Annotated in this window: 54 protein-coding genes and 1 tRNA gene; 23 read left to right on the top strand and 32 right to left on the bottom strand. The window is 69.2% G+C overall.

The genetic code is table 11. The features are described 5' to 3' along the window. Positions 1 to 35: 35 nt before the first annotated feature. Positions 36 to 2237 (top strand): M3 family metallopeptidase, encoded by a 2202-nt coding sequence (locus ARC20_RS04695; protein WP_057645095.1) that lies wholly within the window; start codon positions 36 to 38, stop codon positions 2235 to 2237. A 186-nt stretch (positions 2238 to 2423) separates the two neighbouring features. Here ARC20_RS04695 and ARC20_RS04690 read toward each other — a convergent pair whose 3' ends face one another. The 13 genes from ARC20_RS04690 to ARC20_RS04635 form a co-directional block, all read right to left on the bottom strand. Further along, positions 2424 to 4565 carry a peptidase domain-containing ABC transporter gene (locus ARC20_RS04690; RefSeq protein ID WP_081418029.1) on the bottom strand — a complete coding sequence of 714 codons (2142 nt, stop codon included), beginning with the start codon at positions 4563 to 4565 and terminating at the stop codon, positions 2424 to 2426. Between the two features lie 9 nt (positions 4566 to 4574). Next, positions 4575 to 5831 (bottom strand): beta-barrel domain-containing protein, encoded by a 1257-nt coding sequence (locus ARC20_RS04685; RefSeq protein ID WP_057645094.1) that lies wholly within the window; start codon positions 5829 to 5831, stop codon positions 4575 to 4577. Then, entirely contained in the window at positions 5812 to 6744 is a 933-nt protein-coding gene (locus tag ARC20_RS04680) for a hypothetical protein (RefSeq protein ID WP_146165829.1), read from the bottom strand. The genes ARC20_RS04685 and ARC20_RS04680 overlap by 20 nt, the downstream gene beginning before the upstream one ends. Positions 6745 to 6828: 84 nt before the next feature. Further along, positions 6829 to 6966, bottom strand: coding sequence for a hypothetical protein (locus tag ARC20_RS18505; protein ID WP_161809468.1), 138 nt, complete (start codon positions 6964 to 6966; stop codon positions 6829 to 6831). 161 nt (positions 6967 to 7127) lie between these two features. After that, positions 7128 to 7865 (bottom strand): ABC transporter permease, encoded by a 738-nt coding sequence (locus ARC20_RS04675; protein ID WP_081418028.1) that lies wholly within the window; start codon positions 7863 to 7865, stop codon positions 7128 to 7130. Then, the gene (locus ARC20_RS04670) at positions 7862 to 8749 is read right to left on the bottom strand and encodes an ABC transporter ATP-binding protein (RefSeq protein ID WP_161809467.1); all 888 of its coding nucleotides are present in this window, start codon (positions 8747 to 8749) and stop codon (positions 7862 to 7864) included. The genes ARC20_RS04675 and ARC20_RS04670 overlap by 4 nt, the downstream gene beginning before the upstream one ends. Before the next feature lie 241 nt (positions 8750 to 8990). Further along, entirely contained in the window at positions 8991 to 9995 is a 1005-nt protein-coding gene (locus ARC20_RS04665; protein WP_057645078.1) for an HlyD family secretion protein, read from the bottom strand. A gap of 8 nt (positions 9996 to 10003) precedes the next feature. Beyond that, positions 10004 to 10201 carry a DUF1656 domain-containing protein gene (locus ARC20_RS04660; protein WP_057645075.1) on the bottom strand — a complete coding sequence of 66 codons (198 nt, stop codon included), beginning with the start codon at positions 10199 to 10201 and terminating at the stop codon, positions 10004 to 10006. Continuing rightward, positions 10191 to 12314, bottom strand: coding sequence for an FUSC family protein (locus tag ARC20_RS04655; RefSeq protein ID WP_057645072.1), 2124 nt, complete (start codon positions 12312 to 12314; stop codon positions 10191 to 10193). Before ARC20_RS04655 ends, ARC20_RS04660 begins: the two co-directional genes overlap by 11 nt. A gap of 24 nt (positions 12315 to 12338) precedes the next feature. Then, the gene (locus tag ARC20_RS04650) at positions 12339 to 12833 is read right to left on the bottom strand and encodes a MarR family winged helix-turn-helix transcriptional regulator (protein WP_057645071.1); all 495 of its coding nucleotides are present in this window, start codon (positions 12831 to 12833) and stop codon (positions 12339 to 12341) included. Positions 12834 to 12929: 96 nt separating this feature from the next. Next, a complete protein-coding gene (cfa, locus tag ARC20_RS04645) occupies positions 12930 to 14048 on the bottom strand; it encodes a cyclopropane fatty acyl phospholipid synthase (RefSeq protein ID WP_057645068.1) in 1119 nt (372 codons plus the stop codon). 13 nt (positions 14049 to 14061) lie between these two features. After that, on the bottom strand, positions 14062 to 14919 hold the full coding sequence (locus ARC20_RS04640) for a DUF3298 and DUF4163 domain-containing protein (RefSeq protein WP_057645064.1): 858 nt from the start codon (positions 14917 to 14919) through the stop codon (positions 14062 to 14064). 34 nt (positions 14920 to 14953) lie between these two features. Continuing rightward, positions 14954 to 15241, bottom strand: coding sequence for a GNAT family N-acetyltransferase (locus ARC20_RS04635; RefSeq protein ID WP_057645061.1), 288 nt, complete (start codon positions 15239 to 15241; stop codon positions 14954 to 14956). 203 nt (positions 15242 to 15444) lie between these two features. Here ARC20_RS04635 and ARC20_RS04630 point away from each other — a divergent pair, with 203 nt between their 5' ends. Beyond that, positions 15445 to 15642, top strand: coding sequence for a hypothetical protein (locus tag ARC20_RS04630; RefSeq protein WP_057645050.1), 198 nt, complete (start codon positions 15445 to 15447; stop codon positions 15640 to 15642). A gap of 56 nt (positions 15643 to 15698) precedes the next feature. Here the strand turns inward: ARC20_RS04630 and ARC20_RS04625 are convergent, their stop codons facing one another. Together ARC20_RS04625 and ARC20_RS04620 are read right to left on the bottom strand one after the other, a co-directional pair. Continuing rightward, positions 15699 to 16313, bottom strand: coding sequence for a rhomboid family intramembrane serine protease (locus ARC20_RS04625; RefSeq protein ID WP_057645048.1), 615 nt, complete (start codon positions 16311 to 16313; stop codon positions 15699 to 15701). A gap of 15 nt (positions 16314 to 16328) precedes the next feature. After that, on the bottom strand, positions 16329 to 17891 hold the full coding sequence (locus ARC20_RS04620; RefSeq protein ID WP_057645045.1) for a POT-type proton-dependent oligopeptide transporter: 1563 nt from the start codon (positions 17889 to 17891) through the stop codon (positions 16329 to 16331). A gap of 147 nt (positions 17892 to 18038) precedes the next feature. On the opposite strand from ARC20_RS04620, the gene ARC20_RS04615 reads away from it, so the two are divergent. Genes ARC20_RS04615 through ARC20_RS04605 form a run of 3 tightly spaced genes read left to right on the top strand, consistent with a single transcriptional unit; the run spans position 18039 to position 23750 of the window. Beyond that, on the top strand, positions 18039 to 19790 hold the full coding sequence (locus ARC20_RS04615; protein ID WP_057645042.1) for a M14 family metallopeptidase: 1752 nt from the start codon (positions 18039 to 18041) through the stop codon (positions 19788 to 19790). 49 nt (positions 19791 to 19839) lie between these two features. Next, positions 19840 to 22863, top strand: coding sequence for a glycoside hydrolase family 3 C-terminal domain-containing protein (locus ARC20_RS04610; protein WP_237642501.1), 3024 nt, complete (start codon positions 19840 to 19842; stop codon positions 22861 to 22863). 17 nt (positions 22864 to 22880) lie between these two features. Then, the gene (locus ARC20_RS04605) at positions 22881 to 23750 is read left to right on the top strand and encodes an endonuclease/exonuclease/phosphatase family protein (protein WP_057645039.1); all 870 of its coding nucleotides are present in this window, start codon (positions 22881 to 22883) and stop codon (positions 23748 to 23750) included. Positions 23751 to 23803: 53 nt separating this feature from the next. On the opposite strand, the gene ARC20_RS04600 is transcribed toward ARC20_RS04605, so the two are convergent. After that, entirely contained in the window at positions 23804 to 24415 is a 612-nt protein-coding gene (locus ARC20_RS04600) for a superoxide dismutase (RefSeq protein WP_057645036.1), read from the bottom strand. Positions 24416 to 24669: 254 nt separating this feature from the next. On the opposite strand from ARC20_RS04600, the gene ARC20_RS04595 reads away from it, so the two are divergent. After that, positions 24670 to 25119: a guanyl-specific ribonuclease gene (locus ARC20_RS04595; RefSeq protein ID WP_057645145.1), complete on the top strand. Its 450-nt coding sequence runs from the start codon at positions 24670 to 24672 to the stop codon at positions 25117 to 25119. After that, positions 25116 to 25544 (top strand): barstar family protein, encoded by a 429-nt coding sequence (locus ARC20_RS04590; protein ID WP_057645032.1) that lies wholly within the window; start codon positions 25116 to 25118, stop codon positions 25542 to 25544. Before ARC20_RS04595 ends, ARC20_RS04590 begins: the two co-directional genes overlap by 4 nt. Positions 25545 to 25560: 16 nt before the next feature. On the opposite strand, the gene ARC20_RS04585 is transcribed toward ARC20_RS04590, so the two are convergent. After that, on the bottom strand, positions 25561 to 26022 hold the full coding sequence (locus ARC20_RS04585; RefSeq protein WP_057645028.1) for a DUF6491 family protein: 462 nt from the start codon (positions 26020 to 26022) through the stop codon (positions 25561 to 25563). Positions 26023 to 26129: 107 nt separating this feature from the next. After that, on the bottom strand, positions 26130 to 27239 hold the full coding sequence (locus ARC20_RS04580; RefSeq protein ID WP_057645025.1) for an alpha/beta fold hydrolase: 1110 nt from the start codon (positions 27237 to 27239) through the stop codon (positions 26130 to 26132). Between the two features lie 176 nt (positions 27240 to 27415). On the opposite strand from ARC20_RS04580, the gene cycA reads away from it, so the two are divergent. From cycA to ARC20_RS04560, 4 genes are all read left to right on the top strand, one after another. Further along, on the top strand, positions 27416 to 28780 hold the full coding sequence (gene cycA, locus ARC20_RS04575) for a D-serine/D-alanine/glycine transporter (protein WP_057645017.1): 1365 nt from the start codon (positions 27416 to 27418) through the stop codon (positions 28778 to 28780). Between the two features lie 158 nt (positions 28781 to 28938). Then, positions 28939 to 30420 carry a DUF1254 domain-containing protein gene (locus tag ARC20_RS04570; RefSeq protein WP_057645144.1) on the top strand — a complete coding sequence of 494 codons (1482 nt, stop codon included), beginning with the start codon at positions 28939 to 28941 and terminating at the stop codon, positions 30418 to 30420. 155 nt (positions 30421 to 30575) lie between these two features. Next, positions 30576 to 31277, top strand: coding sequence for a hypothetical protein (locus tag ARC20_RS04565; RefSeq protein WP_057645012.1), 702 nt, complete (start codon positions 30576 to 30578; stop codon positions 31275 to 31277). Continuing rightward, positions 31274 to 31591, top strand: coding sequence for a carboxypeptidase-like regulatory domain-containing protein (locus ARC20_RS04560; RefSeq protein ID WP_146165828.1), 318 nt, complete (start codon positions 31274 to 31276; stop codon positions 31589 to 31591). The genes ARC20_RS04565 and ARC20_RS04560 overlap by 4 nt, the downstream gene beginning before the upstream one ends. Before the next feature lie 3 nt (positions 31592 to 31594). Here the strand turns inward: ARC20_RS04560 and ARC20_RS04555 are convergent, their stop codons facing one another. From ARC20_RS04555 to ARC20_RS04540, 5 genes are all read right to left on the bottom strand, one after another. After that, a complete protein-coding gene (locus ARC20_RS04555; RefSeq protein ID WP_057645007.1) occupies positions 31595 to 32206 on the bottom strand; it encodes a TetR/AcrR family transcriptional regulator in 612 nt (203 codons plus the stop codon). A 15-nt stretch (positions 32207 to 32221) separates the two neighbouring features. Further along, positions 32222 to 32701, bottom strand: a complete 480-nt coding sequence (locus tag ARC20_RS04550; protein WP_057645005.1) for a hypothetical protein — start codon at positions 32699 to 32701, stop codon at positions 32222 to 32224. 90 nt (positions 32702 to 32791) lie between these two features. Next, complete coding sequence (locus ARC20_RS04545) at positions 32792 to 33160, bottom strand: hypothetical protein (RefSeq protein ID WP_057645001.1); 369 nt, start codon at positions 33158 to 33160, stop codon at positions 32792 to 32794. Positions 33161 to 33165: 5 nt separating this feature from the next. After that, a complete protein-coding gene (locus tag ARC20_RS18180; protein ID WP_146165827.1) occupies positions 33166 to 33417 on the bottom strand; it encodes a hypothetical protein in 252 nt (83 codons plus the stop codon). Between the two features lie 9 nt (positions 33418 to 33426). After that, a tRNA-Phe gene (locus tag ARC20_RS04540) sits at positions 33427 to 33502 on the bottom strand. 189 nt (positions 33503 to 33691) lie between these two features. On the opposite strand from ARC20_RS04540, the gene ARC20_RS04535 reads away from it, so the two are divergent. The 3 genes from ARC20_RS04535 (at position 33692) to ARC20_RS04525 (ending at position 36660) form a co-directional block, all read left to right on the top strand. Then, a complete protein-coding gene (locus ARC20_RS04535; protein ID WP_081418026.1) occupies positions 33692 to 34252 on the top strand; it encodes a lipocalin family protein in 561 nt (186 codons plus the stop codon). 84 nt (positions 34253 to 34336) lie between these two features. After that, a complete protein-coding gene (locus ARC20_RS04530; RefSeq protein WP_057644999.1) occupies positions 34337 to 34822 on the top strand; it encodes an LEA/WHy family protein in 486 nt (161 codons plus the stop codon). A 56-nt stretch (positions 34823 to 34878) separates the two neighbouring features. Beyond that, a complete protein-coding gene (locus tag ARC20_RS04525) occupies positions 34879 to 36660 on the top strand; it encodes an acyl-CoA dehydrogenase C-terminal domain-containing protein (protein ID WP_057644996.1) in 1782 nt (593 codons plus the stop codon). Positions 36661 to 36742: 82 nt separating this feature from the next. Here ARC20_RS04525 and ARC20_RS04520 read toward each other — a convergent pair whose 3' ends face one another. Together ARC20_RS04520 and ARC20_RS04515 are read right to left on the bottom strand one after the other, a co-directional pair. Next, positions 36743 to 38626, bottom strand: a complete 1884-nt coding sequence (locus tag ARC20_RS04520; protein WP_057644993.1) for an ATP-binding cassette domain-containing protein — start codon at positions 38624 to 38626, stop codon at positions 36743 to 36745. Positions 38627 to 38668: 42 nt separating this feature from the next. Beyond that, on the bottom strand, positions 38669 to 39556 hold the full coding sequence (locus ARC20_RS04515; protein WP_057645136.1) for a LysR family transcriptional regulator: 888 nt from the start codon (positions 39554 to 39556) through the stop codon (positions 38669 to 38671). A gap of 102 nt (positions 39557 to 39658) precedes the next feature. On the opposite strand from ARC20_RS04515, the gene ARC20_RS04510 reads away from it, so the two are divergent. Further along, positions 39659 to 40705, top strand: coding sequence for a YeiH family protein (locus ARC20_RS04510; protein WP_057644990.1), 1047 nt, complete (start codon positions 39659 to 39661; stop codon positions 40703 to 40705). A gap of 45 nt (positions 40706 to 40750) precedes the next feature. Continuing rightward, positions 40751 to 42127 carry an ATP-dependent RNA helicase DbpA gene (gene dbpA, locus ARC20_RS04505; RefSeq protein WP_057644987.1) on the top strand — a complete coding sequence of 459 codons (1377 nt, stop codon included), beginning with the start codon at positions 40751 to 40753 and terminating at the stop codon, positions 42125 to 42127. 7 nt (positions 42128 to 42134) lie between these two features. Here the strand turns inward: dbpA and ARC20_RS04500 are convergent, their stop codons facing one another. The 4 genes from ARC20_RS04500 to ARC20_RS04485 all read right to left on the bottom strand — a co-directional run bounded on the left by ARC20_RS04500 (position 42135) and on the right by ARC20_RS04485 (position 45258). Further along, on the bottom strand, positions 42135 to 42659 hold the full coding sequence (locus ARC20_RS04500; RefSeq protein ID WP_057644981.1) for an adenine phosphoribosyltransferase: 525 nt from the start codon (positions 42657 to 42659) through the stop codon (positions 42135 to 42137). A 7-nt stretch (positions 42660 to 42666) separates the two neighbouring features. After that, the gene (locus ARC20_RS04495) at positions 42667 to 44223 is read right to left on the bottom strand and encodes a protein adenylyltransferase SelO (protein WP_057644978.1); all 1557 of its coding nucleotides are present in this window, start codon (positions 44221 to 44223) and stop codon (positions 42667 to 42669) included. Next, entirely contained in the window at positions 44220 to 44912 is a 693-nt protein-coding gene (locus tag ARC20_RS04490; RefSeq protein ID WP_057644977.1) for a glutathione S-transferase family protein, read from the bottom strand. The genes ARC20_RS04495 and ARC20_RS04490 overlap by 4 nt, the downstream gene beginning before the upstream one ends. Positions 44913 to 45048: 136 nt before the next feature. Beyond that, positions 45049 to 45258 carry a cold-shock protein gene (locus tag ARC20_RS04485; RefSeq protein WP_042615064.1) on the bottom strand — a complete coding sequence of 70 codons (210 nt, stop codon included), beginning with the start codon at positions 45256 to 45258 and terminating at the stop codon, positions 45049 to 45051. Between the two features lie 249 nt (positions 45259 to 45507). On the opposite strand from ARC20_RS04485, the gene ARC20_RS04480 reads away from it, so the two are divergent. The 4 genes from ARC20_RS04480 to ARC20_RS04465 all read left to right on the top strand — a co-directional run bounded on the left by ARC20_RS04480 (position 45508) and on the right by ARC20_RS04465 (position 50042). Then, the gene (locus ARC20_RS04480) at positions 45508 to 45975 is read left to right on the top strand and encodes a YaiI/YqxD family protein (RefSeq protein ID WP_057644974.1); all 468 of its coding nucleotides are present in this window, start codon (positions 45508 to 45510) and stop codon (positions 45973 to 45975) included. Between the two features lie 58 nt (positions 45976 to 46033). Continuing rightward, positions 46034 to 46579, top strand: coding sequence for a YaeQ family protein (locus ARC20_RS04475; protein WP_057644970.1), 546 nt, complete (start codon positions 46034 to 46036; stop codon positions 46577 to 46579). After that, complete coding sequence (locus ARC20_RS04470; protein WP_057644966.1) at positions 46576 to 47760, top strand: BaiN/RdsA family NAD(P)/FAD-dependent oxidoreductase; 1185 nt, start codon at positions 46576 to 46578, stop codon at positions 47758 to 47760. Before ARC20_RS04475 ends, ARC20_RS04470 begins: the two co-directional genes overlap by 4 nt. Positions 47761 to 47975: 215 nt before the next feature. Continuing rightward, the gene (locus ARC20_RS04465) at positions 47976 to 50042 is read left to right on the top strand and encodes an EAL domain-containing protein (RefSeq protein ID WP_057644962.1); all 2067 of its coding nucleotides are present in this window, start codon (positions 47976 to 47978) and stop codon (positions 50040 to 50042) included. A 149-nt stretch (positions 50043 to 50191) separates the two neighbouring features. Here the strand turns inward: ARC20_RS04465 and htpX are convergent, their stop codons facing one another. Next, entirely contained in the window at positions 50192 to 51073 is an 882-nt protein-coding gene (gene htpX / locus ARC20_RS04460) for a protease HtpX (RefSeq protein ID WP_057644959.1), read from the bottom strand. Positions 51074 to 51176: 103 nt separating this feature from the next. On the opposite strand from htpX, the gene gluQRS reads away from it, so the two are divergent. The 3 genes from gluQRS (at position 51177) to phaR (ending at position 53566) form a co-directional block, all read left to right on the top strand. After that, a complete protein-coding gene (gene gluQRS, locus ARC20_RS04455; protein WP_057644955.1) occupies positions 51177 to 52052 on the top strand; it encodes a tRNA glutamyl-Q(34) synthetase GluQRS in 876 nt (291 codons plus the stop codon). 64 nt (positions 52053 to 52116) lie between these two features. Then, a complete protein-coding gene (phbB, locus tag ARC20_RS04450; RefSeq protein ID WP_057644952.1) occupies positions 52117 to 52857 on the top strand; it encodes a beta-ketoacyl-ACP reductase in 741 nt (246 codons plus the stop codon). A gap of 184 nt (positions 52858 to 53041) precedes the next feature. Then, complete coding sequence (gene phaR, locus ARC20_RS04445) at positions 53042 to 53566, top strand: polyhydroxyalkanoate synthesis repressor PhaR (RefSeq protein WP_057644951.1); 525 nt, start codon at positions 53042 to 53044, stop codon at positions 53564 to 53566. Between the two features lie 25 nt (positions 53567 to 53591). Here the strand turns inward: phaR and ARC20_RS04440 are convergent, their stop codons facing one another. Beyond that, on the bottom strand, positions 53592 to 54521 hold the full coding sequence (locus tag ARC20_RS04440) for a TraB/GumN family protein (protein WP_057644948.1): 930 nt from the start codon (positions 54519 to 54521) through the stop codon (positions 53592 to 53594). A 3-nt stretch (positions 54522 to 54524) separates the two neighbouring features. Further along, a partial coding sequence (locus tag ARC20_RS04435) for a DUF1684 domain-containing protein (RefSeq protein WP_152983946.1) occupies positions 54525 to 55014 on the bottom strand: 490 nt, incomplete at its 5' end.

Below are 55014 nucleotides of genomic sequence, written 5' to 3'. Positions count from 1 at the left end.
GCCTCGGGGATTCCGTATTCTGTGAGGAGTCCTCCTTGACCACCCGCCTTGCCCTGGCCCTGGCCGTCGCCCTCGGCGCGACCACTCCCGCCTTCGCCAACGCCCTCGATGCCATGAGCGCTACCGCCGCCACTGCCGCCACCCCGGCCTCGGCCAACCCGTTCTTCAGCGAAAGCCCGCTGCCGCTGCACTACCCGCAGTTCGACAAGATCCAGGACAGCGACTTCGCCCCCGCCTTCGATGCCGGCATGGCGCAGCAGCTCAAGGAAGTGGAGGCCATCGCCAACAACAAGGCCAAGCCGACCTTCGACAACACGATCATCGCGCTGGAGAAGAGCGGCCAGGTGCTGGACCGCGCCACCACGGTGTTCTTCAACCTGGTAGGCACCGACACCAACGACACCCGCAAGCAGCTGCAGGCCGACTACTCGGCGAAGTTCGCCGCGCACCGCGATGCGATCTCGCTCAACGGCAAGCTGTTCGCGCGTATCCAGGCGCTGTACGACAAGCGCGATACGCTGGACCTGGACGCCGAAGGCGTGCGCCTGGTCGAGAAGTACTACACCGATTTCGTGCGCGATGGCGCCAAGCTCTCCGACGCCGACAAGGCGACGCTGAAGTCGATGAACGCCGAGATGGCGCGCCTGGGCACGCAGTTCAGCCAGAACGTGCTGGCCGAGGTGAACGCCGCCGCCGTCGTGGTGGATGACGTCAAGCAGCTCGACGGCCTGTCCGAGGAGCAGATCTCCGCCGCCGCCGAAGCGGCCAAGGCGCGCAAGCTCGACGGCAAGTACGTCATCGCCCTGCTCAACACCACCGGCCAGCCGCCGCTGGCGCAGCTGAAGAACCGCGAACTGCGCCAGCGCATCTTCGAGGCCTCGGTGAACCGCGGCAGCCACGGCGGCGAGTTCGACAACACCGCGCTGGTCGCGCGCATCATGAAGCTGCGCGCCGACAAGGCGAAGCTGCTGGGCTTCCCGACCTACGCGGCGTATTCGCTGGAAAACCAGACCGCCAAGACGCCCGAAGCGGTCAACGCGATGCTGGGCCAGCTGGCCCCGCCGGCGGTGGCCAACGCCAAGCGCGAGGCGGCCGACCTGCAGAAGATGATCGACGCCGAGCAGAAGGCCGCGCGCAAGCCGACCTTCAAGCTGGAGCCGTGGGACTGGGCGTTCTACAGCGAGAAGGTGCGCCAGGCGAAGTACAACTTCGACGAATCGCAGCTCAAGCCGTACTTCGAGTTCAAGAACGTGCTGGAGAACGGCGTTTTCTATGCCGCCAACCAGGAATACGGCCTGACCTTCAAGGAGCGCCACGACCTGCCGAAGTACCGCGACGACATCTACATCTATGACGTGTTCGACGCGGACGGCAAGCAGCTGGCGATCTTCATCCACGATCCGTACGCGCGTGCTTCCAAGCGCGGTGGCGCCTGGATGAACTCGTACGTGTCGCAGTCGGCGCTGACCGGTGACCGGCCGGTGGTGGCCAACCACCTCAACATCCCCAAGCCGCCGGCCGGCCAGCCGACGCTGCTGACGTGGGATGAAGTGACGACGATGTTCCATGAGTTCGGCCATGCGCTGCACGGCATGTTCTCGGACGTGAAGTACCCGTACTTCTCGGGCACGAGCGTGCCGCGCGATTTCGTGGAGTTCCCGTCGCAGGTGAACGAGATGTGGGCCGACTATCCGTCGATCCTGCAGCACTACGCCAAGCACTACCAGACCGGTGCGGCGATGCCGCAGGCGCTGCTGGACAAGGTGGTGGCGGCGTCGAAGTTCAACCAGGGCTTCGCAACGACCGAGTACCTGGGCGCGGCGATGCTGGACCAGAACTGGCACCAGCTGTCGGCCGACAAGGTGCCGGACGCGGCCGGCGTGATGCCGTTCGAGGTGCAGTCGCTGGCCGCCGATGGCATCGCCTATGCGCCGGTGCCGCCGCGTTACCGCACGCCGTACTTCAGCCACATCATGGGCGGGTATGCGGCGGGCTATTACGCGTACATCTGGTCCGAGGTGCTGGACGCGAACACGCAGCAGTGGTTCCGCGAGCACGGTGGCCTGAGCCGCGAGAACGGCGACCACTTCCGCAAGACGCTGCTGTCCAAGGGCGGCAGCGTGGATGCGATGCAGCTGTTCCAGAACTTCGCCGGCCATGCGCCGCAGATCGAGCCGCTGCTCGAGAAGCGCGGGCTGACCAGCGGGGGCGAGGCGGCTGCGCCGGCTGGGAAGTAAGGTCCTGCTGCTTTGCTTGAAGAAAAGGCCGCCCTTCGGGGCGGCCTTTTTTGTTTGCGGGGTTGCTGTTGGGTGGGGCGCGCGAAGGGTCGCGAAAGCGCCGCGGAAGGTTCGGCGCGCGACGACCGGAGGCCAGGCCGCTCGACAGTGCACCGGCGCGGCACGATGGATCTTGCGTCGCCGGCGCTACACGGCTGCTTCAACCTCCGGCGCGTCCTCTGCCGGCTGGGTCGTGACGCTTGCCCGCTTCAACTCAATCACCCGCGAAGCAGCGGCGATCGTCTCCTGCCGGTGCGCGATGATGATGCGGGTCAGCCGCAGGCCACTCACCACATCATTGACCTTCCGCTCGTTGGCGCCGTCGAGGTGGCTGGTCGCTTCATCCAGGATCAGCAGCTGCGGCTTGCGGTAGAGCGCGCGCGCCAGCAGCACGCGCTGGCGCTGGCCGCCGGACAGCGCCGCGCCCATATCGCCGATCGGGGTGTCGTAGCCCATCGGCATCGCCATGATCTCGTCGTGGATCTGCGCCATGCGCGCGGCCGCTTCGACGTCTTCGCGCTTGCCGTCGGCGGCGAAGAAGCTGATGTTGGCGGCGATCGAGCCGGCGAACAGGCTGTCGTCCTGCAGTACCGCGGCGGCGGCGTCGCGGAAGCGGGCCTTGCCAAGCTGGCGGATGTCCACGCCGCCCCAGCGTATCTCGCCGGCGTCGGGTTCCAGCAGGCCCAAGATCAGCTTGGCCAGCGTCGATTTGCCGTTGCCCGAGGCCCCGACAATGGCCACGCATTCGCCTTCGGCGATGTCCATGTCCAGCCCGTCCAGCACCCAGGGCTCGTTGCTGCCATAACGAAAGCGCAGTCCTCGCACCTGCAATGCGCCGCCGCGTGCGGCCAGTGCGCCCTCGCCTGCCAGCGCGGCTTCCGGGCGCGCGGTGGCGATCTCGGCGATGCGCTCGGCATGCATGCCGAGCATGCGGATTTCGTAAAGCTGGTTGACGAAGTTCGCGCTGCGGGTGGAGAAGAGGTCGGCATAGGCGATGAAAGCGACCAGCATGCCGGCGGTCATCTCGCCCGCCATCACCAAGGTGGCGGCATACCAGATGACGCCGACGCGAAACACGCCGAACAGCAGGCCGTTGGCCAGTTCGAACCCCAACTGCCAGCGCTGCACCACCACGTCGCGGTTGATCGTTTCGGCCAGCGCATTGCCGTAGCCACCCAACCGGCTGGCCTGTTGGTTGGCCAGTTGCAGCGAGCGGATGCCGCGGATGGCCTCGAGCAGGTTGGACTGCTGGCGCGCGGCCTGGGCGATCTTCTCCTCGCTCGCGCGCCGCAACGGGGCGAAAAAATACGTGCGCAGGCCCAGGTAGGCCGCGAACGCCACCACCACCCACACCGCCAGCTTGGCGCTGTAGAGGAACATCAGCACCAGCGTGAACACGCACATCACGCCGTCGAGCACGGTGGCGACAAACTGGCTGGAAAGCACGTTCTGGATCGACTTCACCGAGGTGAAGCGCGAGACCACGTCGCCGACATGACGGCGTTCGAAGAAGGTCGCCGGCAGGTGCAGCAGGTGCCGGAACAGGTTGGACTCCCACTGGTGGTTGAGGTTGGCGCCCAGCCAGGTGATGTTCCAGGCGCGCAAGGCGGTCACCACCGGGCGGAAGATCGCCAACAGGCCGAAGCCCAGGCCGATCAGCACCAGCAGGCTCTCGTCGCGTGCCACCACCACCTGGTCCAGCACCCATTGCATGTAGAACGGCGCCACCAGGGTGAAGCCCTCGATCACCAGCGATAGCGCCAGCACGTGCAGCAACGCGCGCTTGAGCCCGCTCACCTGCCCCAGCACCGTGCCCAGCGAGGCCTTGCGCCGACGCCGCACGCGCTGGAAGTCCAGGCTGGGTTCCAGCTCCAGCGCCACGCCGGTGAAGTGCCGGCCCACTTCGGTCATCGGCATCGTCACCACGCCGCGCGCCGGGTCGTGGATCACCACGATGTCGCGCCGTACTTCCTTGAGCACCACGAAATGGTCCAGGTCCCAGTGCAATACACAGGGTGCCTGCAGCTGCGCCAGCTCCTCCAGTTCCAGGCGCAGCGCGCGCGGGGTGAGCTTGAGCGCGATGGCGTCGCGCATCAGGCTCAGCAGCGTCACGCCTTTCATCGATACCGGGTCGCGCTGGCGCAGTTCACCCAGCGAGATGCCGTTGCCGTGGTAGTTGGCCACCATCACCAGGCAGCACAGCCCACACTCGGCGAACTCGCTCTGCTGCACCATCGGCAGCCGGTCCAGGCCACGCGGCTTGATGGCCGGGCGGATCACGTCATCCATGGCGATTCCTCAGTCCATCACTCTGCGGCCGAAGCCCAACGCCGGGCCCAGCACCCATTCGATCAGCCGCCGCCGCTCCAGCATCACGTCGGCCTGGCAGGTCATGCCGGGCAACAGTCCGTAGCGGCGCCCCTCGCCTTCCATCGCCTGCGTATCCAGCGCGACGGTGGCGGTGTAGTAGCTGGCGCTCGCGCCGGCTGAGGCGATGCCTTGCAGGTCCGCGCCGCGGGTGGGGTTGCGATCCACCGCGACGACGCGCCCGGCCAGGTGGCCGTACTTCTGGTACGGAAACGCATCCAGGCGCATCAACACGCGCTGCGCCGGCTCGACGAAGCCAGCCGCCTCGCCATTGATGAGCAGCGTGGCTTCCATGCGGCCGTTCGCCGGAAGCACCGACACCATCACCTGCCCCGCCTGCACCACGATGCCGGCCTTTACCGGCAACGCGGTGATGACGCCGTCCACCGGCGAGAGCGTGCGCCAGGTGCGCCGGGCCTCCTGTTCGATGACCGCCTGCTGCAGGCGGCTGATGTCGCCGTGGATCGCATTGCCGCGGCTGCGGCGCTCGATCGGCAGGCGCGCCAGGTCGCTATGCGCCACCGCCAACTGCTCTTCGAGCTGGCTGATCTGCACGCGCATCGACTTCTCCTGCACCTGCACGGAAATCAGTTCCTTGCGGGTGGATTCGAATTCGGCCTGCGAAAGGTATTGCTGCGCGCGCAGGCGCTCGTAACGCTGCTGGCGGCTGCGCAGCACGCCGATCTGCTCGTCGAGCAGGCCACGCTGGTCGAGCAGCGCGGTGCGCTGCACCTGCAGGCCGGCGATGCGCTGCCGCAGGTCGGCGGCCTTGAGGTCGAAGCCGCGCATGCTGCCGTCCAGCTCGTCGGCCGCCAGGTCACGCTGGGTGCGCAGTTCGCCGGCGATGGCACGGTTGACGTCGCTGGAATCCTCGCCGCCCTGCTGCACGGCGTATTCCACCAGCGGCTGGCCCTTCTTCACCACCTGCCCGCGCTGCACCAGCAGGCGCGACACCACCGAGGCACGGTCGGCATGCACCTGCACCAGGCCCACGGTGGAGGTGACCTCGCCGGTCACCGTCACCCGGCGCGTGTAGCGCCCCATGCACACGAACACCAGCGCCGCCACGAACAGCGCGGTGAACACGCCGGTATAGATCGTGGTGGCGACCGGCGTGGCCAGGCGTATCCGGCCCAGCGGCGAGGATTGCGCCGCCGCCACCGCCTCATCACGGAACAGTCGCGACATCGGGCGTCCTGATCGAATCGAGCAGGGCCAGCAGGCCCAGGATGCTGGCGTTGCCCGAAGACGGCGGCGCCAGCAGTTCGAAACCGTCGTTGACGGCGAAGCCCATCGGCAGCTTCTCTGCGAGCAGGTGGCGGGCGATGGCCACCTGCGGATCAACCAGCGTGACCAGCCCCTGCACGTCGCGCGCGAACATGCGCGCGTGGTCGCTGACCACGGCGATCGGCAGCGGGTCGTGCGAGGTCGTGGCGTGTTCGGACAACCGGGCCAGCAGCGTGTGGCAGCTCACGCACGAGGACGACAACGCCACCACCACCAGCCCCGGCGCATGGCCGACGAGTTCGGCCACCGTGCGTGCCTGTCCCTGCGAGGTATGGCCGAGGACGCGATCACCTTCGAGCCGTTCCGGTAGTTGGCCCTCCAGTTTCTCGGGCCGGTAGAACGCGGTCTGGTAGCGGCGCAGGCGCAGCCAGAGGTAGAAGCCCGCGGCAAGCACGGCACCGGCCACGGGGGTGAGCCAGCGCGCGAGGCCGGTATCGAGCAGGCCGTGCTGGCGCCAGATCACGAAGTCGAACAGCAGCGCGAGCACCAGCAGCACGAGGTGCAACGCGGGGCCGCGCGGTGTCAGCGCGCCGAAGCAATCGCAAGGCGCCTGCCGTCCGCGCAACAGCGAGAGCACCGCGCCGCCCGCCACCACGGCGGTGATGAAAGCAGCGCCCGCGCCTTTCGCCACCGCACCCAGCGGCAGCCACAGCAGCGCGACGGACAGCAGCAACAGGCCCTGCAGCGCGGGATGGCTGTCCCAGCGGCGGCTGCCCGAAGGAAACACGCGTTTGGCCATCACCGAGGACAGCCCCAGCAGCGCGAGCAACGCGCAGGCCATGACGAGCAACCCCACTCCGGGGGTCGATGGCATCGACATTCCCTATCTCCGTTTGTTGCGGTCGAGGAGCCATGCCCGGGAAAACCCGGGCATGGCCGTGGCGTCAGCCAGCCTGCATCAGCAGACCTGGGTGCCGCCGTCGCACAGGATGCAGTCGGTCATCAGGTACCACAGGAAGCCGCCCAGCGACGGGCCGCAACCGGCGGCGCGGCCGCCGCTGACTTCGACGATTTCCTTGGCAGTGAGCTTGCGCATGTAAAACTCCTTTTCTAGCAATGGAACCAGGCTCGAACGCCTGGCTATCGGGCACGTCATGTGCCCAATGCGGTGTCACGCGCAGGGAAGCCCCGCCAGCGGAAAGCCGGCCCTGCGCGGAAGCAACACGGGCGCGGATGCACTGCATCCGCGCGGAAAGATCAGTGCACCTGCATCCGTCGCAGGACCTGCGCGCCCAGCGCGGTGACCAGTACCGCGGCGAGCACCGCGCCGGCCATCCATGCAGGGGAAACCGGCTGCAAGGCATGGATCGGCATCGACCAGGGAAAGTACCCCGCCGCCTGGCCCATCGTGCCGGCGCCAAGCAGCGCGACCAGCGTGGCCACCAACCCCACGCCGATGGCGCCGACAAAACTTTCCAGCCGAATGGAGACCAGCAATTGCACCGCCGCCAACGCCAGCGCGGCGGCGAACGTGGCGCCGAGCTGGCGGCTGAGGAAAACAGCTGCCTCGCCGAGCGCGCCGGGTGCCAGGCCAAAGGCCGCGCAGGCCACCAGCGCCAATACCCACAGCACGACATGCGCGAGCAGCAGCAGCCCGAACAGGTTCACGCTCTTGGCCATGTACAGCGAGGTGCGCGATACCGGCAGCGCGAGCAGGTACTTCCACTGCCGGTTGGCATGTTCGAGCTGGGCGATCAGCACCGCCTGCAGCGTGGCCATGATCGGCAGCAGGAAACTGGCCCAGATGCGCAGCAGCGTGTCCAGGTAGGCCTGCCAGCGCGGCATGCCCTTGGAGGCGGCGAGTGTGTCGAGGTTGGCGAGCACGAACAGGCTCAACAGCACCGCGCATACCGGCGCGGCGATGGCCAGCCCGCGGGCCAGCGTGCGTTTCAGTTTGGCGTGCTCGGCGAGCACGCAGGCCATCCATGTGCTCATGCGGCCTGCCCCTCGCCGGTGGCCAGCGCGAAGAACCGCTCCAGGCTGTCATGCCGCGCGCCCAGCGCGTGCACGTCGATACCGGCCAACACCAGTTCGCGGTTGATCGCGGCGGCTTCCTCGGCGGGCGCATCCACCAGCAGCACGCCATCGGCCTGCTTCACCGCGCGCCCGGCCTGCGCCAGCAGCGCGGTGGCGCGCGCCAGGTCGCCGCATTCCACGCGCAACTGCCGCGCGCGCAGTGTCTCCAGCTCGCCCTGCGCCAGCAAGCGGCCCTGGTGCAGCAGGCCCACGTGCGTGGCGACCTTCTCGACATCGTCGAGCAAGTGGCTGGAAAGAAAGATCGTCATGCCCTGCTCACGCACCAGCGTGCGCATCAGCGAACGCATGTCCGCCATGCCTGGCGGATCAAGGCCGTTGCTCGGTTCATCGAGCACGAGCAGGCGCGGACGACCGAGCAGCGCCAGCGCCAGCCCGAGCCGCTGGCGCATGCCCAGCGAATAGTGTTTGACCAGGCGTTCGGCCGCATCGAGCAGGCCTACCGTGCGCAGCGCGTCGTCGATCTGCGACCGCGCGCAGCCCAGCAGCAGCGCGGTGATCCGCAGGTTCTCGCGACCGCTGAGGTGCGGATACAACGAAGGCCCCTCGACCATCGAACCGATATGCGGCACCGCGCGCGGATCTTCCGAACGCGGCGCGCCATCGATGAGCACCTGGCCGCGCGTGGCGCGCAAAAGGCCGAGCAGCAGTCGGATCGTGGTGGTCTTGCCCGCGCCGTTCGGGCCGAGAAAAGCGTAGATGGCCCCCGACGGCACGGCCAGGTCGAGGTCCCACACACCGGCATTTTCACTGTAGGCGTGACTCAAGCCCACGGTCTGAATCATGGCCGCGGTCATCGCCGCGCCCCCATCCTTGAGGTTTGCATGTCCTTGTTCCCCATTGCGAGCCATCCACCATCACTGCACGAGGCTCCCCAGCATCGCGGCCCTTGCGGGCAAACAGTGACTTCGCGGGCACCTTACCGGCCCGCGCGGAAAACTGTCAACGCCATGCGTCGGCGTGGCGTTGACAGCCCGCGCGTGAAGACCGCGCTTGCGTGATGCGGTTCACGCACTGGCCCCACGCTTATCCGCGCGGATGCACCACCACGGTCGCGGTCATGCCCGCCGCCAGTACCGTGCCCTGCGGCAAGTGGTCGGCATCGATGTGCACGCGCACCGGGATGCGCTGCGCCAGGCGCACCCAGTTGAAGGTCGGGTCGACGTTGGCGAGCAGATCGCCACCGGCCGGGTTGTCGGCGTCGGTGATGCCGTGCGCGACGCTTTCGATCGTGCCCGGCAGTTGCGCGCCGCCACTCATCAGCCGCACTTCGACCGGGTCGCCGACATGCAGCGCAGGCAGCTTGGTTTCCTCGAAGTAGCCGTAGATCCAGAACGAATGCTGGTCGATCACCGCCACGCGCGCGGCGCCCGCATTGGCGTAATCGCCGGTGCGCACGTCGAGGTTGGTGACGTAGCCATCCACCGGCGCGCGCACTTCGGTGCGTTCGAGATTCAGTGCAGCGGCGGCGAGCGCCACCTGCGCCTGCGCGACGGCGGCCACGGCTTCCTGCTGCGCGGCGGTGGCCTGGCGCTGGCTGGCGTTGGCCTGCGCCACGCCGGCACGCGCGGCATTGGCCGCGGCCAGCGCGTCGCTGCGCGATTCATCGGAAATCAGGCTGCCCTGGATGCGCTGGCGGCGCTCGTACTGGGTCTGGTACTTCACCAGGTTGGCGGCCTGTTCGGCGGCACTGGCACCAGCGGCCTGGATGCTGGCACCCGCCGCGCGCGCGGCGGCCTGCGCGGCGGCGAGGTTGGCCTGCGCCTTGTCCAGCTCGAAGCGGTAGCGCGCCTGGTCGATGACGAACAGCAGCTCGCCCTTGCGCACCTGCTGGTTGTCCTTTACCGCGACTTCGGTCACCAGCCCGGCGACATCCGGCGCCACGCGCACCACTTCGGCGCGCACGCGGCCGTCGCGCGTCCAGGGCGAATACATGTAGTGCTTCCACAGCGCCATGGCCACCGCCACGGCAATCAGGACGACCACGGCGGTCAGGCAGAAACGCATCAGCGACAACAGGCGGGGATTCATGGGGAGGCTCACAGCAGGAGCAGCGCGACGCTGCTGAACAGGACGAGGAAAACGGCGATGCGGAACAACGACGGATGCCAGACATGCCGGTAGAGGTGATAGCGGCCGGCGACCCAGTCCAGCCCCCAGAACACCGCCAGCATGGCGACGAACAGCAGCAGCAGGCTCGGCACGAGGGTGCCGCCGAGGGCGATCTCACGAGGCATGGGGAACGGTCTCCGTGGCCGCCACCGGGGCGGGCATGTAGCGGGCCATGACCGACTGGTCGTCGACCAGGGCCAGGCGGATCAGGTGCAGGTGTTCGCGCACGAACGGCAACGCGACGCTTTCGCCCGGCGCGGTGCGCGCGCAGGCCAGCGCGGCATCGACCGCGGCGAGCGCGGCTGCGTACGCCGGCGACGAGGGTTGCTGGAAGAAGCGCCCCAGCGCGGTGACCGCGGCGTCGGCGGCGGCTTCGAGCTTCGGCGGCAGCGGCTGGTCGCGATGGTCGTGGCGCAGCTCGATGATCGCCCGCCCCGTCTCGTGAACCGCCAGCGCCCACGACAGCAGCTGGCGCGATTCGTCGCTGCCGGCCACGGTCTGGGTGACGATCTGCTGGAACAAATCGCGATTGACGCTCTCGAAGCGGTAGCGCAGGCCCGGCAGTGGCGCCGCGGCGGCCAGCGCCACCTGCCCGCGCAACGCAGCCATCTGCCGACGGCGCAGCCACGCGCTGCCGATGGCCGGCGGTACCAGTCCGAACATCAGCACGACCGCGCCCAGGCCGAGGATCTGCGCGATGCCGTCGTTGATGAAGTGCACTGGGTTGAACACCATCGGGTTGGTGATCGCCAGGATGTAGGCCAGGCCCATGCAGCAGCCCAGCCCGAACAGCGACAGTGCCGGCCGCGTGAACAAATAGGCGCCGACCATGAAGAACGGCAGCAGGCTGGCCACCAGCAGCGGGAAGCCGTCGATGCGGGTCAGCACGAAGAACACGCACAGGAAACCGGCGACCATGCCGCCGAGGTAGCCGAAGGCGACCTTGAGGGTGACGCGCACCGGGCCCGGCGAGGTGGCGAACAGGCCGGAGAAGATGGTCGCCAGCAGCATCGCATTGGCGCCCATCGGCCACGCCGTGCCGATCCAGAACACCGCCAGCAGCGCCATCGTCGCCACGGTGCGCACGGTGGCCAGCGCGGCGCCGGCGAAATCGTTGCCGCGCAAGAAACGCGCGCGCTCGACCAGGTCGCCGGCAATGCGCTCGCCGCCGAGGTCCAGCTGCGAGATCACGTACAGCTCCAGCTCGCGGGCGAAACGCTGCACCAGGCCGGCGCCGACTTCGAAATCCTCCGCGCGCGCCGCATCCAGCGTGGCCACCGCCGCGGCGGCCTGCGCCGGCATCTCGTGGCGCGCGGTGCGCAGGCGGCGCAGCAGCGCGCGCGAAGGCACCGCGTCGCCCAGCGCCTCGCCGAGCGGGCGGTACAGCGCGATGACCGCAGCCGCCGCCGCTTGCCCGCCATTGCGCTGCAGGCGGTTGAGCAGGTGGTGCAGCGACTGGAAGCTGGTGGACACCGCCATGAAGCGCTGGTTGGCCAGCTCCATGTGTGCGCTGCGCGAGCGCGCCTGCGGGTCTTCGAAGATCACCGAACTGCGCAGGTCTTCCAGCGTCACCGCATCGCGCACGAAACGCAGGTGCGCCTTCTCCATGTCCGCGCGCGCGATCGCCCCGCCGGTGCTGCCGCGCATGAAACCGATGAAATGGCGGTACTGCTGGCGCGCGGTCTGGCGCAGGGTGTCGCGCACGCGCACCGGGAACACCACGTCGTTGACCACCGCGCTCACCAGCAGGCCGAGCATCAGCTCGGTGATGCGGTACATCGCCGATTCGAACACCCCGCCCGGCGCATCGATCACCGGCAGCGCGATGATCGCCGCGGTGTAACCGGCCAGCACGAACGCATAGGACTTGAAGTTGCGATACAGCGTGGCGCCACCGGCGCACAGGCCGATCCACAGCGCCATCGCGCCGAGGAACAGCTCGCGCTGCTGCGGGAACGCACCGACGATGACCAGCGCGGCGGCCGCGCCGGCCAGCGTGCCGAACACGCGGTAGAAACTCTTGGCCAGCACCATGCCGGACTGGCGGTGCATGACGATGATGGTGGTCATCGCCGCGGTGTTGGGCGAAGGCAGCTGCAGCCGCATCGCCAGCCACAGCGCGATGAAATACGACAGCACCGTGCGCGCGATGAACAGCCAGGCGTCGCCCTCCTCGCGGAGGAATTGCCAAAGCGCCTCGCGCCGCGGGGCGGCGGATGGAAGGGGAACGGTGGACATCGTGTCTTGCCTGGGAAAGGGGTGTTACAGGCCTTCCATGCCTTCGAGCATCTTCTTGAGCAGCTTCTCCAGCCGCAGCTGTTCGGCCTCGCCCAGCGCGCCGACTTCGGTATCGAGCAGCACGCAGATGTCGGGGAGCATGCGTTCGATCAGCGCCACGCCGGCCGGCTCCAGGGTGAGGGTGACCTTGCGGCGGTCCTCCTCGTGCATGGCGCGGCTGATCAGCCCCTTCTCGCAGAGCTGGTCGGTCAGGCGGGTGACGTTGGCGGACTTCTCGCCCGCGGCCTCGGCCACCTGGGTGGGGGTCAGCGACTGGTCCGGCGTGCCGTACATCATCATCAGCACGTCGTACTCGGGATGGGTGATCCCGTAGGGCTTGAGCAGGCCGTTGGCGTTGGCGTGGATGCGCTTGTAGAGGTGCTTGATCAGGCGCACGAGCACCGCCGGCTCGCGCGGGAACGCGGGGTAGCGCTCGCAGGTGACGGCCAGGCGTCGTTCGACGGGTTCGAAGCTGCTCATGGGGGCTGGGGGGGGTTTAGGCCAGACCCGTATATTACACTTCTGAACTATATTCTTGTGAACGAAGTCGTTCCGGCGGTGGAACGGTGTCGGCCGCTATCGCGGCGCCCGGTACCCGCCCGGCACGCCCTCCGGCGAGAGCACCAGCTGCCACAGCTGCGCATGCCGGCAGCGGAAGCTCGCCATCGAGGCCGAGAGGTAGAAGCGCCACATGCGGCGGAAGCGCTCGTCGTAGCGCTGCGCGTCGAGCCGGGGCCAGGCGGCCTCCACGTTGTCGCGCCAGGCCTGCAGGGTGCGGTCGTAGTCGGCGCCGAAGCTGTGCCAGTCCTCCAGCACGAACAGGCCTTCGCTGGCCTCGGTGACCTGCCGCGCCGAGGGCAGCATGGAATTGGGGAAGATGTAGCGCGCGATCCACGCGTCGGTGCGGTGCCGGCTGATATTGGTGCCGATGGTGTGCAGCAGGAACAGGCCTTCCGGGTGCAGGCAGCGCCGGGCCATCTCGAAGTAGGCCGCGTAGTTCTTGTCGCCCACGTGCTCGAACATGCCCACCGAGAACACCGCGTCGAAACGCTCGTCCACCTCTCGGTAATCCTGCAGGCGGATCTCGATCGGCAGCCCGGCGCACAGCTCGCGCGCGAACTGCGCCTGCTCGGCCGAAATGGTGATGCCCACGCCGCTCACGCCATAGCGTTCGGCGGCGAACTTCAGCGCCTCGCCCCAGCCGCAGCCGATGTCCAGCACGCGCTGGCCGGCGCGCAGGCCGAGCTTGCGGCAGATCAGGTCGAGCTTGGCCTCCTGCGCGGCATCCAGGTCGCGCGCCTGCGCCCAGTAACCGCAGCTGTAGACCAACCGCTGGCCGAGCATCGCCTGGTACAGGTCGTTGCCGAGGTCGTAATGCCGGCGGCCGACCTCGTAGCTGCCGCCGCCGGCCTGCAGGTTGAACAGCCGCGCGCGCAGGGCGTCGCCGATCTCGCCCCAGCCGTGCACGCGCTCGTCCAGGCGCGCGCGCATCAGGTGCAGCAGGAACACGTCGAGCGCGTTGGCGTCCCACCACCCGTCCATGTAGCTCTCGCCCAGGCCGAGCGAGCCCTGCGCCAGCACGCGCGCATACCAGTGCGGGTCGTGGACCTGGATGTCCTGCGGCCGCTGCCCGCCCACCTCCACCCCCGCCTCGGCGAGCAGGCTCTCGACTCGGTTGCGCAGGCGCTCGGGCATGGCGGGCTTCCGGCTAGGGGGCGAACAGCTCGGTGTATTCGGGGGCGACCAGCGGGCGCAGCACCGCGGCAGGGACGTCGGCGGTCTGCGTGCCGTCCGAGTACGGCCCCACCTGGTACGGCGGGAACACGAAGCGCAGCGCGGCAATCTTGCCGGCGCCGTCGAGCACCGGCACGAACTGCGCGAAGTTGTCGGCTTCGGCGGCGGTGCCCTCGGCAATCGACTTGTCGGCGTTCTTGAGCAGCGCTTCGGCGTCGGACGGCTCCAGCTTGTCGGCGACGGTGCGCTGCGCGGCGGCGTCATGCAACTGCGTGGCCACGTACTGGCCTACCGTGCCCCAGCCCGCGGCGTTCGGGATCAGCTTGTCGGCGGTCAGCAGCTCGTTGCGGCCCGGCAGCCAGACAAAGCGCGCCACCAGCGGCTCGCCGTGCGCCCCGCCGGTGTAGCGGCTGCCGTCGGCGGCAATGGCGACCACCGCCGGGGTGTCGAGCACCTGCTGGAAGGCCAGCGAGAGTTCATAAGGCGCGGTCGGCTTGTCGTTGCCCAGCCCTTCCACCGCCTGCATCAGTTCCGCGCGCGCCGCATCGCCGTACTGGCGCACCGCGGTGGCCAGGCCCGGGTAGCGCTCCAGCCCCGGCGGATAGCTGATGCCCACCACATAGCGCGGGTCGTGCTCGATCACGTCCTTCAGCGGGCCGGCGGTGTCCGCGGCCGCCGGCGCGCTCGCCGCGGGGGTGTTGTCCATCGCCGGGGCGGCCTTGTCCGCCTGCGCCGGTTCGGCCGGCTCGCGCTGGCAGGCCGCCAGGGCCACCGCCAACACCGCCATGCCGATCCACGCCGCTGCCCCGCCCTTCGCACGCCACTGCTTCATTCTCGACTCCTCGATTCCGTGTCTGCCGCCCGGCTCAGCCGAGCAGGTCCTGCTGTTCCGGATGCCGCTGCATCCAGGCCGCTGCATACGAACACTCCGCGCGCACCTTGTAGCCCCGGGCACGGGCGAAATCCAGCGCATTCCGGACCAGATTCGCGGCCACGCCGCGCCCGCCGATCTGCGCCGGCACGCCGGTGTGCACCAGGCGCATCACGCCCCCTTCCAGTTCGTAATCCAGTTCACCCCGGTGGCCGTCGAGATCGACCACGAATTGCCGTGCCGCCTCGTCATGGCGGACCACCGGCCCGGCTGTGTCGTTCATGCGCGTTGACCCCCTGTCATCGGCGGGGATTGTCGGCACCGGCCCGCGACCCCGGCGTGAAGCCGCGGGCGCGAAGCCGACGCATCGCGTCACTTTCAGCCCTCAAGTCACCGCCCGGGCGGCCGATAAGGCCTGCGGAAGCCCCGAAAGGGTTGGCACGGGAATTGCGGCTTCCATCACAGATACCGACGGAGAGGTAGCGCATGAGCATCGACACCACCCCCTCGCAGCGCGATCCGGACAGCTCCCTGCTGGAAGGCCTGTTCCAGCTGGTGGTCAGCGGCCACACCGGCGGCCGCGAGTTCGACCAGCTGACCCATGAAGTCTACGAGCGCCTGCTGGGCGCCTACGCCGTCACCGAAGGCAAGGCCGGCACGGTGTTCAACCGCACCGCCGCCTGAGTTCGCTCAAGGGGGGGGGCCGTCCGCCCGTCGTGGCGGGCGGTTCCCCCGCTGTTTCAGTTGCCCGCGCCGCGCGAAAGCTGCGCCAGGAACGCCGGCACCACGCCCGGCGCCATCGCCACCATGAACAGCACGCCGAAGGCGGCGCCGGCCAGGTGCGCGCTGTGGTTGATGCGGTCCCCGCCACGGCGGTCCATCCAGATGCTGTAGCCGACATAGAACACGGCGTAGAAGATCGCCGGGATCGGGATCGGGATGAAGAACAGGTACAGCCGCGTCCACGGGTCGAGCAGGATGTAGGCGAACAGCACCGCCGACACCGCGCCGGAAGCGCCCAGGCTGATGTAGTTCGGGTTCTTCTGGTTCTTCAGGTAGCTGGGCAGGATCGAGACCACCAGCGCGGCCAGGTAGAACAGCGGATACGTCAGCCAGGTGCCGGTGATCTGCACCATGGCGTATTCGATCGAGCGCCCGAAGAAATACAGCGTGACCATGTTGAAGATCAGGTGCATCCAGTCGGCATGCACGAAGCCGTAGGTGACCAGGCGGTCGTATTCGCGGCGGCGATCGATGGCCGGCGGCCACAGCACCAGCCGGTCGGCCAGCTTGCGGTTGGAAAACGCCATCCACGAAACGATGGCGGTGATGGCGATCAGGATCAGGGTGATCATCGACGGGCTCGGGGATCAGGCAAGGCGGTAGTGGTCGACCACGCGGTAGCGGCGCGCGTACAGGCCGAAGGCCAGCGCGGCCAGGAACGCGAAGCCGGCGAAGAAGAACATCAGGAAGGCCGGCTCGCTCAGGCCGGTGCCGGCGATGTGCCCGGTCACGGCGTCGTTGCGCACCGCCACGTTGGACAGCAGCACCCACAGGTTGCCGACGGTGGTGGTGAGGTACCAGAAGCTCATCACCACGCCCTTCATCGAAGCCGGCGCCTGGCTGTAGGCGAACTCGATGCCGGTGGCCGACACCAGCACTTCGCCCAGGGTCAGCAGCGCGTACGGCAGGATCTGCCAGGCGATGTGCATCGGGTCGCCGCCGTCCATTTCCACCTGGATCAGCCCCACCACGATCCACGCCAGTCCGCTGAAGGCGATGCCGGCGGTCATGCGGCGCAGCGCGGTGGGCTCATAGCCGAACTTGCGCAGCAGCGGGTACAGCACCAGGTTGTTGAACGGGATCAGCAGCATCACCAGCAGCGGGTTGAGCGCCTGCATCTGCGAAGCGGTGAACCACGACGGCATCACCATCTCGCGGCCCTGCAGCACCCAGGTCGAGGCCTTCTGGTCGAACAGCGAGAAGAACGGCGTCACCAGCGCGAAGACCACCAGCACGCGCAACAGCGACCGCACGCCGTCCACCGCCGCATCCGGGTGCACGCCGCGCGCGCGATCCAGCTGCCACCACGTGCCGCAGCCGATGCCCGCCAGCAACAACACCAGCGCCAGGCACAGGCAGATCACGATGCCCAGCGAACCGACCAGGCTGAAGCCGGCCAGCGCCAGCAGCACCGATACGGCCGCCAGCACCAGCCCCGGACGGCCCTTGCCCGGCGCATGGGCGAACAGCGCGGTGCGCACCACCTTGGCGAAGCTGTGCGGGTCTTCCGGCGGCGGCGCCACATGCACGTAGCGGCGGCGGCCCAGCCAGAACACGAAGGTGGCCACGAACATCAGCAGGCCCGGGATGCCGAACGCCCACGCCGGGCCAAGGTTCTTCAACGCCAGCGGGATCAGCAGCGAGGCGAACAGCGAGCCGAAGTTGATGATCCAGTAGAAAGCGTCGAAGGCGACCTTGGCCAGCTGCTTGTTGCTCTGGTCGAACTGGTCGCCCATGAAGGAGGCCACCAGCGGCTTGATGCCGCCCGCGCCGAAGGCGATCAGGCCCAGGCCGAGGAAGAAGCCGTTGCGGTCGCCCTCGAACATCGCCAGGCACGCATGGCCGGCGCAGTAGACCAGGCTGAACCACAGGATGGTGTTGTACTTGCCGAAGAAGCGGTCGGCCAGCCAGCCGCCGAGCAGCGGGAAGAAATACACGCCGATCATGAAGCTGTGCATGATGTGCTTGGCCTCGGCCTCGCGGCCGGGCGCGGTCACCTCCTGCAGCAGCAGCGAGGTGATCAGGAACTGCACCAGGATGTTGCGCATCCCGTAGAAGCTGAAGCGCTCGCAGGCTTCGTTGCCGATGATGAAGGGAATCTGGCGCGGCATGCGCGCCGTCGCGGTGGCGGCCGGGGAAGAGGTCGTCATCGGGAAGTTCTGCAGGACAAACCCCAAGCCTAACCGATCGGGCCGGCCGATGGACGCGCGCCGGCGCCTCCTCGCCGCAGTGCAGCTTGGCCCCTGGCGCCGCGTCACGTAGGCTCGCGTGTTCATCCCCCCCATGGACCTTAGTGGATGCGCTTGTCCGCCCTGCTGCTGTGCGCCCTCGCCTGCCCGGCCATGGCCGCGCCGACCGCCCTGACCACCGTGTCCGAGCGCAGCGGGTTCCAGGACACCGGCCGCTATGACGAGGTGATCGCCCTGTGCGATGCCTTCGCCGCGCGCTACCCCGCCGCGGTGCGCTGCCTGCAGTTCGGCACCACGCCCGAGGGCCGGCCGATGAAGGCGCTGGCCGTCTCCACCACCGGCGCGCTCGACCCGGCCGCCATCGCCGCCCGGCACTTGCCGGTGGTGCTGGTCCAGGGCGGCATCCACGCAGGCGAGATCGACGGCAAGGACGCCGGCTTCCTGGCCCTGCGCGAACTGCTCGACGGCAAAGTCGCCAAGGGCACGCTGGACAAGGTCGCGTGGCTGTTCGTGCCGGTGTTCAACGTCGATGGCCACGAACGCTTCGGCGCCTGGAACCGCCCCAACCAGCGCGGGCCGCGCGAGATGGGCTGGCGCGTGACCGCGCAGAACCTCAACCTCAACCGCGACTACGTCAAGGCCGACGCGCCGGAAATGCAGGCGATGCTGCGCCTCGTGCAGCAGTGGGACCCGCTGCTGTACGTGGACCTGCACGCCACCGACGGCGCGCAGTTCGAGCACGATGTCTCGGTGCAGGTCGAACCGCTGCATGCCGGCGATGCGCGCCTGGCCGGCGACGGCAAGGCGCTGCGCGACGCGGTGCTGGCCGACCTCAAGCGCCAGGGTTCGCTGCCGCTGCCGTACTACCCCTCGTTCGTGGTCGACGACGACCCGGCCTCCGGCTTCGAGGACGCCGTGTCGCCGCCGCGTTTCTCCAACGGCTATTTCCAGCTGCGCAACCGCTTCGGCATGCTGGTCGAAACGCATTCGTGGAAGCCGTATCCGCAGCGCGTGCGCATCATGCGCAACACCATCGTCTCGGTGCTGCAGCAGGCCGCGCGCCATGGCGCGCAGTGGCGCGCCGATGCCGATGCCGCCGACCACGCGGATCTCGCCGGCCAGCCGGTCGCACTCGACTACAAGGCCAGCGACAAGGCGCGCATCGTGGACTTCCGCGGCTACGCCTACACCCGCACGCCCTCGCCGATCTCCGGCGCGCTGATGACGCGCTACGACGAGCGCACCCCGCAGGTCTGGCACGTGCCGCTGCGCGACGACGTCCGCCCGAGCGTGGTGGTGGACGCGCCGCGCGGGGGCTACGTGGTGCCCGCCGCGCACGCGGCATGGGTGGGCGAGAAGCTGCGCGCGCAAGGCATCGCGTTCGCGGTGCTCGGCGACCAGGGCACGGCCCCCGTGCAGACCTTCCGCGCCGATACGGCCGACTTCTCCGCGCAATCGGTGGAAGGCCACCAGCGCCTGAGCGTGCAAGGCCAGTGGCACGACGACTCGCGCGCCATCGGCGCCGGTGCGCTGTTCGTGCCCATCGCCCAGCCGCAGGCGCGGCTGGTGATGGCGATGCTCGAACCGCAGGCGCCCGATTCGCTGCTGCAATGGGGCGAGTTCAACAACGCCTTCGAGCGCAAGGAATACATGGAGGCCTACGTGGCCGAGGAAGTCGCCGAGAAGATGCTGGCCGACGACCCCGCGCTGAAGGCCGAGTTCGAGCGCCGCCTGCAAGAGGATGCGGCCTTCGCCGCCGACCCGCGCGCGCGCCTGGATTTCTTCTACCGCCGGCACCCCAGCTGGGACGAGCGCTACCGCCTCTACCCGGTGATGCGCAGCGAGCAGACGCTGCACTGATTCCCCCTTGATCCGCCCTTCCCTTCCCAACGCAATCGCACGCCTGCCGATGAAAACGTTTTCACATTTCCTTGGATGCCTGCTGGCCCTCTCTCCCCTGATCGCCTCGGCCGCGGACGCCCCCGCGCCCGCCACCCAGGCCGCGGCCACGCAGCCGCTCACCGTGGTCTCGCTCAACCTCTACCACGACCGCGAGGACTGGCCGCGTCGCCGCGTGCAGATCCTGGAGACGTTCAAGCGCCTGCGCCCGGACGTGATCGCGCTGCAGGAAGTGATCCAGCGCGAAGGCCAGCAGAACCAGGCGCAATGGCTGGCCGACGCGCTCGGCTACCAATGGCGCTTCGTCAGCACCGACCCGGCCGGCAGCCCGATGCGCTACGGCAACGCGCTGCTCACCCGGCACCGCGTGCTCGGCGACGGCGAACTGCGCCTGCGCCCGCTCGATGACCACCGCACCGCCGCGCGCCTGCGGCTGGATATCGACGGGCAAGCGCTGGACGTCTACGTCACCCACCTGTTCTGGGAGCACACCGCGCCGGGCGCGGCGATGCGCCAGCAGCAGCTGGCCGACCTGCTCGACTGGGTGGGCCGCGATTCGGCCGGCGTGCCGGTGCTGCTCGCCGGTGATTTCAACGCCAGCAGCGAAGCGCCCGAACTGGCGGCGTTGAACCCCGATTTCGAGGATGGCTACCGCGCCGTGCACCCCGGCCGCGACCGCGCCAGCGACACCACGCTCGACCCGGCCAGCGCGCCGCCGATGCGCATCGACCACCTGTTCGCGCAACGCGGCCGCTTCCAGGTGCTGGGCAGCGAGCGCCTGTTCCAGCAGCCCGATGCCGATGGCGTGCGCGCCTCCGACCACTACGGCGTGCTGACCACGCTGCGCCCGTTGCCGCCGCAGGCGAGCGCCCAGCCATGGCGCGACCGCGCCCTGGCGCCGGATCGCCGCGCCGCATTGCTGGTCCGCGCGATGACGCAGGACGAGAAGTTCGTGCTGATCCGCAGCTACTTCGGCATCGGCGACAAGCGCCCGCCGCTGTCGCTGGGCTCGGCCGGCTACGTGCCGGCGATCGAACGCCTGGGCATCCCGGCCCAGCAGCTGGCCGATGCCGGCCTGGGCGTCACCAACCCCGGCGGCATGCGCGCCGGCGATGTGGCCACCGCGATGCCGTCCAACCTCGCGCTGGCTTCTTCCTGGAACCGCGAACTCGCCTTCGAGGGCGGCCGCACGATGGGCCGCGAAAGCTGGCAGCAGGGCTTCAACGTGCTGCTGGCCGGCAGCGTCAACCTGCAGCGCGACCCGCGCAACGGCCGCAACTTCGAATATGCCGGCGAAGACCCGCTGCTGGCCGGGCGCATCGTCGGCGAATCGATCCGCGGCGTGCAGTCCGCGCACGTCGTCTCGACGATGAAGCACTACGCGATGAACGACCTGGAGACCGCGCGCAACTTCCACAGCGCGAAGATCGGCGAGCAGGCGATGCGCGAATCGGACCTGCTGGCGTTCGAGATCGCGCTGGGCATCGGCGAGCCGGGTTCGGTGATGTGTTCCTACAACCGCATCAACGGCACCTACGGCTGCGAGCATGACGAGCTGCTCAACCGCATCCTCAAGCAGCAGTGGCGCTGGCCGGGCTACGTGATGTCCGACTGGGGCGGCGTGCACAGCGGCTCGAAGGCGGCGTTGGCCGGGCTGGACCAGCAGTCCGCCGGCGAAGTGTTCGACAAGGCGGTGTTCTTCGACCAGCCGCTGCGCATGGCGGTGTCCGCCGGCGTGGTGCCGCAGGCGCGGCTGGACGACATGGTCCAGCGCATCATGCGGGCGTTCTTCGCCATCGGCGCGTTCGACCAGCCGCCGCAGCGCGGCCCGATCGACGCGCAGGCCGGCCTCGATGCCGCGCGCCGGGTCGCCACCGAAGGCAGCGTGCTGCTGCGCAACGAAGGCGGCGTACTGCCGATTGCCGGCGACGTGCAGCGCATCGCGGTGATCGGGGGGCATGCCGACAAGGGCGTGATCGGCGGCGGCGGCTCCTCGATGGTCGGCTGGACCGCGCTGGGCACCAACGCGGTGCCGGGCCTGGCGCCGACCGGCTGGCCGGGCCCGGTGATGTTCCATCCCTCCTCGCCGCTGCAGGCCCTGCGCGAGCGCTTCCCGAACGCGCGCATCGATTACGTGGACGGCAACGACCGTGCCGTCGCGGCGCGTGCGGCGCGCGACGCGCAGGTCGCCGTGGTGTTCGCCACGCAGTGGGCGGCCGAGTCGGTGGACCTGCCGGACATGCGCCTGCCCGAGGGCCAGGACGCGCTGATCGACGCCGTCGCCAGCGCCAACCCGCGCACCATCGTCGTGCTGGAGACCAACGGCCCGGTGCGCCTGCCGTGGCTGTCGAAAGTGCCGGCGCTGCTGCAGGCCTGGTTCCCCGGCATCGGCGGCGGCCCGGCCATCGCCGACCTGCTCTCCGGCCAGGCCAATCCTTCCGGCCACCTGCCGGTGAGCTGGCCGGTGGACGAAAGCCAGCTGCCACGCCCGCACATCAACGGCCTCGGCTTCAAGCCGGCGAACAAGCCCGACGACGAAATCGACTACGACATCGAAGGCGCGCAAGTCGGCTACAAGTGGTTCGATGCGCGCGGCCTGCGCCCGCGGTTCGCGTTCGGCCATGGCCTGTCGTACACCACCTTCGCGTTCGGCCAGCTGACCTTGGCCCGGCAGGGAGCGCGCGTGTTCGCCAGCTTCGATGTCCACAATACCGGCGCGCATGCCGGCGCCGCGGTGCCGCAGCTGTACGTGCGCCTGCCCGGCGAGGCGCCGAACCGGCTGCGGCTGGCCGGCTGGCGGCGGGTGGAACTGCAGCCGGGCGAGAGCCGCCGGCTGGAGGTGGAACTGGAACCGCGCACGCTGGCGCGCTTCGATGTCGGCGCGCAGCAGTGGCACGTCGATGCCGGTGCCTACCAGGTGACCCTGGCGCAGGCGGCCGACGCGCCCGCCGCGCAGGCCACGCTCGAATTGCCCGCCGGCATCGTGGCCATCGACTGCCCCGACGCACGCGCGTGCACGGCGCCTGCACCGTGACCCGTTAGCATCGCCGCATGCCCCCGCTGCCCACCCTGCACCGCATCGCCCGCTGGACCTGGCTGCCGACCCTGCTGGTCGGCGGCTGGGCGCAGGCGCATTCGCCCGGTTTGCCGCTGGCGCTGCCGCCCGGCGCGGGCGATGGCGTGCTGACGGTGGCCACCTTCAGCCTCGCGCCCGACCAGGGGCGCTGGCTCGATCATCGCGACGGCATCGTGGAAGCGCTGCGCGCGCTCAAGCCCGACGTCGTCGCGCTGCAGGACGTGCAGCAGAGCCCGGAGATGCCGAACCAGGCCTGCTGGCTGGCCGCGCAGCTCGACTACGGCTGCAGCTTCATCAGCGCCGACCCGCCCAGCCGCGCCACGCGCCAGGGCAACGCGCTGCTGACCCGGCGCCCGGTGAGCGCCGACGCGGTGACGTTGCTGCATCCGTTCGAGATGGCCAGCACCGCCGGCATGGTGCGGCTGGAAATCGGCGGGGTGCCGGTCAACGCCTATGTCACCCAGCTGCATGGCGGCGAGGCGCGCAGCGACGACGGACTGATCCGCGCGCGCCAGGTGGTCAACCTGCTGCGCTGGATGGAAGTGACCGACGACGGCCTGCCGACCGTGCTGCTCGGCGATTTCGCCTGCGGGGAAAACGCCGCCGAACTGGCGGCGCTGCAGGCGCAGTACCAGGAGGCACGCCCGCCGGCCTCGCGCGAACAGGAAGGCCTGCTGCCGGACATGGCCGACGCCGGCGCGGCGCGCCACGACCACATCCTGCTGCGGCGCGACAGCTTCCGCGTGCTGCGGCTGGCCGCCCTGCGCCTGCCCGGCGCCGAGGGGCCGGGTGCGCGCGGCCTGGTAGCCACCGTGCAGCTGCTGCGGCCAGTCGCGGCGCCGTAGAAAAACGAAAGGCCGGGCAAGCCCGGCCTTCGCTCATGCCGATGTGGCGACGATCAGGCGATCGCGGCCTGGTAACGACGCTCGACCTCGTTCCAGTCGACCACGTTGTAGAACGCGCCGATGTATTCCGGGCGACGGTTCTGGTACTTCAGGTAGTAGGCGTGCTCCCACACGTCCAGGCCCAGGATCGGCGTGTTGCCTTCCATCAGCGGGCTGTCCTGGTTGGCGGTGCTCTCGACCACGACCTTCTTGTCCGGGGTGACGCTCAGCCAGGCCCAGCCCGAGCCGAAGCGGCTGATGGCGGCCTTGGTGAAGGCTTCCTTGAACTTCTCGAAGCCGCCAACGTCGCGATCAATGGCCTTGGCCACTTCGCCGACCGGCTCGCCGCCGCCCTTGGGCGACATCACCGTCCAGAACAGCGAGTGGTTGGCATGGCCGCCACCGTTGTTGCGCACCGGGCCCTGCAGGTTCTCCGGCAGCGACTTCAGGCGCGAGACCAGCTCCTCGACCGGCAGGTCGGCGTACTCGGTGCCTTCCAGCGCGGCGTTGACGTTGTTGATGTAGGTCTGGTGGTGCTTGGTGTGATGGATTTCCATCGTCTGCGCGTCGATGTTCGGCTCGAGCGCGTCGTAGGCGTAGGACAGCTTGGGGAGGGTATAGGCCATGTGTGGATCTCCTTGACTCATTCGTCCGCGGCATCGCGGGCGTTGCGTTGACAATGTTAAGGATGCGGCGCGCGCTTACCAAGTGCGGGCACTGGGAGGGATCGTCCCACCGGCCCGCGACCGCCGCCGCAAGGGACGCCACCATGCCGCAATCCCCGGTTACCCCGGCGTGAATCGCGCGTGGCGACGGTGTCCACCCGGCGCCCGCATGCGCATACTCTTGACGCCCCGAATGCAGGAAGCCGTTGGAGATGATGCGCAAACCCGCCCTGCTGGTCGTCGCCCTGCTCGTGCTGATCGGCGGGCTGTGGTGGCTGCGCCAGGCGCAGCAGCCACACCCGCAGTTCGCCCCGTCGATCACCGGCCAGGCCGCCCCGGCGCCGGTACCGCCGCCGCACGCCGCGCGCGCCATCGAAGGCCTGCCGCCATTCCTGCCGGACGAAGCGCGCCAGACCATCGCCTTGATCCAGCATGGCGGCCCGTATCCGTACAACCAGGACGGCAGCGTGTTCGGCAACCGCGAGGGCCGGCTGCCGCAGCGCCCGCGTGGCTATTACCACGAGTACACCGTCGATACGCCCGGGCTGTCGCACCGTGGCACGCGGCGCATCGTCACCGGCGGCGAACCGGTGGAGATCTGGTACTACAGCGACGACCACTACGAGACGTTCCGCAGTTTCAGCGTCCCGGCCCGGAGCGAATGATGGGCGCGCACTTCGACCTCGACCTCGGCGACCCGGGGCAATCCGGCGTCTACCGCATCGCCCCCGAAGCACTGGACACCATGGCCGCGCTGGCGCGCGACGCCGGCCTGCGCGTGCTGCGCGTGGACCTGGCCGGCTGCGCGAGCAAGCGCACGCTGCTGGCGCGGCTGGGCACGCAGCTGGATTTCCCGCATGGCAGCGGGATGAACTGGGACGCGCTGTCGGACAACCTGCGCGACCTCTCGTGGCTGCCGGCGCAGGGCTATGCGGTGCTGCTGGAAGCGGTGGACGCGCTGCGCGCCGGCGCCGGGGAAGACTTCCACTTCCTGCTGGACATCCTCGACGAAGCCGCCGTGGCCTGGGCGAACGAAGGCGTGCCGTTCGTGGCGTTCGTGAGCCTGCAGGAAGAGGAAGACGCCGGCTGAGCAGCCGGCATCGCCGTCACTTGCCCTGCTGCTGCGCGCGCTCCTCCACCTTGGCCTCGCGCAGCTGCTGCTCGGACACCTTCAGCGCCTTGACGTCCAGCGGCCGGATCGTCTGGATCCGGCACGGCAGGCGAATCGAGTTCGCCCCGCCGATCACGATCACGTCATCGAACTTCGCCGACACGCGGCCCATCATGTTGGTGATCGAGATGGCCGGCGCGTAGTCCAGGTCGTTGCACGGCCCGGCGAACTCCAGCAGGTAGGCCGTGCCCGGCTTGGTCCACACCGCCAGCGCGTCGTCGCCGAGGTTGGTCCAGCCGTTGAGGCTGTTGAAATACTGGAAATCCCGCACCGGCGCGCCGGCATGCGCGCGGTACAGCGCCAGGCGCTCGTCGTCGCTGATGCGGCCGGTGGCGCATCCGGCCAGCCCGCCGGCGAAGGTGGCGGCCAGCACCGCCAGGGTCAGCACTCGCTTCATCGTCGCCACCTCCAGGGAACTGGCGTCATCTTGCCGCGTTGGCCGCGCGGCGGCGCGTGCCCGGCCGCCGCCCGTTCAGCGCCGGCAAGGGCTGGCCGGCGGCGCGGTCATTTCGCCGGCGCCGGTTCCGCCAGCGGACGCACGTAGGTCAGCAGGCTCACCAGCAGCTTGCCTGGCTCTTCCCACGGCATCATGTGCGCGGAGTGCTCGAACCACACGCCCTGCTTCATCGGCGCGCGCACCTTGGCCAGCCACTGCGCGGTGGGCTCGGAGGGCGTGGTGTAGTCCTGGCGGCCCATGAACATCAGCACCGGGATCGGAAACTCGCGCACGCCGGTGAAATCGACGCCGAGGAACTCCGGCAGCACGCGGCCCAGGGTGAAGACGTTGCCGGCGTCGATCGCGCAGCGCGCCGCGTCGTCGTATTCGGGCGACAGCCGCGGGCCGTTGAAGAAGTAGTCCGAGGTATCCCGGTAAGCAGTCATGCCACCGTAGTACTGCGCCCACTTGCGGGCGCTGACGATGCGATCGCGGGTGATCGGCGTGTTGCCCGGATACGGGGCGATGGAAGCCAGTTCCTTCTCCGCCTCGGCATTGTGGTGCGCCCTGGCCTGCGCCACCGCATAGTCGTAGCTGATGCGCTCGTTCTCGCGCACGTTGATCACCTGGCCGACGCCCACGTACGCATAGAACAGGTCAGGCCGCTTGAGCGCGGCGCGCATCGAGACGATGGTGCCCCAGCTGTGGCCCATCAGGATCACCTTGGGCTTGTGGTAGCGCTGGCGCACCGCTTCGGCGATGGCGATGGCGTCGTCGGCGTAGCGCTCGATCTGCAGCGTGTCGGCGATGGCCTCGGGCGGGTTGTCGGAGAAGGTCTTGCCCGAACCGCGCTGGTCGTAGGTGACCATCGTGAAGTATTCCTCCAGCGGGCGCTGGAACTGCCACAGCGTCGGGGTCAGCGGCGAGGCCGGGCCGCCGTGGACGAACAGCACCACCGGGTTGTCGCGGTCCTGCCCGCGCGCGGTGACCCACTGGGCGATGCCGCCGGCCGGCTGCGCCCAGGATTCCTGCACGCCATTGGGCGTGGAGATGCGCTCCAGGTCGGCCACCACCGCGCGTGCCTTGGCGTACTGCGCGGTGGTATCCGGGCACGACTCGGCCGCCTGCAGCGGGCCGCACAGCAGCGCCATCAAACCGATCACCCAATGCTTGCCCATGTCCCCTTCCCTCGCTGGCTGGCGTGTGGGAGACAGGCTATCGGGCGCGGGCAACGGCCGGAATAGGCAGGAGGTCGTGTCCGCGCGGCGGACAGCGCGGACAGCAGGCGGACGCGTGGGCTGGTGCGTGGGGTTCGCATCCCGTAACGTTCGGCAGTCCCGTTCCGGTAGCCCGCATGCCAGACCATCTCCAGCGCAGCCTCGCCAACCGCCACCTCCAGCTGATCGCCATCGGCGGCGCCATCGGCACCGGCTTGTTCATGGGCTCGGGCAAGACCATCAGCCTGGCCGGCCCGTCCATCCTGTTCGTCTACCTCATCATCGGCGCGATGCTGTTCTTCGTGATGCGCGCCATGGGCGAGCTGCTGCTGTCGAACCTGGAGTACAAGTCGTTCATCGACTTCTCCACCGACCTGCTCGGCCCGTGGGCCGGCTTCTTCTGCGGCTGGACCTACTGGTTCTGCTGGATCATCACCGCCATCGCCGATGTCATCGCCATCGCCGCCTACGCGCAGTTCTGGTTCCCCGGGCTGGCGCCGTGGATACCGGCGGTGCTGTGCGTGCTGTTGCTGCTCGCGCTCAACCTGGCCACGGTGAAACTGTTCGGCGAGATGGAATTCTGGTTCGCGCTGATCAAGATCGTTGCCATCGTGGCGCTGATCGTCACCGGCGTCGGGCTGGTGGCCTGGGGCTTCCAGTCGCCGAACGGCAGCGTCGCCTCGGTGGCCAACCTGTGGAACGACGGCGGCTGGTTCCCGATGGGCATCGGCGGGTTCTTCGCCGGCTTCCAGATCGCGGTATTCGCCTTCGTCGGCATCGAACTGGTCGGCACCACCGCCGCCGAGACCGCCGACCCGGAGCGCAACCTGCCCAAGGCGATCAACTCGATCCCGGTGCGCATCATCATCTTCTACGTGCTGGCGCTGGCCGCGATCATGTGCGTCACCCCGTGGCGCGAGGTGGTGCCGGACAAGAGCCCGTTCGTGCAGCTGTTCGTGCTGGCCGGCGTGCCGGCGGCGGCGAGCCTGATCAACTTCGTGGTGCTGACCTCGGCCACCTCCTCGGCCAACAGCGGCATCTTCTCCACCAGCCGCATGCTCTACGGCCTGGCCGAGGAAGACCACGCGCCCAAGGCGTTCTCCAAGCTCTCGCGCGCGGCGGTGCCGGCACGCGGGCTGCTGTTCTCCTGCGCGTGCCTGCTGCTCGGCGCGATGCTGGTGTACGTCATCCCGAACCTGGTGACCGCCTTCACCCTGGTCACCACGCTGTCGGCGGTGCTCTTCATGTTCGTGTGGTCGCTGATCCTGTGCGCCTACCTCGCCTACCGGCGCAAGCGCCCGGAGCGCCACGCGGCTTCGAAGTTCAAGCTGCCTGGCGGCGAGGTGATGTGCTACGTGGTGCTGGCGTTCTTCGCCTTCGTGATCGTGCTGCTGACCCTGCAGCCGGACACCCGGCAGGCGCTGCTGGCCAGCCCGGCGTGGTTCCTGATCCTGGGCATCGGTTACCTGTTCAAGCGCAAGCGGGCGGCCGGGGCATCCTGAATGCCCCGCCGTGCGCGGCAAGCAGCGATGACCAGTAGTTTTTCTGAGGAATCCGCGTAATTTCACAGATGCGAGCGCCGCACGAAGGATGATGTGATGCGACCGGTTTCCACCGGTGCCCCTCCATGCGTACGCCCGCGATCCTCCTTGCCTTGGCCATGCCTGCCCTGCTGATCGGCTGCAACCGGCAGGCCGATACCGCCGCCCCCGCCCCGGGGGCCGCATCCACGCCACCGCCAGCGCAGGCACCCGCTCCCGAACGAGCGGCCTCGCTGGGCGGCTACACCTTCGAACGCGGCTACCCGACCGAGGCGACGGTGCAAAAGGCCTATGACGATGCCGATCTCGCGCGGGCCATCACTGCCTACAAGTTCTTCTACCCGACGGTATCCATCCTGGCGACCTGGGAAGGCAACGTGAATGCCGGGCTGCAGCCCAACACGCAGATGCTCCTGCTGCAGGGCCGGCCCGAGCAGACGGTCTTCACCCCCAACTCCGACACCCCGTATGCCGGCGCCAACCTGGACCTGTCCAACGGGCCGATCGTGGTCGAGCTGCCCGCGGGCGTGATCATGGGGGTCATCAACGACCTCAACCAGCGCTATGTCACCGACCTGGGGCTGCCGGGGCCGGATGCCGGCAAAGGCGGCAGGCATCTCGTGCTGCCACCCGGCTACGACAAGCCCGTGCCGTCGGGCTACTTCGTGTCCCGCCCCGCCACGCAGCGCGCGCTGATGCTGTTGCGCGCGATCCCCCCGGCGGGCAACGACCAGGCCGCCATCGACCTGCTCAAGCAGGTCAAGATCCATCCGCTGGGTGCGGCGGCGCAGCCACTGACCTGGATTGAACAGGGCGACAAGCACGCCGACTTCTCTCCCGTATCGTGGGAGCGTGGCCTGGAATACTGGAAGCGGCTGCATTCGATCATCGAGGCCGAGCCGCCGTTCGAAGGCTACCGCAGCCATTACGGCGAACTGGCCGCGCTGGGCATCGCCAAGGGCCAGCCGTTCTCGCCGGACCCCAGGATGAGCGCCATCCTCGAGCGCGCCGCGCAACTGGCCAACGACCAGATGCGGGTGCAGTCGTTCGCCGACCGCCGCGCCGAACGCCGTCCCTGGGCTGACCGGCAATGGGAATGGGCGACCCTTCGCCCGGAGAATGGCACTTTCGACACACCGGCCTATACCGATCTGGAAGCGCGCGAAAAGTGGTTCTACCAGGCCCAGATCGAGTCGCCCGCCATGTTCCGCCGCACCCCCGGTGCTGGCTCGCTGTACTGGTTGGGCACGCGCGATGCGACCGGTGCCTACCTGGACGGCGGCAAGACCTACAAACTGACCGTGCCACTGCCGGTGCCGGCCAAGCTGTTCTGGTCGGTGACGGTGTACGACAACCAGACCAGAAGCGAGATCGCCACCGAGCAGGACAGGGCGGCGCTTCGCTCGATGTTCGAGGTCAAGGACGCCACTGGCACGTCGGTGGACCTGTTCTTCGGGCCCAAGGCGCCGGCGGGCGAGGAGGCGCACTGGATCCAGACCACGCCCGGACAGGGCTGGTTCGTCTACTTCCGGGTGTATGGCCCGGAGACCCAGGCCTTCAATGGCCAATGGAAGCCATCGGATTTTGTCGAAGTGAAGTAAGGCGACGCGCGCGCGCGCCCTGCGGGGAGGCGCGCGGCGGGCGTCGTGGCCGGTCTGGCGGGCAAGCTGCGTTGGCGAGGATGTGAGCGGCGGACGGCCCCGTGGAGGCGGGGCCTGCGCGCCGCAAGGAGCACTGGATCGCCCAGGAGAAAGCCATGTCCCAGTTCCTGATGGTGGCCGTCGTCGGCCTCATGCTGTTGCTGCCGTTGCTGCCCGCCTCGGCCATCTTCTACCTGCTCAAGACGCGCCAGGAGCGCCTGAAGGACCGTGCCCCGGGCCTGGCCAGCGGCGTGTTCAACGTGCTCGGCTTCAAGATGAGCTTCGAAGCCGCCGGCTCGACCGCGACCTATCTCACCCTGCTGGGATTCGCGACCTTCCTGTTCCTGCACATGGAGGCGCTGGATCGCCACGAGCGCGACAAGGACAAGCAGGACGCGTGGCTGGTGCAGATCCCCGTGCTGATGAAGGACGCCAGCGGCAAGGAGATCGCGCCGGGCAGCTACGAGTACAGCCAGATCAAGGCTTCGGTGACGCCTTATTCGGTGCTGCGCGCCAACAAGCTTTCGCTGTGGGTGACCCGTCAGGATGGCGCATTTCCCGCGCTGAACCTGGAAGTCTCCGGCACGCCGCCCAAGGTGGTGGACCTCAACGACGCCTCCATCGCCCAGGTGCAGGACGGCAACCGCATCGTCGTGCAGCCGGCCACCATCACCCTGCTGGCGCCCTATAACGCGTCGATGGGCGGCGTGCCGGTCGTCGGCACGACAGCGCCGCCCTCCCCGGCACCGGCCGCTGCGCCGGCGGCCTCCACGGTGGCCGGGTTGGCCACGCCGCAGGTTCCGGGAGCGGCGCAATGAAAAGGATTTTCTGGACGGGCGTGGCGGCGCTCGTGCTGTGGTTGGCCGCCGGCATCGCGTCCGCGGCGCAGGTCCGCGGGCGGGTGGATTTCTACGGGCCTTCGGGCGTGTTCCCGATGGTCAACGCGCAGGTCATGCTGTGCGCCGCGCCGGGCGCGTGCCCGGCGGCGACGGTCACCGGCGCCGATGGCATGTATTACCTGCAGATTCCGCCGGGCAACTACCTGCTTGTCATCAACGGCATGACCAAGCAGCAGCTGCAGGTGCCGAACGTGCCGCTGTTCGATGTGCCGCCGCTGCCGGGGAATCGCTGAGCCTCAGATCGTCTCGCACTTGAGGCGATGCAAGGCGGTGCCGGCGATGGTGGGAAACATCGTCGGCTCCCCGAAAGCGCGGGCCGCCAGCATCGCGCCATGCACGGTGGCCATGAAGGTGCGCGCTTCGGATTCGGGCGGGTCGGCAATCGCCATGACCCCGTGCGCCACGCCATCCTCGATGACGGAGCGCAGCCACGCGGAGAGATCCGCGAAATGGCCGCGTACTTCCTGCGCCACTTCCTCCGGCAATGCGGACAGTTCGCCGGCCATCAGCGCACAGATGCAGATCGGATGCTGCCCCGAGGTGATGCAGTCGGCCCAGTAGCGGGCATAGCCTTCCAGCCGCGCGAACGGATCGGGCACGTTCGCCGACAGCGCCGCCATGCCCCGCGCGGCATCCGCCCGGTAGCGCGCCACCACCGACTGTACGAGGACGGCCTTGCTGGCGAAATGGTGGTGGACGCTCGGCTTGCTGATGCCCACCGCCGCGGCGATGTCCGCGTAGCTGAAACCGTTGTAGCCGCCGACCGCGAGGAATTCGGTGGTGCGGCGGACGATTTCCTCGGCCTTGGGCGACAGCGCCGGCAGCGTGTCCGCGAGGGACTCGGTCATGAAAACTCCACGGAATCAGGGGGCGGCGCGACGCCGCAGCGAAACGACCTGCCATGTTAGCCCGACCACCAGCGCGACCAGCAGGCCGCCCTGGGTGCCGAGCAGCAGCGGGTCTTTCAGGTCGGTCACGAACGGATGGCCGGCCGGCAGGCGGCGCAGGGTTTCGGACACGGTGGGCAGCATGAGCAGGAACACGCTGATACTCAGCGTGATGGTCTCCACGTAGCCGCGCGCGCGGGGCGACAGCGGCAGCCGGTATGCGCCGTAGCCGAGGAAGAGCATCGCCAGGGTGACCGCGCCGATGACGACGCTCACCGGCTGGTGCGCGATGAGGAACACCGACGAGGCGCCGATGAGCATGAACCAGAAATAGGCGCGGCCGGCCGGCAAGCGCGGGGTGATGCGGCCGTGGCGCAGGAGCATGTAAGCGGCCAGCGGGATGGCGGGCAGGCTGCCGAGGGTGTGCAGCCAGCCGAGGGGGGAGATGCCGAGCATGGACGGGGCTCTGAGGGGCGGAGCGGGCAATCTACCTACTAGTAGATAGGCACGTCAAGCGAATCGCGAAGCGGCCGCCTTGGGGGCCGTCTATTCCCGTGGGGATCGCAGGTACCCAAGCAGGTCGAGGAGCGCGAAGCCGGACAACACCATCGCCAGGCCCCCGTATCCGAACACGAGCGCGGCGGCGCTGCAGATCACGCCGAGCGCTGCCATGAACGCGCGAGCCCCTTTTCCGACTGAAGGTTTCCAGCGCGCAAACGTCACCAGGCAGGTGAGGCCAAGCATCAGCGTGGAAAGGAACAGGTGTTCCCTACCCGCTTGGACGGAATGCACACCGAGGCGCGCGAACGGGTCGCCCAACGCGCAAGCCACCATCGCGGCGAGTGCTGCAATGGCGGCCAACCAGGCCACCATCACCACCGGCCGGTGATCCAGACGCCAGCGAATCTCGCGCATGGGCTTCAATCCAGTAACCCATGCAAACCTGCACGCGCATTGATTGCCGCGCCGCTGACGCAAGACAACTCTCGCTCGGTGAGTTCCCGCATGATCGACTCCTTGTTGTCTGGAGAGCCGACCGTAGGAGCACATGCTGAAGCCATCCATTGGATGCTTCCCATGCATTGCGCGCAGCCGCGATGCAAACGCATGCTCATGATTTCATGGCGCCACAAAGCAAAAAGCCCGCACCAAAGGTGCAGGCTTTTCGACATTGAATCCAATGGTGGCCGGGGAGGGAATCGAACCCCCGACACGGGGATTTTCAATCCCCTGCTCTACCAACTGAGCTACCCGGCCGTCCGTCGCAAGCAGTGCTGCGTTGCGAGGACGCGCATCATAACGATGCCTGCGGTTTTGGGCAAGCCTTGGCGGCGAAGAAATCCATGCACCCCGCGAAACCCCGGGAAAACCCTGCCTTTCCCGCGACTTCACGCCACCTGACCACGCCCCTGCCTAGCCTGCGCTGCCGACTGCCGGAGGAGCCCGATGCGCCGTACCACCGCCCTGCTGTCCCCCTTGCTGTTCGCGCTGGCCGCCGTCTTCGTCGCGCCCGCGCATGCCGCGCGCCACGAGCCGCCGGTCACCTCGGTGCCGCAGCTCGATCTCTCCCGCTACGCCGGCACCTGGCACGAGATCGCCCACCTGCCCGTCTCCTTCCAGAAGAAGTGCCAGGGCGAGATCACCGCGCAGTACACGCTGCGCGACGACGGCAAGGTCGGCGTGCGCAACCGCTGTCGCGTGGCCGACGGCGGCTTCATCGAGGCCGAGGGGGTCGCGCGCCGGGTGGAGGGCCATCCCGGCCGGCTGGAAGTGCGCTTCGCCCCCGACTGGCTCGGCTGGATGCCGCTGGTCTGGGCCGATTACTGGGTGATCGCGCTGGACCCGGACTACCAGTGGGCCGTGGTCGGCGACCCCGACCGCCGCTATCTGTGGATCCTCTCGCGCACCCCGAGCATGCCGCGCATGCAGTTCGAACAGCTCAAGGCGCGCGCCGCGGCGATGGGCTACGACCTGGAACCGCTCATCCTCGCCACGCCGCTGGAGTGACGCACTGCCGCAACGTCCTTGCCATACGGCGTAGTATGCTTTAGCCCGGTTCCAACGATTCCGAGGTGGGCAATGCAGGGACGTATGCGTCCGCGCGCGTGGCGCTTGATCGCCACGCTTTCGATGGTGGCCGCGGTGCTGGGCCTGGCCTCGTGCAGCAGCAACGTGCGCCGGGTCTCCGAGCCGGCGGTGAGCATCCAGCAGTTGACCGTGCGTGCCGATGGCAGCTGGTCGCTGGAACTGCGCCTGCAGAACTACAGCTCCATCCCCATGCAATTCGAAACGGTCGCGCTGGACGTCAGCGTCGGCGGTGAAGCGGCCGGCCACCTGCAGCAGGCGGTGAACTACTCCATCGGCCCGGAAACCGCCGACGTGGTCACCGTGGCGATGCAGCCCAGCTCCACCGCCAAGATCATCGTCGCCGACGTGCTCGCCGGCGGCCGCGCCCTGCCCTACGAACTCAAGGGCACGGTCACCGCCACGCCGGAAGACAAGAAATCCCGCCCGTTCGAGGTCAGCGGCCGCAGCACGCTGAACCCCGCGCCCGGCCTGAGCGGCGTGCTGCGCTGACGCGCACGCACGCCCGCCCTTCCCCCTCCTTCGCTTTCGATTCCCGCAGGTTCCCCATGAGCAGCTACACCGCCCCCGTGGCCGACATCCGTTTCGCCCTGCACGACGTGCTCGGCGTCGAAGCCCTGTTCCAGCGCCTGGGCCTGAGCGAGGCCACCGCCGACATCATCGACGCCGTGCTCGAGGAAGCCGCGCGCTTCAGCGGCACCGTGCTGGCGCCGCTCAACAGCGTGGGCGACGAGATCGGCTCGGTGTTCGACAAGTCCACCGCCGCGGTCACCACGCCGCCGGGCTTCAAGCAGGCCTACGACCAGTTCGTCGAAGGCGGCTGGACCGGCCTCACCGCCGCGCCGGAATTCGGCGGCCAGGGCCTGCCGCACACGCTGGGCGTGCCGCTCAACGAGATGGTCAATGCCGCCAACCTGGCCTGGGGCAATTTCCCGCTGCTCTCGCACGGCGCGGTGGAAGCGCTCAAGCACCATGGCGAAGCCTGGCAGCAGGAAGTGTTCCTCAAGCCGCTGATCGAAGGCCGCTGGACCGGCACCATGTGCCTGACCGAACCGCACTGCGGCACCGACCTCGGCCTGCTGAAGACCCGCGCCGAACCGAACGCCGACGGCAGCTATTCGATCACCGGCACCAAGATTTTCATCACCGCCGGCGAGCACGACCTCACCGACAACATCGTCCACCTGGTGCTGGCCAAGCTCCCCGATGCGCCGCCCGGGCCCAAGGGCATCTCGCTGTTCGTGACGCCGAAGTTCAAGGTGGCGCGCGATGGCACGGTGGGCGAGCGCAACGCGCTGGCCTGTGGCTCGATCGAGCACAAGATGGGCATCAAGGCGTCGGTGACGTGCGTGATGAACTTCGACGGCGCGCAGGGCTATCTCGTCGGCCAGCCGCACAAGGGCCTGCAGGCGATGTTTACGATGATGAACACCGCGCGCCTGGGCGTGGGCCTGCAGGGCATCGGTTTGTCCGAGCGCGCGTACCAGAATGCGCTGCGTTATTCGCGCGAGCGTTTGCAGTCGCGCTCGCTGTCGGGCGCGAAGTTCCCGGACAAGCCGGCCGACCCGATCATCGTGCAGCCGGACGTGCGCCGCATGCTGCTGACGATCAAGTCGCTCACCGAAGGCAGCCGCCTGCTCGCGCTGCACGCGGCGACGCTGATCGACGTGGCGCACCACGCGCAGGACCCGGCCGAGCGCGAGCGCGCCGATACGCTGGTGAGCTTCCTGACGCCGATCTCCAAGGCCTGCCAGACCGAATGGGGCATCGAGAACACCTACCACGCGCTGCAGTGCTTCGGTGGCCACGGCTACATCCACGAGCACGGCATGGAGCAGCTGGCGCGCGACGCGCGCATCACCACGCTGTACGAAGGCACCACGGGCATCCAGGCGCTGGACCTGATGGGCCGCAAGACCGCCGCGAGCCAGGCGGCCGGCCTGAAGCTGTTCCTGGCCGAAATCGAAGCCTTCGCGCGCGAGCACGAGGGCGACGCGGACCTGGCCGAGTTCATCAAGCCGCTGCGCGACCAGGCCAGCGAGTGGGCGATGCTGACGCGCGAAGTGCTGGAGCGCGCGGCGCGTGACCCGGAGGAGATCGGCGCGGCAAGCTACGACTACCTGTTCTATTCCGGCTACGTGGTGCTGGCCTATTGGTGGGCCCGCAGCGTGGCGGCCGCGCGCGGCAAGGACACGAACCTGGCGACGGCCAAGCGCGAGACCGCGCGCTTCTACTACGCGCGCATCCTGCCGCGCACGATGGCGCATGCGGCGCATATCCGCAGCGGCGCCAAGGCGCTGATGGCGCTGGACGAGGCGCTGTTCGGTTGAGCTTGCGGGGCGGCTTGCCCGCCCCTGTCCTTTCGCGATCCGCCGGAAGCCGCTCGCACGGGAGCGGCCTCCGCGCGCCGGCTCAGCTATCGAGTTCCTGCCAGCGCGCGTACGCGTGGTCGAGCTCGGCCTGCACCTTCGCCATTTCCTGCGTGTGCTGGGCCACCGCCGCCGCATCGCGCTGGTAGAACGCCGGGTCGTTCATCGCCTCGGCCATCTGCGCCAGTTTCCCTTCCAGCGTGTCGATGCGTTCGGGCAGCTGCTCCAGTTCGCGCGCGTCCTTGTAGCTGAGCTTGCGCTTGGCCGCCGCGGGTTCTTCGGCCTTCGCCGCCGACACCGGCGCACTCGCGGCCGCCGGCTTGCCAGCCACGCCCGCCACCGCATCGGCCGGCTTCTGCCGCAGCCAGTCCGAATACCCGCCCACGTACTCGCCGACGTGGCCGTCGCCTTCCATCACCATCGTGGAGGTCACCACGTTGTCGAGGAAGTCGCGGTCATGGCTGACCAGCAGCAGCGTGCCGGTGTAGTCGGCCAGCAGCTCTTCCAGCAGCTCCAGCGTTTCCACGTCCAGGTCGTTGGTCGGTTCGTCCATCACCAGCAGGTTGGACGGCTGCGCGAACAGCCGCGCCAGCAGCAGCCGGTTGCGCTCGCCACCGGACAGCCGCGTGATCGGCGCGCGCGCGCGCTCCGGGGTGAACAGGAAGTCCTGCAGGTAGGCATGCACGTGCTTGCGCTTGCCGTTGACCTCGATGAAGTCCGCGCCCTCTGCCACGTTCTCGATGGCGTTCCAGTCCTCGCGCAGCGTGGCGCGGTACTGGTCGAAATAGGCGATCTGCAGGTTGGTGCCCTGCACGATCTCGCCCTGCTGCGGCTGCAGTTCGCCCAGCAGCAGCTTGAGCAGCGTGGTCTTGCCGCTGCCGTTCGGGCCGATCAGGCCGATGCGGTCGCCGCGCAGCAGCGTGGTGGAGAAGTCGCGCACCATCACCCGCTCGCCGAAGGCGAAGGTCACGTCGCGCGCCTGGATCACCTTCTTGCCCGACGACTCCCCCTGCGCGGCCTGCATGCGCACGTTGCCGCCGAGTTCGCGCCGCTGCGATCGCTCCGCGCGCATCGCCTTGAGCCGGCGCACGCGGCCTTCGTCGCGGGTGCGGCGGGCCTTGATGCCCTGGCGGATCCACACTTCTTCCTGCGCCAGCAGCTTGTCGAAGCGCGCGTTCTCCTGCGCTTCTGCATTCAGTCGCTCCTCGCGGCGGCGCTCGTAATTGGCCCAGTCGCCGGGCCAGCTGGTGATCTGGCCGCGGTCGATCTCGACGATGCGCGTCGCCAGCGCGCGCAGGAAGCGGCGGTCGTGGGTGACGAACACCACCGAGCCGTTCCAGCCCTTGAGGAAGCCTTCGAGCCAGTCGATGGCCTCGATGTCCAGGTGGTTGGTCGGTTCGTCCAGCAGCAGCACGTCCGGGGCGGATACCAGCGAGCGCGCCAGCAGCACGCGGCGCTTCATGCCGCCGGACAGCCGCGAGAACGCGGCATCGCCGTCCAGCTCCAGCCGCGTCAGCGTCTCGGCCACGCGCTGGTCCAGCGCCCAGCCTTCGGCGGCGTCGATGCGCGCCTGCACGCGGGCCAGCGCGTCGGCATCGAAATGCTCGGCATGGCTGATCTGGTGGAACTCGGCCAGCCACTGGCCCAGTTCGCCCAGGCCGCCGGCAACCACGTCGAACACGCTGCCGTCGGCGCCGAGCGGCACTTCCTGTTCCAGCCGCGCGATGCGCACGCCCTGCTGGACGCGGATCTCGCCGTCGTCCGGGCGCAGCTCGCCGGCGATGAGTTTCATGAGGGTGGACTTGCCGGCGCCGTTGCGGCCGATCAGGGCGATGCGCTCGCCCGGTTCGATCGCCAGTTCGGCTTTTTCCAGCAACAACGGGCCGCCGACGCTGTAGTCGACGTTCTGCAAGGTGATCAAAGGCATGCGCCTATTGTACGTGGGATGCGCCCGCCCCCCGCGCCCGCGCTACCCGGCATCCAGTTCCAGCAGCCGCCGCAGGCTCTGCGACCAGGGCCGCCCGCGGTGGCGGATGCGGTACAGCGGCCGCGACAGCGGTGGCAGCACCGTGGACAGCGCCACCAGGCGGCCCAGCGCCAGCTGGTCCTGCACCGCGCTGCGCGAGAGGCAGGTCAGGCCCAGCCCGGCGGCGGCGCCCTGCTTGATCGCCTCGGTGCTGCCCAGCTGGACGCCCTGCTCGAAGCCGCCCAGGTGCGGCAGCAAGGCCTGCTCCACCGATTCACGCGTCCCCGAGCCGACTTCGCGCAGCAGCCAGCGCTGGGCGCGCAGCGTCGCCACCGGGATGCGCCGCCGCCGCGCCAGCGGGTGGTCGGCACCGGCCAGCAACAGCAGCGGATCCTCGCGCCAGGGCAGCACTTCCAGCTCGCTCTCGTGGCACGGGCCTTCGATCACCCCGGCGTCGACCTCCAGCCGCAGCACCGCCTCCACCACCTGCCGGGTATTGCCGATGCGCAGCGACACCTCCATCGCCGGCCACTGCGCCAGGCAGTGCGCCATGCGCTCGGGCATCAGGTAGTTGCCGATGGTGGTGCTGGCACCCAGCCGCACGCGCGCCGGCAGCGGCCGCCCTTCCTGCGCGCCACCGAAGCGGTGTTCGATCTGCGCGGCGTCATCGAGCAGCGCGCGCGCCGGGTCCAGCAGCGCGCGGCCGGTGTCGTTGAGCAGCAGGCGCTTGCCGAGGCGGTCGAACAGCGGCACGCCCAGTGTGGCCTCCAGTTCGGCCAGCGCCGCGCTGGTGGCCGATTGCGACAAGGGCAGCCGCGCGCCGGCGGCGGTGGTGCTGCCGGTTTCGGCGATGGCCAGGAAGATCTGCAACTGGCGCAGCGAGAGGTGCATGTCGCTTACCTGCATGACGGGTCATTGTTAGCAGGATAATCCGTTTTACGAATAAACGTGGGAGGCGCAGGCTGCGCGCAGTTTCCGAACCGCCACGTCGTCATGTCTTCCGTTGCTGCCGTCGCCCCAACCCGCTTCCCCCTGTTTCCCGGCCTGCTGCTGTGCGCCGCACTCGCCGGGCTGTCGCTGGCCCTGGCCCAGCACCCGTGGGTGCGCAGCCACGGGCTGGGCGCGCTCACGCTGGCCATCGCGCTGGGCATGCTCGCCGGCAACACCGTGTATCCGTGCTTCGCGCCGCCGCTGGCGCCGGGGGTGGCGTTCTCCAGGCAGCGGCTGCTGCGCCTGGGCGTGGTGTTGTACGGGCTGCGGCTGACCTTCCAGGACGTCGCGCAGGTCGGCGTGACCGGCGTGGTGATCGATGCGCTGGTGCTGGCCAGCACGCTGGGCATCGCCGCGTGGTGGGGGCCCAGGCGCTTCGGCCTACCGCGCGAGGCGGCGCTGCTGATCGGCGCCGGCAGCGCGATCTGCGGCGCGGCGGCGGTGATGGCGGCCGGCCCGGTACTGCGCGCGCGCAGCGAGCAGGTCGCCGTGGCGGTGGCCACGGTGGTGGTGTTCGGCACGCTCTCGATGGTGGCCTACCCGCTGCTGCATCCGCTCGTGGCCGCGCACCTGCCCGCGCTGGCCTCGCCGCTGCACTTCGGCGTGTTCACCGGTTCGACCGTGCACGAAGTAGCGCAGGTGGTGGTGGCCGGCCGGGCGATCGGCGGGGAGGCCGAGTCGGCGGCGGTCATCACCAAGATGGTGCGGGTGATGATGCTGGCGCCGGTGCTGCTGGGCCTGTCGCTGTGGCGCGCCCGCGGCACCGGCCAGGGCATGCGCGGCCTGCAGGTGCCGTGGTTCGCCTTCGCCTTCCTCGCGCTGACCGCGGCCAATTCGCTGTGGCCGCTGCCCGCGGCCTGGCATGCACCGGCCATGTGGCTGGACGACAGCCTGCTGGCGATGGCCATGGCCGCCCTCGGCCTGACCACCCATGCCGGCGAGCTGCGCCGCGCCGGCCTGCGTCCGCTGCTGCTCGGGGCCGCGCTGCTGGGCTGGCTGGTGCTGGGCGGGGCGGCGATCAACCTGGGCGTGCGCGCCGTGCTGGGCTGAAACCGCCCGGCGGGCACGCGGGCGGCGCATCTGCGAAAATGCCCCATGACCGAATTCGCTTCCCTGCCGCTCTCGCCGGCATTGGCCGCTGGCATCGATGCCCTTGGCTACACCACCCTCACCCCGATCCAGGCCCTGGCGCTGCCGCCGATCCTGGAAGGCCGCGACGTGATCGCCCAGGCCCCGACCGGCAGCGGCAAGACCGCCGCCTTCGGCCTGGGCCTGCTGCAGCGGCTGGATCCGGCGCTGGGCCGCACGCAGGCGCTGGTGCTGTGCCCGACGCGCGAACTGGCCGACCAGGTCGGCCAGCAGCTGCGCAAGCTCGCCACCGGCATCCCCAACCTCAAGCTCAGCGTGCTGACCGGCGGCGTGTCGCTGGAGCCGCAGATCGCCTCGCTGCAGGCGCACGACCCGCTGGTCGTGGTCGGCACGCCCGGCCGCGTGCAGGAACTGGCGCGCAAGCGCGTGCTGAACCTGGGCGCGGTGCGCGGCTTCGTGCTCGACGAGGCCGACCGCATGCTCGACATGGGCTTCGAGGAGCCGATCCGCGAAATCGCCGGGCGCTGCGCCAAGGAGCGCCAGAACCTGCTGTTCTCGGCCACCTTCCCCGACACGATCCGCGAGCTGGCCCGCCAGCTGCTGCGCGAGCCGGTCGAGGTGACCGTGGAAGGCGGCCAGAGCGCGCCGCAGATCGAACACCTGTTCTTCGAAGTGGAACCGGCGCACCGGCAGAAGGCGGTGGCCGGGCTGTTGCTCAAGCACCGGCCGGAATCGGCGGTGGTGTTCTGCAACACGCGCAAGGAAGTGGACGAAGTGGCGAACTCGCTGCAGCAGTTCGGCTTCTCGGCGCTGGCGCTGCACGGCGACCTGGAACAGCGCGACCGCGACGAGGTGCTCGTGCGTTTCTCCAACGGCAGCTGCAACGTGCTGGTCGCCAGCGACGTGGCCGCGCGCGGGCTGGACGTGGAAGGCCTGGCGGCGGTAGTGAACTACGAGCTGCCGACCGACGTGGAGAGCTACCGCCATCGCGTCGGTCGCACCGCGCGCGCGGGCCGTCACGGCCTGGCGCTGAGCCTGGTGTCTTCGCGCGAACTGCCGCGCGCGCAGGCCATTGCCACCGACCAGGGCCTGACGCTGTCATTGCCGCGCACGCCGCTGGCGACCGGCAAGCCGCCGGAACTGCCGCAGGCGCCGATGGTCACGCTGCGCATCGACGGCGGCAAGACCGACAAGCTGCGCGCGGGCGACATCCTCGGTGCTCTCACCGGCGAGGCGGGTTTGTCGGGCGGGGCGATCGGCAAGATCGTCATCCAGCCGACACGCTCCTACGTGGCGATCGCACGCGCGCAGGTGGGCAAGGCATTGGCCAAGCTGGACGCCGGCAAGATCAAGGGACGGCGGTTCCGGGTGCGCAAGCTCTGAAGCTGGCTCAGTAGGCCAGTGTCGCCACCAGCGGCACCGCCTCCGGCCAACGCGCCCGCGCACCCAGCGCGGGCAATTCGATCAGCACCGCCGCGCCCAGCACTTCGACCCGCAGCTGACGCGCCAGCGACAACGCCGCCAGCAGCGTGCCGCCGGTCGCCAGCACGTCGTCGACGATCACCACCCGCGCGCCGGCCGGCAGCGCATCGGCATGCACTTCGATGCAGTCGGTGCCGTATTCCAGCGCGTACTCCTGCCGCAGCGTGTGCGCGGGCAGCTTGCCCGGCTTGCGCACCGGCACGAAGCCGCAACCCAGCGCCTGCGCCATCGCCGCGCCCAGGATGAAGCCGCGCGATTCGATGCCCAGCACCGCGTCCACCCGCTGCCCGCGCCACGGCGCGCTCATCGCCTCGATGGCCGCGCCGAACGCCTCGCCATCGGCCAGCAGCGGGGTGATGTCCTTGAAGACGATGCCCGGCTTGGGGAAATCGACGATGTCACGCAGGCGCGCGGTCCAGGGAAATTCGCTCATGGGGGTCTCAGGAACTGCAGGAAAGCATCGAGCAGCCGGCGCGCACGCGTGCCCATTCCGGGCGGTGGCGTGCGTAGGCTTCCTGCCCGGGCTGGTCGTCGTAGGGATGGCGCAACACCTCCAGCCAGTTCGCCAGCGCCGCGGTGTCGCCCTGCGCGACGCGGTCGATGGTTTCCTGCGCCAGCCAGTTGCGCGGCACGTAACGCGGGTTCGCCAGGCGCATGCGCTCGCGGCGCTGCGCGGCGGGCAGCGGGTCTTCGCGCAGGCGCGCGGCGTAGCGCTGCAGCCATGTCGCCAGCGCGGCGCTGTGCGCGTCGCGCTTGGCGTCGTCGTAGAAGGCCGCTTCCAGCGGTTGCAGCGTCGGCGCTTCGGCGTCGAGCTCGATGAGGCCGCGGAAGGCCAGCGTCATGTCCATCTCGGCCTGCTGCATCAGCGTGCGCAGGTCTTCCATCAACACCAGATCGGCATCGCCACTATCCGCCAGGCCCAGCTTCGCGGCGGTGTGTTCGCGTTCGCGGCGGCGATAGCGCTGCACGAAGCGGTCCAAGCCGTCCTGCAAGGCCGAGGCATCGGCGAACAGTGGCGCCAGCGCCTGCGCCAGCCGGCCCAGGTTCCAGTACGCCACCTGCGGCTGCGTGCCGAAACGGTAGCGGCGGCCGCTGGCGTCGGTGGTGTTCGGCGTCCAGTCCGGGTCGTAGTCCTCCAGCCAGCCGTACGGGCCGTAGTCCAGCGTCAGGCCGAGGATGGAGAGGTTGTCGGTGTTCATCACGCCATGCACGAAGCCCACGCGCATCCAGTGCGCGACCATGTCGGCAGTGCGCTCGCACACCTGGCCGAACCATTCGGCTTCGCGCGCCGCGCCGTGGCCGGTGAGTTCGGGGAAATCGCGTGACAGGGTGAAATCCGCGAGCTGGCGCAGCAGCGCGGTATCGCCGCGCGAAGCCGGCAGCTCGAAAGTGCCGAAGCGGATGAACGACGGCGCGACCCGGCACACCAGCGCGCCCGGCTCCGGCTTCGGATGGCCGTCGTAGAACATGTCGCGCACCACCGCCTCGCCGCTGCCGACCAGGCACAGCGCGCGCGTGGTCGGCACGCCGAGATGATGCATGGCCTCGCTGCAGATGAACTCGCGCAGCGAGGAGCGCAGCACGGCGCGGCCATCGGCACCGCGCGAATACGGCGTGCGCCCGGCCCCCTTGAGCTGCAGTTCGTGGCGCGCGCCATCGGTGCCGACGAGCTCGCCCAGGCTGATCGCCCGGCCATCGCCGAGCTGCCCGGCCCAATGCCCGAACTGGTGGCCGCCGTAGTTCGCCGCCCACGGCTGCATGCCCGGCCACAGCGCATTGCCGGCGAAGACCTGCGCGAAGTCCGGATCGGCGACATCGCCGGCGTCCAGCCCCAACGCGGCAGCCACTTCGCGCGAATAGCCCAGCAGCTGCGGCGCGCGCACCGGCGTCGGCATCACCGACGACCACGCCGCGCCCAGTACCTCGCGCACGCGCGGGCCGGTTTCCGCATCGCCCGGCAATTCCTGGATGAAACGGTTGTCGAACCGCGCGGTCACGCCGGCCCGCCGGCGAGCGCGAACGGCCCGCCCTGCTGCAGCGCGGCCTGGTAGGCCGGCCGCGCTTCGACGCGGGCGATGAAATCGCGCAGCTTCGGGTACGCGCCCAGCCCACCGCCGCGCGCGGCGGCGGCCTGCACCGGGAAGCTCATCTGGATATCGGCGGCGGTGAAACGCTCGCCGGCGAACCAGCCCTCCTGGGCGAGCTGCGATTCCATCCAGTCCAGGTGCAGCTTCACCTGTGGGCCGATGAAGCGGCTCATCGCCTTGTCGACGATGCGGTGGGCGATCGGCCGGGCGAAGAACGGCATCGGCGCCTGCCGCAGGCGCTGGAACACCAGCGTCATCAGCAGCGGCGGCATCGCCGAGCCCTCGGCGTAGTGCATCCAGTAACGGAAGCGCAGGCGCTCGGGGGAATCGACCGGGCGCGGCGTCGGCGAGAGCACGCGCTCGGTGTCGTAGCGCTCGGTGAGGTAATCGAGGATGGCGCCGGATTCGGCCAGCACGTGCTCGCCGTCGGTCAGCACCGGCGACTTGCCCAGCGGGTGGATGGCGCGCAAGGCCGGCGGCGCCAGCAGCGTGGCCGGGTCGCGCTCGTAGCGCACGATCTGGTACGGCAGCGCCAGTTCCTCCAGCAGCCAGAGCACGCGCTGGGAACGGGAGTTGTTGAGATGGTGGACGGTGATCATGGGGGCGCCACGCGGGGGGAGACCGCCGATGTTAGCCGGCGCTGCCGCGATGCGGCGTCACCTTTCCCCGCCACGAACGAAAACGCCGGGAGCTTTCGCCCCCGGCGTTCTGGCTACCTTGCGGTGGCGGGCGGGATTAGACCGCCTGCACCTGGTCAGCCTGCATGCCCTTCTGGCCCTGCACGGCGACGAAGGTCACCTTCTGGCCTTCCTGCAGCGACTTGAAGCCGTTGCCCTGGATGGCGCGGAAGTGCACGAACAGGTCCGGGCCGCTTTCCGGGGTGATGAAGCCAAAACCCTTGGCGTCGTTGAACCACTTCACGGTACCGCTCTGACGATCAGACATTACTAACTCCTGGAACATTGAATGGATCGCGGCCACCGAAAAGCCGGTGACCGAGACTGTTTTGCAGGCGTTGGTAAAGCGCACACGTTGAAGCGGATCGGATGATCAACCGCACGGCCACGATTCACGGTGACCGCTAGCAAACACAGTGCTGGTGACGATACTCGGCTTTTCCCCAAAAAGCGACCTCCAACCTATTCATCTTCAACGATGTTCAGGCAATTTCCCCCGCCCATTAGAATAGCCGGGATGAATACGCCCGCCCCCACCCGGATCTGGGTCGACGCCGACGCCTGCCCGGTGCCGATCCGCGAGATCATTTTCCGCGCCGCGGCCCGCACCCAGGTGGAGACCTGGCTGGTCGCCAACCAGTGGCTGCGCACCCCGCCCGGCCCGTGGCTCAAGAGCCTGCAGGTCCCCGGCGGCCCGGACGCGGCCGACGATGCCATCGTCGAGCGGCTGGCCGCGGGCGACCTGGTCATCACCCAGGACATCCCGCTGGCGGCCCGCGCCCTGGAAGGCGGCGCCCAGGCGATCAGCCCGCGCGGGGAGCGCTTCACCGCCAACAACATCGCCGAGCGGCTGTCGGTGCGCGACTTCATGGCCGAACTGCGCGGCGCCGGCGTGCAGACCGGCGGCCCGCCTGCCCTGCACGCCCGCGACCGCCAGGCCTTCGCCAACGAACTGGACCGCTGGCTGGCGCAGCGCCGGGCCTGAGCCGGCGCCCGGGCATCGGCGGGCGCGTAGAATGGCCGCCCTTTACCCGGCACCCCTCATGGCCCTCACCGCCACCGTCCGCAAGGCCGAGCTGCAGATCAGCGACATGGATCGCGGCTACTACGCCACCCATAACCTCACCCTGGCCCAGCACCCGTCGGAAACCGACGAGCGCCTGATGCTGCGCCTGCTGGCGTTCGCGATGTTCGCCGACGATCGCCTGCAGTTCGGCCGCGGGCTGAGCAGCGACGACGAACCGGACCTGTGGCGCCACGACTACGGCGGCGAGATCGAGCAGTGGATCGACCTGGGCACGCCGGACGAATCGCGCGTGCGCAAGGCCTGCAACCGCGCCCGCGAGGTCATCGTGCTGGCCTACGGCGGCCAGGCGGTGGAAACGTGGTGGAAGAAGAACGGCGCCGCCCTCGCCCGCCACCGCCAGCTGCGGGTGATCGAGATCGACCCGGACACCGTCGAGGCGCTCGGCCGGCTGATCCAGCGCAGCATGCGCTTCAACGTGCTCATCCAGGACGGCGAGATCCAGCTGCTGGGCGAGGACAACAGCGTGGACGTCCGCCCGATCGAGCGCACCGCCGCGGCATGAGCGCGATCGACTGCGACGTGCTGGTCATCGGCGCCGGCGCGGCCGGGCTGATGACCGCGCTCACCGCCGGCCAGCGCGGCCGGCGGGTGCAGGTGATCGACCACGCCAACAAGGTCGGCAAGAAGATCCTGATGTCCGGCGGCGGCCGCTGCAATTTCACCAACACCGGCACCACGCCCGCCCAGTTCCTGTCGGCCAACCCGCACTTCTGCAAATCCGCGCTGGCGCGTTTCAGCCCGGGCGACTTCATCGAGATGGTCGAGCGCCACGGCGTGGCCTACCACGAGAAGGAACTCGGCCAGCTGTTCTGCGACGTGTCCTCCAAGCTGATCGTCAAGCTGCTGGTGGACGAATGCCATGCCGCCGGCGTGCAGATCCGCACGCACTGCGCGGTGGAGAAGGTCGAACGCGGCGCCGAGGGCTTCCGCGTCGATACCTCGCAGGGCCGCTTCCAGGCCGCTTCGCTGGTGGTGGCCACCGGCGGGCTGTCGATCCCCAGCCTGGGCGCGAGCGGCTTCGGCTACGAGCTGGCGCGCCAGTTCGGCCACGAGGTGCTTCCGACCCGCGCCGGGCTGGTGCCGCTGACGCTCTCGGGCAAGCACCAGGAGCGCCTGCAGGACCTGGCCGGCGTCGCCCTGCCGGTGGAGGCGCGCTGCAACGGGCGCAGCTTCCGCAACGCATTGCTGTTCACCCACCGCGGGGTCAGCGGCCCGTCGATCCTGCAGATCTCCTCTTATTGGCAGCCCGGCGACGACCTGCGCCTGGACCTGCTCCCCGGCGAGGACGCCGAAGCGTGGCTGCGCGAACTCAAGCGCACCCACGGCGCGTCGGAGCTGCGCAACGCGCTGGCCGAGCGCCTGCCCAAGCGGCTGGCGCAGCGCCTGTGCGAGCTGTGGCTGCCCGACAAGCCGGTGCGCCAGCTCGACGAGCGCGAGCTGCGCGCGGCCGCCGCCACCCTGCGCGACTGGCCGCTGGTGGCCAGCGGCACCGAGGGCTACCGCACCGCCGAGGTCACCCTGGGCGGCGTGGCGACCGACGCCGTGTCGTCCTCGACCATGGAATCGCGTCGGGTGCCGGGGCTTTATTTCGTCGGCGAAGTGCTCGACGTCACCGGCTGGCTCGGCGGCTACAACTTCCAGTGGGCCTGGGCTTCCGGCCACGCCGCGGGCCTGGCGGCCTGAGCCCGCCAAGGCGACCGCCATCCCAGCCCCGGGTCGCGTGCATGGACGGCGCCCCGCAGCATCGTGTATTACAGCGGGTCATGGATCCTGGGGAAATGCGTGGACCTTGTGCCGGACGGCTCCCCCGGGCCGACCGGCGCGACGCTGCGCGCGCGCTTGCGCAGGCCTTCCCCAGGCGCCTTGCCATGCCCCACCCAGTTCCCCGGAATCCTTGAATGCAGAACGGCAAAGACCTCACCCTCCGCCTGATGATCGTCGATGACAGCGGCGAGAGCGCCGAGGGCATCGTCACCACGCTGCGCAACAGCGGCATCGCCGTGCGCCCCTCGCGCCCGCAGAGCAACGAAGACCTGTCGGCGATGCTCTCGGGGCAGATCGACCTGGTGCTGGCCTCGCAATCGCGCGACCTGCCGCTGGGCGCGGTGCAGCAGGCGCTGGCGCGCAGCGGCAAGGACGTGCCGCTGGTGCTGCTGACCGACCGCATCGACGAGAACGAATGGGTGGAGGCGGCCGGCCACGGCATCCGCGCCATCGCCCTGCGCCAGCGCCCCGAACACCTGCTCGGCGTGGTGCGCGCGGAAATGACCGACCTGCACGCGCGCCGCGGCCTGCGCCGGATCGAGGCGCAGATGCGCGAGACCGAGCGCCGCTGCGACGCGCTGATCGCCTCCTCGCGCGACCCCATCGCCTACGTCCACGAAGGCATGCACATCCGCGCCAACGACGCCTACCTGGAGATGTTCGGGTTCGAGTCGTTCGAGGACGTGGAAGGCATCTCGCTGCTGGACCTGATCGCCGCCCAGCACGTGGAGGACTTCAAGCAGCTGCTGAAGTCGATGAGCAAGGGCGAAGCGCCGCCGCCGCAGTACAAGGTGGATGCGCGCAGCCTGGAGGGCGACACCTTCCCGGCGACGATGGAATTCGCCACCGCCACCTACGAGGGCGAAGCCTGCGTGCAGGTGGTGTTCCGCCGCCGCGAGGAGTTCGACCCGGAACTGGCGCGCGAGGTGGAAGACCTGCGCCAGCGCGACCCGGTGACCGGCCTGCTCAACCGCCCCACCTTCATGGTGGCGCTGGAAGACGCGGTGACCCAGGCCAGCCGCGGCGACCAGCAGTACGGCTTCCTGCTGGTGGAGCCGGACCACTACACCCGCATCCTGGCCGACATCGGCCTGGATTCGGCCGACGCGCTGATCTCCGCGCTGGCCTCGCACCTGGCCGCGCACGTGGAAGGCGACATGCGCACGGCGCGCTTCGGCGAGAACAGCTTCGCCGTGCTGCTGGCCGGCGACCACCGCCGCACCAGCGAGCTGGCCGACAAGATCCGCGCGGCGTTCGCGCAGCACGTCTTCAGCGTCGGTGATCGCTCGGCGACGGTGACGGTGAGCATCGGCGGCGTGCAGATCGGCGAGAAGATCGCCAGCATCGGCCAGGTGCTGCAGCGCGCGACCGAAGCGGTGCGCGCGGGCAGCGAGCTCGGCGGCAACGGCGTGCACATCTTCGACCCGGGCGCGGTGGACCGCGCCGAGGAAGAGCGCATCCAGCGCTGGATCGAGCACCTGCACGAGGCGCTGGTCGGCAACGGCTTCCTGCTGCACTTCCAGCCGGTGCTGCACCTGATGGGCGAGCCGATCGAGCTCTACCAGGCGTTCCTGCGCCTGGAACGCAACGGCGAGCTGATCTCGCCGGCGACGTTCATGGCGATCGCCGAAGAGCACGCGATGATCGCCGACATCGACCGCTGGGTGATCCGCGAGGCGATCCGCACGCTGGCCGAGCGCCAGCGCACCGGCCACGCGACGCACCTGCTGGTGCGCATCGGGCCGGCGGCCTATTCGGATCCGCGCACGGTGGCGCTGATCCGCCAGGAGCTGCAGGCGCACGGCGTGCCGGGCGAGCGGCTGTGGCTGCAGACGCCGGAGTCGAAGGTGTTCACGCACCTGCGCAACGCGCAGCAGTTCCTCGCCGAGGTGGGCGCGCTGGGCTGCAAGCTGGGCCTGGAGCAGTTCGGCTCGGGGCTGGATTCGTTCCAGCTGCTGTCGCACTTCCAGCCCTCGTTCCTGAAGCTGGACCGCGGGCTCACGGCCGATGCGGTGCAGGGCAAGGAGAGCCAGGAGAAGATCCGCGAGATCACCGGGCGCGCGCAGCCGGAAGGCATCCTGACGCTGGTCGAGTTCGTCGGCGATGCGGCCTCGATGAGCCTGTTCTTCAATGCCGGCGTCGATTACGTGCAGGGTGATTTCATCGGGCCTGCCGGGCCGGGGATGACGTACGAGTTCTGATCTTCGCCTGACGCGCTCCCTCTCCGTTCTTCCCGCGCAGCCGGCGGGCAGGCCACCCGGCTAGATGGATGATCGCTGGGGGGATGGAAAGGCTTCGAGCAAGGCGCAAGAAAAAGCCCGCCATTGGCGGGCTTTTTTGTTCGTGGGGGTTAGACCACCGTCGCGTTCGCCGACTTCAGCGCGGCGATGCGCTCGGGCAGCGGCGGGTGGCTCAGGAACAGCTTGCGCAGGCCCTGGCCCATGCCGCCGGCGATGCCGAAGGCTTCCACCTGCGCGGGCAGCGTGCTCTGGCCGTGGTTCAACGACAGGCGCTCCAGCGCGGCGATCATCTTCTGGCGGCCCGCCAGCTGGGCGCCACCGGCGTCGGCGCGGAATTCGCGGCGGCGCGAGAACCACATGGCGATCATCGTCGCGAACAGGCCGAAGATCAGCTCCAGCACCATCACGATGGCGAAGTACGCCAGGCCGCGGCGGCCGTCCTCGCGGTTGCCCGAGAGGTAGGTGTCCACCACGCCGCCGACGACGCGCGCCAGCACGATCACGAAGGTGTTCAGCACGCCCTGCAGCAGGGCCATGGTCACCATGTCGCCATTGGCGACGTGGCTCACTTCGTGGCCCAGCACCGCTTCGGCCTCTTCCTGGCTCATGTTCTGCAGCAGGCCGGTGGAAACGGCCACCAGCGCGTTGTTGCGGTTGGCGCCGGTGGCGAAGGCGTTGATCTCCGGGCCGTCGTAGATGGCCACTTCCGGCATGCCGATGCCGGCGGCCTGCGCCTGGCGGCGCACGGTCTCCACCAGCCAGCGTTCGGTCAGGGTGCGCGGCTCGGTGATGACCTGCGCGCCGGTGGCGCGCTTGGCCATGAACTTGGACAGCAGCAGCGAGATGAGCGAGCCGCCGAAGCCGAAGATCGCCGCCATCACCAGCAGGCCACCCATGCTGGCCGAATTGACGCCGAGCAACGACATCACGATGCCGGCCAGCACCAGCACGGCCAGGTTGGTCAACAGGAACAACGCGATACGACTGAACATGGAAGCACCGGCTCCGCGGGACTTTGGAAAGGGGAACGATGGCCAATCTGCGGTGCGGCCAACTTGAAATCAAGCAACAACCTGAAAGACGATTCAGCCTTCCATGACACGTCCTGCCTACCGCGGCCGCTTCGCGCCCTCGCCCACCGGTCCACTGCACTACGGCTCGCTGTATGCGGCGTTCGGCAGCTGGCTGCTCGCGCGCCACCGCGCCGGGGCGTGGTGGGTGCGCGTGGAGGACATCGACCCGCCACGCGAGGTGCCCGGCGCGGCGCAGGCACAGCTGCGCACGCTGGCGGCCTTCGGTCTGGTGCCTGACGCACCCATCGTGCGCCAGAGCGAGCGCCACGCCCTGTACGCCGCCGCGCTGGAACGGCTGGTGGCGGACGGCGCGGCCTTCCCCTGCACCTGCAGTCGTTCGGAACTGGCCGCCAGCGCCGGCATCCACCATCGCTGCCTGCATGCGCCGAACGACCGGCCGCCGGCCTGGCGCCTGCGCGTGCCGGCGCCGTGCGAGGTCGCTTTCGAGGATGGGCTGCAGGGCCGCATCGCGCAGGACGTCTACACCGACGTCGGCGATTTCGTCCTCAAGCGCGCCGATGGCCATTGGGCTTACCAGCTGGCCGTGGTGGTGGACGACGCCGAGCAAGGCATGACGGATGTCGTGCGCGGCGCCGACCTGCTCGATTCCACCCCGCGGCAGATCCTGCTGCAGCGCGCGCTCGGCCTGCCCACGCCGAACTACCTGCATCTGCCGCTGGTCACCGATGCGCAGGGCCGCAAGCTGTCCAAGTCCGAGGCGGCACGGCCCCTGGACGACGCCGATCCCCTGCCCGCGCTGCGCATGGCCTGGCGCGATCTCGGCCAGGATCCGCGCCAGCTGCCGGCCAGCGGCGCGCGCGACGCGCTGCTGGCCGCCGCGGTGGCCGCCTTCGACCCCGCCCGCCTGCCGCGCCGGCTGCCCGCCACGGGCACCTGAGGCGCGGGCACGAGGCCGCTTCCTTGTCTAGAATCGAACCATTCCCGTCCTGTTCGGAGCATCCATGACATCCCGCGTCGCGCTGGTCACCGGCGGCACCGGCGGCATCGGTACCGCCATCTGCAAGCGCCTGGCCGACCAGGGCCACCGGGTGGCGACCAACTACCGCAACGAGGAGAAGGCGCGCGCCTGGCAGCAGCGCATGCAGGCCGCCGGCTACGAATTCGCGCTGTTCAAGGGCGACGTGGCCTCTTCCGAGCACGCCAAGGCACTGATCCACGAGGTCGAGGCCGCGCTCGGCCCGGTGGAGATCCTGGTCAACAACGCCGGCATCACCCGCGACACCACCTTCCACCGCATGAGCGCCGAGCAGTGGCACGAGGTGATCAACACCAACCTCAACTCGGTGTTCAACGTCACCCGCCCGGTGATCGAGGGCATGCGCAAGCGCGGCTGGGGCCGGGTCATCCAGATCAGCTCGATCAACGGCCTCAAGGGCCAGTACGGCCAGGCCAACTACGCCGCGGCCAAGGCAGGCATGCACGGCTTCACCATTTCGCTGGCGCGCGAGAACGCGGCCTTCGGCATCACCGTCAATACGGTCTCGCCCGGCTACGTCGCCACCGACATGGTGATGGCGGTACCGGAGGAAGTGCGCGCCAAGATCGTGGCCGACATCCCCACCGGGCGCCTGGGCAAGCCGGAGGAGATCGCCTACGCGGTGGCCTTCCTGGTGGCCGAGGAAGCGGCGTGGATCACCGGTTCGAACCTGGACATCAACGGCGGCCACCACATGGGCTGGTGAGCCGCGCACTCGTGTGACGGCCATCGCCATGCTGCACGGTTCAGGTGCAGCATGAAAAACCGCGCAAGCTCATGCTGCGCAACATTTTTTCGCCCGCAAGCCCCATCCCCCCTGACTTCCGGCGGTTGCAAGCACTGTTGCACTGCGCCATCCTCCGCACAAACCGGACCGAGTGACTGCTTTCATGGCTGCACTTCGCATCATCAAGAAGTATCCCAACCGTCGCCTCTACGACACCGAGATCTCCAGCTACATCACCATCGAGGATGTGCGCCAGCTCATCATCGACGGCGAGGATTTCGAGGTACGCGACGCCAAGAGCGGCGAAGACCTCACCCGCTCGGTCCTGCTGCAGATCATCGCCGACCAGGAATCGGACGGCGAACCGATGCTGTCCACCCAGCTGCTCAGCCAGATCATCCGCTTCTACGGGGATTCCCTGCAGGGCTTCATGGGCAACTACCTTGAACGCAGCATGCAGGTATTCCTGGAACAGCAGCAGCAATTCCGCCAGCAGATGGGCAACCTGCTCGGCCAGACGCCTTGGGCGATGATGAACCAGCTCACCGAGCGCAACCTGGAGCTGTGGCAGGAATTCCAGCGCAACTTCGGCGCCGGCTTCGGCCGTGGCCCTTCGGGCGGCACCGGCACGGGCACCCCGTCCTCCGGCCCGACCGCCGCGGCCGGCGGCAGCAAGACGCGCCGCTGAGGCCCTCCCGCGGCGCGCCAGCCTGTTACGGCGCGCCGACCCGCTCGACCTGGTAGCCGCGCGCGCGCAGCTTCTCCACCACGCCGTCCTCGCCCAGCAGGTGCAAGGTGCCCACCACGACCAGCGTGGTGCCCTGCCCCGGCTGCAGGTAGCGCTCCAGCTTCGGCACCCAGCGGTCGTTGCGCGCGACGTTGATATTGCGATACAGCGCCGGGTACTGGCGCTTCATGTCCAGCGCCATCTCCGACCACATCCGCTTGGCATCGCCCGCGCGCCACGCATCGTGCAGCGCGCGTGTCTGCTGGTTGCCTTCGCTGGCGTCGTCCAGCGCCTCGGCGAGCATCTGCCGCTGCTCTTCCAGCGACATGCCGTCCAGCAGCGCGATCTGTTCGGCCGCCGTCTCCAGCCCGCCGGTCGGCTTGCCCGCGCTGGCGGCCTGCCGCATGAAGTGCTGGTCCAGGCCCAGCGAAGGATCCAGCCCCTGCGCGGCCATCTCCGCCAGGCTCACGCTCAAGCCGACGAACCACGCCTCGTAGCCGGCCAGCGCCTCGACCGACATGCCGTGCCCGGACGCATAGGCCTGCAACGCCGACCACTGCGCCGGCGAGAGGTCATCGCGCAGGCTGCGCCCGTCGGTGCGGGTAGCGGCCTGCAGCATCTGCGCGGCCAGCGCCGGTGATTCCACCTGCTCTGCGGGCAGTTCGAAGATCACCCGCGTGGATTTGGCGAACGCCGCGTCCACTTCCGGCGCGAGCGGGTAATCGTCCGGCTTGAGCAGGTGGAACGAGCCCAGCAGGTACAGGCTGCTGCCGTCGCGCGCGCTGACCTTCCACAGCAGCGGCGTCGGCGGCCCCTTGCCGGCGGCGGCCCCGGCCAGCGGGACGGCCAGCGCCACCCCCACCAGCAGCAGGCCGAGCAGCGAAGCACAGAGCCAACGCGCGAAACGGGTCTTCATCGATCAATCCGGGTGGTGGTAGGTCTTCTCGCCCGCTTCCACCAGCAGGTCCAGCCGGTTTTCCGGCGGCGGCAGCGGGCAGGTGGCGAAAGCGGTGAACGCGCACGGCGGGTTGTAGGCGCGGTTGAAGTCGATCACCACGTGGCCCTGCGCGTCGGGTGCGCCGACGTCGAGGAAGCGGCCGGCCGAATAGCTGCCGTGGCCACTGGTGCGGTCGGCGAAGACCACGAACAGCTCGCGGCCCGGCTCGCCGATGGCTTCCAGCCGGTAGGCCTGGCCGTCGCGTTCGAATTCGATGGCGCCGGCGTTGGGCTGCTCGGTGACCATGCTGGTGATGTCCACCACCGGCAGCGTCTTGCCGACGTCGTGCGGGACGAAGCGCGCCTGGATGCGCCAGGACGGATCGGCCGGCCAGTACTCCAGGCCGCGGAACCCGGTGTAGGTCGGCGCGTCGGCATGGCGCACGCGCAGCGCGCGGCGATCGCCGCGCTGG

It is taken from the genome of Stenotrophomonas panacihumi, from assembly GCF_001431645.1.
In the GTDB taxonomy this organism is placed as follows: domain Bacteria; phylum Pseudomonadota; class Gammaproteobacteria; order Xanthomonadales; family Xanthomonadaceae; genus Stenotrophomonas_A; species Stenotrophomonas_A panacihumi.
The sequence above is the reverse complement of the archived record's forward strand: the minus strand, read 5'-3'. Positions and strand labels throughout refer to the sequence as shown.

Bases quoted from the DNA above. Each gene is read 5' to 3' on its own strand.
- ARC20_RS04690 (WP_081418029.1), bottom strand. From the start codon at position 4,565: ATGGATGACGTGATCCGCCCGGCCATCAAGCCGCGTGGCCTGGACCGG.
- ARC20_RS04685 (WP_057645094.1), bottom strand. From the start codon at position 5,831: ATGTCGCGACTGTTCCGTGATGAGGCGGTGGCGGCGGCGCAATCCTCG.
- ARC20_RS04680 (WP_146165829.1), bottom strand. From the start codon at position 6,744: ATGCCATCGACCCCCGGAGTGGGGTTGCTCGTCATGGCCTGCGCGTTG.
- ARC20_RS18505 (WP_161809468.1), bottom strand. From the start codon at position 6,966: ATGCGCAAGCTCACTGCCAAGGAAATCGTCGAAGTCAGCGGCGGCCGC.
- ARC20_RS04675 (WP_081418028.1), bottom strand. From the start codon at position 7,865: ATGAGCACATGGATGGCCTGCGTGCTCGCCGAGCACGCCAAACTGAAA.
- ARC20_RS04670 (WP_161809467.1), bottom strand. From the start codon at position 8,749: ATGATTCAGACCGTGGGCTTGAGTCACGCCTACAGTGAAAATGCCGGT.
- ARC20_RS04665 (WP_057645078.1), bottom strand. From the start codon at position 9,995: ATGAATCCCCGCCTGTTGTCGCTGATGCGTTTCTGCCTGACCGCCGTG.
- ARC20_RS04660 (WP_057645075.1), bottom strand. From the start codon at position 10,201: ATGCCTCGTGAGATCGCCCTCGGCGGCACCCTCGTGCCGAGCCTGCTG.
- ARC20_RS04655 (WP_057645072.1), bottom strand. From the start codon at position 12,314: ATGTCCACCGTTCCCCTTCCATCCGCCGCCCCGCGGCGCGAGGCGCTT.
- ARC20_RS04650 (WP_057645071.1), bottom strand. From the start codon at position 12,833: ATGAGCAGCTTCGAACCCGTCGAACGACGCCTGGCCGTCACCTGCGAG.
- cfa (WP_057645068.1), bottom strand. From the start codon at position 14,048: ATGCCCGAGCGCCTGCGCAACCGAGTCGAGAGCCTGCTCGCCGAGGCG.
- ARC20_RS04640 (WP_057645064.1), bottom strand. From the start codon at position 14,919: ATGAAGCAGTGGCGTGCGAAGGGCGGGGCAGCGGCGTGGATCGGCATG.
- ARC20_RS04635 (WP_057645061.1), bottom strand. From the start codon at position 15,241: ATGAACGACACAGCCGGGCCGGTGGTCCGCCATGACGAGGCGGCACGG.
- ARC20_RS04630 (WP_057645050.1), top strand. From the start codon at position 15,445: ATGAGCATCGACACCACCCCCTCGCAGCGCGATCCGGACAGCTCCCTG.
- ARC20_RS04625 (WP_057645048.1), bottom strand. From the start codon at position 16,313: ATGATCACCCTGATCCTGATCGCCATCACCGCCATCGTTTCGTGGATG.
- ARC20_RS04620 (WP_057645045.1), bottom strand. From the start codon at position 17,891: ATGACGACCTCTTCCCCGGCCGCCACCGCGACGGCGCGCATGCCGCGC.
- ARC20_RS04615 (WP_057645042.1), top strand. From the start codon at position 18,039: ATGCGCTTGTCCGCCCTGCTGCTGTGCGCCCTCGCCTGCCCGGCCATG.
- ARC20_RS04610 (WP_237642501.1), top strand. From the start codon at position 19,840: ATGAAAACGTTTTCACATTTCCTTGGATGCCTGCTGGCCCTCTCTCCC.
- ARC20_RS04605 (WP_057645039.1), top strand. From the start codon at position 22,881: ATGCCCCCGCTGCCCACCCTGCACCGCATCGCCCGCTGGACCTGGCTG.
- ARC20_RS04600 (WP_057645036.1), bottom strand. From the start codon at position 24,415: ATGGCCTATACCCTCCCCAAGCTGTCCTACGCCTACGACGCGCTCGAG.
- ARC20_RS04595 (WP_057645145.1), top strand. From the start codon at position 24,670: ATGCGCAAACCCGCCCTGCTGGTCGTCGCCCTGCTCGTGCTGATCGGC.
- ARC20_RS04590 (WP_057645032.1), top strand. From the start codon at position 25,116: ATGATGGGCGCGCACTTCGACCTCGACCTCGGCGACCCGGGGCAATCC.
- ARC20_RS04585 (WP_057645028.1), bottom strand. From the start codon at position 26,022: ATGAAGCGAGTGCTGACCCTGGCGGTGCTGGCCGCCACCTTCGCCGGC.
- ARC20_RS04580 (WP_057645025.1), bottom strand. From the start codon at position 27,239: ATGGGCAAGCATTGGGTGATCGGTTTGATGGCGCTGCTGTGCGGCCCG.
- cycA (WP_057645017.1), top strand. From the start codon at position 27,416: ATGCCAGACCATCTCCAGCGCAGCCTCGCCAACCGCCACCTCCAGCTG.
- ARC20_RS04570 (WP_057645144.1), top strand. From the start codon at position 28,939: ATGCCTGCCCTGCTGATCGGCTGCAACCGGCAGGCCGATACCGCCGCC.
- ARC20_RS04565 (WP_057645012.1), top strand. From the start codon at position 30,576: ATGTCCCAGTTCCTGATGGTGGCCGTCGTCGGCCTCATGCTGTTGCTG.
- ARC20_RS04560 (WP_146165828.1), top strand. From the start codon at position 31,274: ATGAAAAGGATTTTCTGGACGGGCGTGGCGGCGCTCGTGCTGTGGTTG.
- ARC20_RS04555 (WP_057645007.1), bottom strand. From the start codon at position 32,206: ATGACCGAGTCCCTCGCGGACACGCTGCCGGCGCTGTCGCCCAAGGCC.
- ARC20_RS04550 (WP_057645005.1), bottom strand. From the start codon at position 32,701: ATGCTCGGCATCTCCCCCCTCGGCTGGCTGCACACCCTCGGCAGCCTG.
- ARC20_RS04545 (WP_057645001.1), bottom strand. From the start codon at position 33,160: ATGCGCGAGATTCGCTGGCGTCTGGATCACCGGCCGGTGGTGATGGTG.
- ARC20_RS18180 (WP_146165827.1), bottom strand. From the start codon at position 33,417: ATGTCGAAAAGCCTGCACCTTTGGTGCGGGCTTTTTGCTTTGTGGCGC.
- ARC20_RS04535 (WP_081418026.1), top strand. From the start codon at position 33,692: ATGCGCCGTACCACCGCCCTGCTGTCCCCCTTGCTGTTCGCGCTGGCC.
- ARC20_RS04530 (WP_057644999.1), top strand. From the start codon at position 34,337: ATGCGTCCGCGCGCGTGGCGCTTGATCGCCACGCTTTCGATGGTGGCC.
- ARC20_RS04525 (WP_057644996.1), top strand. From the start codon at position 34,879: ATGAGCAGCTACACCGCCCCCGTGGCCGACATCCGTTTCGCCCTGCAC.
- ARC20_RS04520 (WP_057644993.1), bottom strand. From the start codon at position 38,626: ATGCCTTTGATCACCTTGCAGAACGTCGACTACAGCGTCGGCGGCCCG.
- ARC20_RS04515 (WP_057645136.1), bottom strand. From the start codon at position 39,556: ATGCACCTCTCGCTGCGCCAGTTGCAGATCTTCCTGGCCATCGCCGAA.
- ARC20_RS04510 (WP_057644990.1), top strand. From the start codon at position 39,659: ATGTCTTCCGTTGCTGCCGTCGCCCCAACCCGCTTCCCCCTGTTTCCC.
- dbpA (WP_057644987.1), top strand. From the start codon at position 40,751: ATGACCGAATTCGCTTCCCTGCCGCTCTCGCCGGCATTGGCCGCTGGC.
- ARC20_RS04500 (WP_057644981.1), bottom strand. From the start codon at position 42,659: ATGAGCGAATTTCCCTGGACCGCGCGCCTGCGTGACATCGTCGATTTC.
- ARC20_RS04490 (WP_057644977.1), bottom strand. From the start codon at position 44,912: ATGATCACCGTCCACCATCTCAACAACTCCCGTTCCCAGCGCGTGCTC.
- ARC20_RS04485 (WP_042615064.1), bottom strand. From the start codon at position 45,258: ATGTCTGATCGTCAGAGCGGTACCGTGAAGTGGTTCAACGACGCCAAG.
- ARC20_RS04480 (WP_057644974.1), top strand. From the start codon at position 45,508: ATGAATACGCCCGCCCCCACCCGGATCTGGGTCGACGCCGACGCCTGC.
- ARC20_RS04475 (WP_057644970.1), top strand. From the start codon at position 46,034: ATGGCCCTCACCGCCACCGTCCGCAAGGCCGAGCTGCAGATCAGCGAC.
- ARC20_RS04470 (WP_057644966.1), top strand. From the start codon at position 46,576: ATGAGCGCGATCGACTGCGACGTGCTGGTCATCGGCGCCGGCGCGGCC.
- ARC20_RS04465 (WP_057644962.1), top strand. From the start codon at position 47,976: ATGCAGAACGGCAAAGACCTCACCCTCCGCCTGATGATCGTCGATGAC.
- htpX (WP_057644959.1), bottom strand. From the start codon at position 51,073: ATGTTCAGTCGTATCGCGTTGTTCCTGTTGACCAACCTGGCCGTGCTG.
- gluQRS (WP_057644955.1), top strand. From the start codon at position 51,177: ATGACACGTCCTGCCTACCGCGGCCGCTTCGCGCCCTCGCCCACCGGT.
- phbB (WP_057644952.1), top strand. From the start codon at position 52,117: ATGACATCCCGCGTCGCGCTGGTCACCGGCGGCACCGGCGGCATCGGT.
- phaR (WP_057644951.1), top strand. From the start codon at position 53,042: ATGGCTGCACTTCGCATCATCAAGAAGTATCCCAACCGTCGCCTCTAC.
- ARC20_RS04440 (WP_057644948.1), bottom strand. From the start codon at position 54,521: ATGAAGACCCGTTTCGCGCGTTGGCTCTGTGCTTCGCTGCTCGGCCTG.